Source organism: Huaxiibacter chinensis, assembly GCF_022171985.1.
Lineage (GTDB): Bacteria > Pseudomonadota > Gammaproteobacteria > Enterobacterales > Enterobacteriaceae > Enterobacter > Enterobacter chinensis_A.
This window is the reverse complement of record NZ_JAJVHF010000001.1, coordinates 509467-566289: the sequence shown is the minus strand read 5'-3', so window position 1 is coordinate 566289 and position 56823 is coordinate 509467. Positions and strand designations below refer to the sequence as shown.

The window sequence follows — 56823 nt, the reverse complement described above, 5'->3', positions numbered from 1 at the left end:
CATTTCACTGACGAGCCCATAACGGACGCTCAGCGTGAGGCGATTATCGACGGAGCCAGGGGGACTTCCAGCTCCAGTTTTTTACAGTGCACTTCTATTATTCGCATCACCGATAAGGCGATGCGCGAGAAGCTGGTGACCCTGACAGGCGGACAAAAGCATGTCGCTCAGGCGCCGGAATTCTGGGTGTTCTGCGCCGACTTTAATCGCCACCTGCAAATCTGCCCTGACGCGCAGCTTGGCCTGGCAGAGCAACTCCTGCTGGGCGTGGTTGATACCGCCCTGATGGCGCAAAACGCCTTTACTGCCGCTGAGTCACTGGGGCTGGGCGGCGTGTATATTGGGGGACTGCGCAATAATATCGAGGCCGTCACCGAGCTGCTGGAGTTGCCAAAACATGTGCTTCCTCTGTTTGGTCTGTGCCTCGGCTGGCCAGCTGATAATCCGGACGTAAAACCGCGTCTGCCGTCGGCGATGCTGGTACATGAAAACCACTATCAGCCTGTCGATCCAGACGTGCTGGCGCACTATGACGAAGAGCTGGCGCACTACTACATGACGCGCGACAGCAACAATCGTCGTGATACCTGGAGCGATCACATCCGACGCACCATCGTGAAAGAAAATCGCCCGTTTATTCTCGACTATTTGCATAAACAGGGCTGGGCGACGCGATAGCCCATTTTTCCTGTGCCTGCCTGCGTGTATGATACGCAGGCTTTTATCAAGTCTTGAGAGGTGCAGGGTGAAAATTGCCATATTGTCCCGGGATGGAACGCTCTATTCTTGTAAGCGCCTGCTCGAGGCGGCACATAAGCGCGGCCATCAGATCGAGGTGCTCGATCCGCTATCGTGCTACATGAACATCAGCCCGGCCGCGTCGTCCATTCACTATAAAGGACGCCATCTGCCGCACTTCGATGCCGTGATCCCCCGCATTGGTTCGCAAATTACCTTTTATGGGACGGCAGCGTTGCGACAGTTCGAAATGCTGGGAAGCTACCCGCTCAATGAATCAGTTGCGATTACCCGCGCACGCGACAAGCTGCGCTCCCTGCAACTGCTCGCCCGACAGGGGATAGATCTGCCGATCACCGGGATTGCCCATTCGCCTGATGACACCAGCGATCTGATTGACATGGTCGGCGGCGCTCCGCTGGTGGTTAAGCTGGTGGAAGGGACCCAGGGCATTGGTGTGGTGCTGGCGGAAACCCGTCAGGCGGCGGAAAGCGTCATCGATGCCTTTCGCGGGCTTAACGCCCACATCCTGGTGCAGGAATACATTGAAGAAGCGAAAGGCTGCGATATTCGCTGTCTGGTGGTCGGTGATGAAGTGGTCGCCGCCATTGAACGCCAGGCTAAAAATGGCGATTTCCGCTCGAACCTGCACCGTGGCGGTCTTGCCAGAATCGCCGCGATCACCGAACGCGAACGCGAAATTGCGATCAAAGCGGCGCAAACGCTGGGGCTGGATATTGCAGGGGTGGATATTCTGCGGGCCCATCGCGGGCCGCTGGTGATGGAAGTGAACGCCTCTCCGGGTCTTGAAGGCATCGAAAAGACGACGGGCATCGATATCGCAGGCAAAATGATCGCCTGGATTGAACGCCAGGCCACCCCAGAATTCTGCCTGAAAACGGGCGGCTAACGAGATTGCCACGCGCTTTTTGCGTAAACTAAGTAACGTTGATATGAAGAGGCTGCACAGCAATGGATATGGATTTACAGATCGTTCCGACTCTGGACACGATGCGAAAGTGGCTTGATGAAGCAGGCATCACCTTTTTTGAGTGTGATTCCTGCAAGGCGCTGCATCTGCCGCATATGCAAAATTTCGATGGCGTATTTGATGCCAAAATCGATCTGATTAATGACGTGATCCTGTTCTCTGCGTTAGCTGAAGTGAAACCGTCCGCGCTGCTGGCGCTGGCGTCCGACCTCTCGGCGATCAATGCCAGTTCTTTGACGGTGAAAGCGTTTCTCGACATACAGGATGATAATCTGCCAAAGCTGGTGGTTTGCCAGTCTTTATGCGCCGGGGCAGGGCTGTCGTTTAAGCAGTTTGCCTGGTTTATGCGCCAGAGCGAAGAGCAGACGTCAATGGTGATGCTGGAAGCCAGCGCGCACCAACTTCTGTATACCGCAGAGGGTGAACAAGAGAATAGTGATTCACCTGAGCAATTTCTGCACTGATTCCTTTCCATTACTACGCAGTCGCTGCCATCGCGACTGCATAATTCCCGCGTTTATGCTGCCTTTAGCCTCGCTTTAAAGCGTTTTTCACCACTCCATGCGCCAATCTGCCTTATCACGTCGCCGCTTCTTGCTTAAAAAATTGATAAAAGGCGTTTTTTAAGCAGAGCTATAGCAGCAGACAGAGGCTACAGTTATTCTTGCGAAGCTTAAAAAAGCGAGCGGAAACCGCCAACGGTTTTTTCTTCTGCGTCAGGCAGAGCGACAAAATATGCACGATTCTTGCATATCTTCCAACGCATACATTAGTTCGTTTGGGAACGAGCTTTCAGAAGGAATAAAGATATGATCGCCTTGAATAAAAAATGGTTATCGGGTCTGGTTGCGGGTGCTCTGATGGCTGTCTCTGCCGGCACGCTCGCTGCGGAACAAAAAACGCTGCATGTTTATAACTGGTCTGACTATATTGCACCCGATACGGTGGCGAATTTCGAAAAAGAGACCGGTATTAAAGTCGTCTATGACGTGTTCGATTCCAACGAAGTTCTGGAAGGGAAACTGATGGCAGGCAGCACGGGCTTTGACCTGGTGGTGCCGTCCGCAAGCTTCCTTGAACGCCAGCTGACGGCAGGGGTGTTCCAGCCGCTGGATAAAAGCAAATTACCGAACTGGAAAGATCTGGATCCAGAGGTGTTAAAGCTCGTCGCCAAACACGATCCGGATAACAAATACGCCATGCCTTACCTGTGGGCGACCACCGGCATCGGCTATAACGTTGATAAAGTAAAAGCTGTGCTGGGTAATGATGTCAAACTCGATAGCTGGGATGTGGTGCTGAAGCCGGAAAACCTTGAGAAGCTGAAAAGCTGCGGCGTGTCGTTCCTCGACGCACCGGAAGAGATTTTCGCCACCGTGCTTAACTATCTGGGTAAAGATCCTAACAGCAGCCAGGCCAGCGACTACACAGGCCCGGCGACCGATCTGCTGCTGAAGCTGCGTCCTAATATTCGCTACTTCCACTCTTCTCAGTACATTAACGACCTGGCAAACGGCGATATCTGCGTCGCGATCGGCTGGGCGGGCGATGTCTGGCAGGCGGCGAATCGCGCGAAAGAGGCGAAAAATGGCGTGAATGTGTCCTACTTCATTCCGAAAGAGGGGGCGCTGGCCTTCTTCGACGTCTTTGCGATGCCCGCTGATGCCAAAAACAAAGACGAAGCCTATCAGTTCCTCAACTACCTGATGCGTCCGGATGTGATCTCCCATATCAGCGACCACGTTTACTACGCGAACGGCAACAAGGCTTCTGTCCCGCTGGTCAGCGAAGAGATTCGCAGTAACCCGGCAATCTATCCGCCAGCGGATGTGTTCGCCAAACTGTTCACCCTGAAAGTTCAGGATCCAAAAATTGACCGCGTGCGTACCCGTGCGTGGACCAAGGTGAAAAGCGGCAAATAACGGCGTTTGAGACCGTGGCCCGGGGCGCTATTGCTTGCCGGGCCGACCAAACCCGTCAGCCGGGCGCATGAAAACGGCCCGGCGATGCGCACCCGAATGGTGCGTTTGCACCCGTTTTGATTTCTGCCGGAGAACACCCCGTGAATGATGCGATCCCCCGCCCGCAGGCGAAAGTCGGTAAAGCGTTAACGCCGCTGCTCGAAATCCGCAACCTGACCAAATCCTTCGACGGGCAGCACGCCGTGGATGATGTCAGCCTGACGATTTATAAAGGTGAGATTTTTGCGCTCCTGGGAGCATCCGGCTGCGGTAAATCGACGCTGCTCCGTATGCTGGCAGGATTTGAACAACCTACCGCCGGGCAAATCGTGCTGGACGGTGTCGACCTCTCCAGCGTGCCGCCGTACCAGCGCCCGATCAATATGATGTTCCAGTCTTACGCGCTCTTTCCGCATATGACGGTCGAGCAGAATATCGCTTTTGGCCTGAAGCAGGACAAGCTGCCAAAGGCGGAAATCACCGCCCGCGTGGCCGAGATGCTGAGCCTGGTACATATGCAGGAGTTCGCGAAGCGTAAACCGCACCAGCTCTCTGGCGGACAACGCCAGCGCGTGGCGCTGGCCCGCAGTCTGGCGAAGCGTCCAAAACTGCTGCTGCTGGATGAACCGATGGGCGCGCTGGATAAAAAACTGCGCGACCGTATGCAGCTGGAAGTGGTGGATATTCTGGAGCGTGTGGGGGCGACCTGCGTGATGGTGACCCACGATCAGGAAGAAGCCATGACGATGGCCGGGCGTATTGCGATCATGAATCGCGGGAAGTTCGTGCAGATCGGCGAGCCCGAAGAGATCTACGAACACCCGACTACCCGCTACAGCGCCGAGTTTATCGGCTCGGTTAACGTGTTCGAAGGCCTGTTAAAAGAGCGTCAGGATGACGGGCTGGTTATTGAATCGCCGGGTCTGGTGCATCCCCTGAAGGTCGACCCGGATGCCTCGGTGGTGGACAACGTGCCAGTCTATGTGGCACTGCGCCCTGAAAAAATCATGCTCTGCGATGAGCCGCCTGCTGATGGCTATAATTTTGCCGTCGGCGAAGTGGTCCATATCGCCTATCTGGGCGATCTCTCCATTTATCACGTCCGCCTGAAAAGTGGCCAGATGATCAGCGCTCAGCTGCAAAATGAACATCGCTACCGGAAGGGGCTGCCCACCTGGGGCGATGAAGTGAGTCTGTGCTGGGATGCGGACAGTTGCGTCGTGCTAACGGTATAAGGAGCGGCGATGAACATGCTTGAACCCACGTCCGCCGTGCGAAAATCGGGCGGGCTGAACCACTGGCTTACGCGTATGAAGATGGCGCACGGGCGCAAGCTGGTGATTGCCCTGCCATACGTCTGGCTGATTCTGCTGTTCCTGCTGCCGTTTCTGATTGTCTTCAAAATCAGCCTGGCGGAAATGGCGCGGGCCATCCCGCCTTATACCAACCTGCTGGACTGGGCGGACGGGCAGCTGACGCTGACCCTCAACCTGGGTAACTTCCTGCAGCTGACGGACGATCCGCTCTATTTCGAAGCCTATTTGCAGTCGTTGCAGGTGGCAGGGATCTCGACGCTTTGCTGCCTGGCAATGGGCTATCCGCTCGCCTGGGCGGTGGCGCACAGCAAACCCTCCACGCGCAATATACTGCTGCTGCTGGTGATTCTGCCCTCCTGGACCTCATTCCTGATCCGCGTGTATGCCTGGATGGGGATTCTGAAAAACAACGGGGTGCTGAATAACGTTTTGCTGTGGCTCGGCGTTATCGATCAGCCGCTCACCATCCTGCACACCAACCTCGCGGTCTATATCGGCATCGTGTACGCCTATCTCCCGTTTATGGTGCTGCCGATTTACACCGCCCTGACGCGTATTGATTACTCTCTGGTCGAGGCGTCGCTGGATCTGGGCGCGCGTCCGCTGAAGACCTTCTTTAGCGTGATTGTTCCCCTGACCAAAGGGGGCATTATCGCCGGATCGATGCTGGTCTTTATTCCGGCAGTGGGGGAGTTTGTCATCCCCGAGCTGCTTGGCGGCCCGGACAGCATCATGATTGGGCGCGTGCTGTGGCAGGAGTTCTTTAATAACCGCGACTGGCCGGTGGCATCGGCGGTGGCCATCGTCATGTTGCTGCTGTTGATCGTGCCGATCATGTGGTTCCATAAACATCAGCAAAAACAGATGGGAGATCACGGATGAACAACTTACCGGTCGTGCGTTCCCCGTGGCGGATCCTGATCCTGGTGATGGGCTTCACCTTCCTCTACGCCCCCATGTTGATGCTGGTTATCTACTCCTTTAACAGTTCAAAACTGGTGACAGTGTGGGCTGGCTGGTCAACGCGCTGGTACAGCGAACTGTTCCACGATGATGCGATGATGAGTGCGGTAGGCCTGAGTCTGACCATTGCTGCCTGTGCGGCGACAATGGCCTGTATTCTGGGGACGATCGCCGCGCTGGTGATGGTGCGTTTTGGCCGCTTCCGTGGGTCGACGGGGTTTGCTTTTATGATTACGGCCCCGCTGGTCATGCCCGATGTCATCACCGGTCTGTCTCTGCTGTTGCTGTTCGTTGCGCTGGCGCACGCCATTGGCTGGCCTGCCGATCGCGGTATGCTGACCATCTGGCTGGCGCACGTCACCTTCTGTACCGCGTATGTCGCGGTGGTGATCTCGTCTCGTCTGCGCGAACTGGACCACTCCATCGAAGAAGCCGCGATGGATCTAGGCGCTACGCCGCTGAAGGTCTTTTTCATCATCACCTTGCCGATGATTATGCCTGCGGTGATCTCCGGCTGGCTGCTGGCGTTTACCCTGTCGCTTGACGATCTGGTTATCGCCAGCTTTGTCTCCGGACCGGGGGCAACAACGCTGCCGATGCTGGTCTTCTCCAGCGTGCGCATGGGGGTGAACCCTGAGATCAACGCCCTGGCGTCGATTATCCTGGGTGTCGTTGGAGTCATCGGCTTTATCGCCTGGTATCTGATGGCAAGGGCTGAAAAGCAGCGCGTACGTGATATCCAGCGTGCAAGACGCGGCTGAAGCATTTAAAATTTCCAGTGGAGTGCCGCGCCTGTCGCGGCACTGTTTTTCAGGGAAGCAAAACATTGGGATTCTTGACTAAATCACGTTATTCGCATGCCCGACTGAACGTCCCTGCGCTGGTGCAGGTGGCGGCGCTCGCCATTATTATGATTCGCTGCCTCGATCTGTTGATGATTTTCAACACGCTGGGCATGCGGGGGCTGGGCGACTTTATTCATCGCAGCGTGCAGACATGGACGCTCACGCTGGTCTTTTTTAGCAGCCTGATGCTGGTGTTTATCGAAATCCTTTGCGCGTTTTCGCTGGTGAAAGGGCGCAACTGGGCGCGATGGGGCTATCTGCTGACCCAGGTTATCGCCACCGTCTATCTGTGGGCCGCGTCGCTGGGTTACGGTTATCCCGAGCTATTCAGCATTCCGGGTGAGTCAAAACGAGAGATTTTTCACTCGCTGATGATGCAAAAACTGCCGGATATGCTGGTCCTGTGCCTGCTGTATTTGCCTGCTTCCAGCCGACGGTTTTTCCAGCTGCAATAATGTGTATAATCGCAGCCCCGCTATTTTTAAGGTTTTCCTATGCAGTGCGCACTCTATGACGCCGGTCGCTGCCGCTCCTGTCAGTGGATAGAACAGCCGGTCACCCAACAACTCGCCGCCAAAATGCGCGATCTGCAGCATCTGCTGGCGGAACATACCGTGGGCGAGTGGGGCGCACCCGTCAGCGGGCCCGAGCAGGGCTTTCGCAATAAAGCCAAAATGGTGGTCAGCGGCAGCGTTGAAAAACCGCTGTTGGGCATGCTGCATCGCGACGGTACGCCGGAAGATTTGACGGATTGCCCGCTTTATCCTGCCTCGTTCGCGCCGGTCTTTGCCGCACTGAAACCTTTTATCGCCCGTGCAGGGCTGACGCCATATAACGTCGAGCGCAAACGCGGCGAGCTGAAGTTCATTCTGCTGACCGAAAGCCAGCGCAACGGAGGCATGATGCTGCGTTTCGTGCTGCGTTCAGAAGCGAAGGTGGAACAGCTGCGTGCTGCGCTGCCGTGGCTTATGCAGCAGTTGCCGCAGTTGACGGTGGTGACCGCCAATATTCAACCGGTTCATATGGCGATTCTGGAAGGGGAGAAAGAGATCTTTTTCACCGAACACCAGGCGCTGGCCGAAAAATTCAATGATGTGCCACTGTGGATCCGTCCGCAAAGTTTCTTCCAGACTAACCCGGCAGTCGCCAGCCAGCTGTACGCCACGGCCCGCGACTGGGTACGTCAGCTTCCGGTCAGGCACATGTGGGATCTCTTCTGCGGCGTCGGGGGATTTGGGCTGCACTGCGCGACGCCCGACATGACCCTGACGGGCATCGAAATTTCGCCGGAAGCGATCGCCTGCGCGAAGCAATCCGCCGCAGAACTGGGCTTAACCCAGCTCCATTTTCAGGCGCTGGACTCCACACAGTTTGCAACCGGACAGGACAACGTGCCGGAGCTGGTGCTGGTGAACCCGCCGCGTCGGGGTATTGGTGATGCCCTGTGTGATTACCTGAGCCAGATGGCGCCAGCGTATATCGTCTATTCCAGCTGCAACGCCCGGACGATGGCGAAAGACATTGCCCGCCTGCCGGGTTACCGCATTGCGCGCGTGCAGCTTTTTGATATGTTCCCGCATACCGCGCATTATGAAGTGCTGACGTTACTGGTCAAAAACCCTTAACCGATAACACTCTTCCGTCTCAGGCCGGGTCAGACGCAGCCGCCACCCGGCGCGTCTATCGCACAATGTTCAACAAAATGTGAACTCTTCCCCGGGGGGAAATCAGGTAAGCTTAAGGCATAAGAATTGAATGAAGGCTTACCGATGAAGCAGATCCTGCTGGTGGAAGATGACCACGATATCGCGGCGCTCCTGCGTCTTAACCTTGAAGATGAAGGCTACGCCATAACCCATGAACCCGATGGGGCCAACGCATTACACCTTCTTGAAAAACAACCCTGGGACGCGGTGATCCTCGATCTGATGCTGCCTAACGTTGATGGCCTGGAAATCTGCCGTCGAATTCGCCAGATGACCCGCTACCTGCCGATTATCATCATCAGCGCCCGCAGCAGTGAAACGGACCGGATTACCGGGCTTGAAACCGGCGCCGATGATTATCTGGCTAAACCCTTTTCGGTGCAGGAACTGATCGCGCGGATCAAAGCGCTGTTCCGCCGCCAGCAGGCGATGGGGCAGGCGCAAACCGCCGGGCAGATCCAGGCGCATGGCCTGACGCTCGATCCGCTGGCGCGCACCGTGCGTTTGCAGGGTCAGGAGGTCGATCTCACTCCGCGTGAATTCGAATTACTCTACTTTTTTGCCCGCCATCCGGGTGAAGTTTTCTCTCGCCTGGCGCTGCTGGAGCAGGTGTGGGGCTATCAGCACGAAGGCTATGAGCACACCGTTAACACCCACATTAACCGCCTGCGTATCAAGATTGAGAAAGACGCCGCCGAGCCGGAGATTATTCGTACCGTCTGGGGCAAAGGCTACAAATTTGCGGAGCTACATCATGATGCGACGCTTTAGCCTGGGCCAGCGCCTGACGGTGCTCTTTATCCTGTTGATGATGCTCTGCGCGACGGTCGCCTGCGTCGTACAGCTCTACAGCAGTATGCAGTACGGAAATGCCATGGTGCAGCGGCTCTCCGGCGGCCTGGCGCAGCAGATTGTGCAGCGCGAGCCGATTCTGAATGCGCAGGGCAGCGTCGATCGCCGTGCGCTGAAGCCCCTGTTTGACCGCCTGATGACCTTTAACCCGAGCGTTGAGCTGTACGTGATCTCCCCGGACGGTGATGTTCTGGCGGATGCCGCGCCGCCGGGCCATATTCAGCGGCAAAAAATCGATCTGGTGCCGATTCAGACCTTCCTGAGCGGCACGGCGATCCCGGTGTTGGGTGACGATCCGCGCAGTCAGAATAAGAAAGTCTTTAGCGCCACGCCCCTGCGCCAGGATGGCGAACTGAAAGGCTATCTCTACATTATCCTTCAGGGCGAGGAGTCTAACGCGCTGGCGGCCATGGCCTGGCATAAAGCGCTCTGGAGCACGGTGCTGTGGTCGTTGCTACTGGTGGCGCTGTTTGGCCTGCTGGCGGGGCTGGTGGTCTGGTACTGGGTAACGCGCCCGGTTAAACGCCTGACGCGCGAGGTGACAGGTCTTGAGCAGGACAGCATCAGCGCCATCAAACAGCTGGCGGCAGAGCCGCTGGAGCCGGCGGTGAACGACGAAGTGGCGATCCTGCGCAATACGTTTATCGAGCTGGCGCGCAAAATAACCTCTCAGTGGGACCAGCTTGCCGACAGCGATCGCCAGCGCCGGGAGTTTATCGCCAATATTTCACATGATTTACGCACGCCGCTGACCTCTCTGCTGGGCTATCTGGAGACGCTGTCGCTGAAGTCTGCCACCTTAACGCCGCAGGAGCATAAGCAGTACCTTGCCACCGCGCTACGGCAGGGACAAAAAGTGCGTCATCTTTCGCAGCAGCTGTTTGAGCTGGCGCGCCTTGAGCACGGCGGCATCAAACCCCAGCGCGAACGTTTTGCCATGGGAGAGCTGATTTCGGACGTGGCGCAGAAGTTTGAGCTGACGGCGCGCACGCGTGAGTTACAGCTGCATATTGACGTGCCGGGCCGTTTGCCGTTGCTGAACGCGGATGTGTCGATGATTGAGCGGGTGGTGACCAATCTGCTGGATAATGCCATCCGTCATACGCCGGCCGGCGGCGAGATTCGGCTGGCAGTGTGGCAGGAGAACGAACAGCTGCAGGTCGAGGTCGCCGATAGCGGAGTGGGGGTGGATAGTACGCTGCGCGACGGGCTGTTTATGCGGCCTTCTGCACTCTCTCCTCAGGCATCGCGGGAGAATCGCGGCGGGCTGGGGCTATTGATCGTCAAACGGATGCTGGAACTGCACGGTGGCGGGATCAGGCTGATGGATTCGGTGAGCGGGGCGCGTTTTCGCTTCTTTGTGCCGTTATAAAAGAGTGCCGGGCGGCGTTATGCTGCCCGGCTACGTACTCAAAACGTTACTGCGGGAACCACTGGTCGCTGATTTTCTGGTACGTACCGTCAGCTTTAATCGCTTTCAGCGCGCCGTTCAGTTTTTCCACCAGGGCTTTATTATCCGGACGTACAGCGATGCCGAGGCCCGTACCGAAATACTGCGGATCGGTCACTTTTTCCGTTGCGGTGCCCAGCTGCGGGTTGGTTTTCAGCCACTCGTTCACCACGGCGGTATCACCAAACACGCCATCAATACGGCCGTTTTTCAGGTCGATAATCGCATTCTGGTAGCTGTCGTATGCCACGGTTTTCACTTCAGGATGTTTGTCCTGCAGGTATTTCTGGTGCGTGGTGCCGTTTTCCATGCCGATACGTTTGCCTTTCAAATCGGCGAAGGTTTTGTAGGCATCTTTTTTGGCAATGACCACCGCTGAGTTCGCGTAGTACGGGTCGCTGAACGTCACCTGCTTGCTGCGCTCCGGGGTAATATCCATACCCGAAATCACCGCATCGTATTTTTTGAATTTGAGGGACGGGATCAGGCTGTCAAACGCATGGTTGGTAAAGGTGCAGTCGGCCTGCATCTGTTTGCAGAGCGCTTTGGCCAGATCGATATCAAACCCGACGATCTGATTGCTGGCATCCAGCGATTCAAACGGCGGATAGGTGGCTGAAACGCCGAAACTGATTTTGTCTGCGGCCGTGGCGCCTGCAGCGAATGTGGCGAGTAATGCGGCCAGAACTAACTTTTTCATGGTAATGCTCCCGTCTGTCAATCTGTCTTATGCACCGTGTCTGCGGTATGGAAATAACAATGCCACTTATTGAATTTATATTCAATAAAAATGATTAAATATTATTTCAGGCATAAAAAAAAGCGGACAACCCAAAAGGTTATCCGCTCTGATGTTATGCAGTTATGCACTTAAGTCGTTATGTAAAGCGAAAAGGCTACGGGCTAGTTTCTGCGCTCGAAGGCTAAGGCTTTACGCTCGATCAGGCGCATCATCAGCGTCAGCAGACCGTTTACCACCAGATATACCAGCCCCGCCGCACCGAAGACCATCACATCATAGGTGCGTCCGTACAGCAGCTGTCCGTGCCCCATCACCTCCATCAGCGTGATGGTGTAGGCCAGAGAGGTGCTCTTGAAAACCAGCACCACTTCGTTGGAATAGGACGACAGCGCGCGCTTAAAGGCGTAAGGCAGAAGGATCGCCAGGGTATCTTTCTTGCTCATCCCCAGTGCGCCACAGGATTGCCACTGGCCTTCGGGAATGGCGCGAATCGCGCCGTAAAACAGCTGCGTGGTATACGCGGCGCTGTTCAGCGAGAGGGCGATAAGCGCACAGAGCCAGGGTTCTGACAGCAAATGCCAGACAACCGGATACTCCTGCAAAGAGGGGAACTGGCCCGGCCCGTAGTAAATCAGGAAGATCTGCACCAGCAGCGGGGTGCCGGTAAACAGGGTGATATAGGCGCGCACCACCCAGACCAGCACCGGTGTTTTCAGCGTCAGGACGATGGTGAAGAACAGGGCCAGAATCAGGGCCACCACAATTGACGCCACGGTGAGCGTCAGGCTGGTGTGCAGCCCTTTCATTAATTCAGGTAAATACTCAAGCATCAGCCCGGTCTCCGTTCAAAACGCGTTGCGCGCAGGTCAATACGTTTGAGGATGTATTGGCTCAGCAACGTGATCACCAGGTAGATGGCCGCCGCCACGATATACCAGGTAAAGGGTTCCTGGGTGCGGGTGGCAATGCTTTTGGTTTGCAGCATTAAATCATTTACGCTAATCAGGCTGACCAGCGCGGTATCTTTTAACAGCACCAGCCACTGATTACCTAAGCCCGGCAGGGCATGACGCCACATTTGCGGCATCACCAGGCGGAAGAAGATCGCGCTCTTTTTCATGCCCAGCGCCTGGCCCGATTCCCACTGGCCCGCGGGCACGGCTTTTAACGCACCGCGCAGCGTTTGCGAGGCGTAGGCAGAATAGAGCAGAGAGAGGGCAATCACGCCGCACAGGAACGGGCTAACGTCAAAGTTCTCAATCTGCATCTGCACCGGAATCTGGACAAACCCAAGATTAAGCGTAAAGCCATCCGACAGCGTGAGCAGCAACTGAGACGAGCCAAAATAGATAAACAGAACCACCAGAATTTCAGGCAGTCCACGCAACACCGTCACCAGCGCTGAGCCGAGCCAGGCGATAGGGCGCCATTTTACTGACTCCCATACCGCGAAGACCATGGCCAGCGCCAGCCCGATAATCAGGGCACAAACGGCAAGGCCGACGGTCATCCCGGCGGCGCTTGCTAAAGGAAAAATTTCGTTCATCAGATCTTACTTCTGGAACCATTTAGCGTAGATAGTCTGGTAGGTCCCGTCTTTCTTCACTTTTTCCAGCGCAGCGTTGAATTTCTGCTGCAGCTCAGTGTTGCCCTGACGAACCGCGATGCCCAGACCGGTACCGAAGTAATCTTTATCGGTGACTTTATCGCCCACAGCCGCCAGCTTGTCGTTGGCTTTCAGCCATTCGGTTACCACGGCGGTATCCCCAAACACGGCGTCAATACGGCCGTTTTGCAGATCCAGCTTCGCATTCTGGTAGCTGTCGTAAGGTACGGTAGTGATTTCCGGATGTTTATCCATGATGAATTTCTGGTGCGTGGTGCCGTTCTGCACGCCCACTTTTTTGCCTTTCAGCAGGTCGACAGAAGCAAATTTGCCTTTCTGACCAATGAACAGCGCGGAGTTATCATAGTAAGGCGTAGTGAACAGCACCTGTTTTTCACGCTCAGGGGTAATGTCCATACCGGCCATGACCGCATCGATGCGGCGGAATTTCAGGCTTGGGATCAGGCTGTCAAACGCCTGATTGCTGAAGGTACAGGTCGCGTCGATCTCTTTACACAGGGCGTTGGCCAGATCGACATCAAAGCCGACAATTTTGTTGTTGGCATCGATAGATTCGAACGGAGGATAAGAGGCTTCCGTCGCGAAACGAATGGTTTGTGCTGCGGTAGCGGAAAGGCTGATGCTAGCGAGCAGCGCGGCGATCAATACTTTTTTCATTGTCTTTTTCCCTAACACATCAGTGAGATAAATAGTTTTTAAACGCGTCGGTTTGCGGATCGATAAAGCAGCGCGCATCGCCTTGCTCTACGATATAGCCGTTTTCCATGTACACCACGCGGCTGGCAGTTTTGCGCGCCACTTCCACTTCGTGGGTCACGATAACCTGCGTAATGTTGGTTTCAGCCAGTTCGCGAATAATGCTGACGATCTGGGCGGTAATTTCCGGGTCCAGCGCGGCGGTGGGTTCGTCAAACAGCAGAACCGCAGGCTCCATCATCAGCGCACGAGCAATCGCCACACGTTGCTGCTGACCACCGGACAGGTGCAGAGGATAGCGATCGCTATAGGGTTTCAGACGCAGACGCTCCAGCAGCTTTTCGGCCCGCGCCATCGCCTGATCTTTGCTCAGACCGAGCACGCGGCACGGCGCTTCAATCAGGTTTTGTACCACGGTGAGGTGCGGCCAAAGATTGTATTGCTGGAAAACCATCCCCACATTTTGACGCAGTTCACGAATCGCTTTATCAGAGGGCGTTTTCGCAAAATCGAAATGATTACCGGCAATGGCCAGCGTGCCCGAACGGGGCATTTCAAGCAGATTGAGGACACGCAGAAGAGAGCTTTTACCTGCACCGCTTGGGCCAAGCAAAACCAGCGTTTCGCCCTCGGGGCAGTTCAGCGTGATGTCGAACAGCGCCTGGTGTGCGCCGTAGAAGCAGTTAATGCCGTTTAGTTGAATACTCATCGGGGCAGTCTTTACTCATCCAGGCAATCTATAGCAATTGAGGCCGCAGATAGTACCGTTGACAGAATAGTTATGCAATATTTATGCGTTAAAAGTTAAATATAAACCGAATTTCTGTTTAAACATAGCACAAAATAGCGGAAGGCATAGGGGGCGAGTATAAATGTCGGCATTCCATCAGAAATGCCGGACATTTTACGGGGTTAACGTTTTTCTTAACGGTTTTCGAGGGACTGGCGCAGCGTGCCGGCAGGGGCATGAACGCTGCCGCCAAGGTAGCGCACATCATCCACGGTCCAGCATTGGCCCTCGCGAATCATCAGCACTTCATCCTGCCAGGTTTGGGTGCCCTGAGTCAGTTTCACGCGCAGGGGAATGTTGCGCGCATCCGTATTCGGGATGGTTGACGCACTGGACACCTCTGCGGTTTCCGGCAGGGTGGTTCGGCTGGAGAACGGATCGGATTTCAGCAGGGCAGAATGCTGCGGATCGCGGTTCGTGTCATTCAGCAGTTTTGCCAGGCCATCGCTCAGATAAGGGCGCAGGGCGGTCATATCATTGCTGCGGTGCTGAATACGATAATCATAGAATTGTTGCGCCACGGTATCCGGGCCGCCCTCAATACAGGGGCCGCTGCGGGTTCCAATATCCTTAAAGGCTGGCGTGACCGGTGTGGTGCACGCGCTGAGCACCAGCGCGCAAGGCACTAAAAGCGTTAAAGCAGAGAAGCGCATGTTGATTTCCTTATTTATTAACTATCCTTTCAATCATAGCGTAACGAACCGATAATGTTGTGACTAAGGTATTGAACGCACATGCCGACGTCCTGCAACGTGAACGATTCAGGGCATCGTTATAAGGAGAGAGAGGATGCAGTTTTCAACTACGCCAACCCTGGAAGGGCAGCCTATTACCGAGTACTGCGGTGTTGTGACCGGGGAAGCGATTCTGGGGGCAAACATTTTCAGGGATTTCTTTGCCGGGATTCGCGATATTGTCGGCGGTCGTTCTGGCGCGTATGAAAAAGAGCTGCGCAAAGCCCGCGAAATTGCCTTTAAAGAGCTGGGCGAGCAGGCGAAAGCGTTGGGCGCTGATGCGGTGGTCGGTATTGATATCGACTACGAAACGGTGGGGAAAGACGCCAGCATGCTGATGGTCAGCGTCAGCGGTACGGCGGTGAAAACCCGTCGATGAGGCGTGCGCTCTCGTCGATCCTGCTGGCAATGCTGCTGGCAGGATGCGTTTCTGACAACGGGATTGTGGATAAAGGGGCCTATGAACTGGATACCCGACACCAGGCCCAGGCCGCCTATCCACGCATTAAGGTGCTGGTTATCCATTACACCGCCGATGATTTTGACCGCTCGCTGGCTACGCTGACGGACAAAAACGTCAGTTCACACTACCTTATTCCCGCAAAACCCCCTGCGCCTGACGGCAAACCGCGTATCTGGCAGCTGGTGCCGGAAAGCGAACTGGCCTGGCATGCCGGGGTCAGTTTCTGGCGCGGCACCAACCGTATAAATGACACTTCGATTGGCATTGAGCTGGAAAACCGGGGCTGGCAAAAAAAGGACGGCGTGAAGATCTTTTACCCGTTTGAGCCGACACAAATCGCCGCGCTGATCCCACTGGCGAAAGATATCATTGCCCGTTACGACATCCTGCCGCAAAACGTGGTCGCGCATGCGGATATTGCCCCGCAGCGTAAAGACGATCCGGGTCCGTTATTCCCGTGGCGCGAACTGGCGCAGCAGGGGATTGGCGCCTGGCCCGATCCGGCGCGGGTGGCCTTTTACAGGAATGGACAACCGCCCAGTCAGCCTGTGGACGAAGCGGCCCTGCTCGATCTGCTGGGGCGTTACGGCTACGACGTTTCAGAAAAGAATAATCCTGCACAAAATAAACGGATAATAATGGCGTTCCAGATGCACTTTCGCCCCGGTAATTGGCGGGGTGTTGCTGATATAGAAACAATGGCCATTGCCGAAGCATTATTAGAAAAATACGGGCAGGGGTAATCCTTCGATAATACAATCGAATACGGTTAATTTTAGTTATAACCCTCTTGAGATTAATCTTAAGTTCAAACTCAATTCATTTTTAGTAAATTGACTTAAAATGGCCTGAGTTTACTATACACCCATAGCTTGCTAAGCAATGTCAAAACATCGCTAGCATAATAAAATTATCTCAGTTTTTTATTTCATCATAATTGATCGCTCGCCTTCGGTTAAATACCGCGGCTGACTCTCATCTAAAATTAAGCATCTTAAACGGGTATAACAATGTTAAGCATCTACGGTAAAAAATTACGTCCGCAACACGAAATGGAAGCCATTATTTCTGCAACCTCAGATTATGAAGAAAGGACATTAAAGAAATGGCAAAAAATTACCACCTCTGACGCTGACTGTATTCATATTATCATCAGCGGAGAAGTTGAATTCCGCCGCGAATCCGATGAACTGTGCATGTTCACGCTTCAGGGTCAGTGCATTTTTGGCCTGTCTGCTATCTTCTATAACTCATCGCATGTTTACGGCCTGGTCCGTGCCAATACCGTGGTGCGCACCATCAAAAAAGAGGCGTTTGAAAAACTGATCACCCAGTGCGGCCTGTGGCCGGAACTGACCAAAGTGCTGGCCTGGTACATCTGCCTGCTGAACAAGCGTGACGATGTTTTAGTCGCCCGCAGCGCCTATTCGGTTGTGCGTGAATTCCTCCTCGAAATTAACGAACTGATTGTCCACCATCAACGTGATATTAACATTTATGATTATATTCAGGAATACACCAACCTGGCCCGCAGTACCATTATTAAAATTCTCTCTGACCTGAAAAAAGGTCAATATATTGTGGTTGAGAAAGGACGTCTTATTACGCTTTCCAACCTGCCGGAAAAATATTAACTACTCCAGCCGGTCCCCTTTTTGACTTAACGGGGACCGCGTATTTTCCTGCGTTTCATCAATCGGTGGCGCGGGTATTTTTCCCTGCGAATAATCCTTCTCTTGCTCCTGCATGGCATGCATAAACAGCGCTTTGAGATCGCTGTTGTCTTGCCGATCCGGTAATTCCGGCGCAGCAGGCGATTCTGTTCCCGGCAGCGTATCGCGTGAGCGATCGTGCCTCTCTACGCCCTCGGGGGCCTGCTGCCAGTCAGCATCATGAGTATTGACGGGAATATCCTCCATCGGCGGCATTGCCGGAGCAGCGGGTGCCGGTATCGAATGTGGCTCAGGGTGCGGGAACGGTTTGCTGACGTAGACATAATGCATCTCTGAAAGCTGGGTTTCCGGTTGCGACACGCTGACCTTTTCCACCACCTGAATCGGGTGACGCAAGTTCCAGTAAGTGTGCGCATAAAGCCCGGCGAGCAGCACGGCGCATATTCCCAGGATCCAGACGAGGGTGTGGCCAGCCCATTTTTTCAGGCTGGGCAGGCGCCAGGAAAACCAGACGGCCTCTCCGGTGGTGAAGCTGCGCTGGGCAGCCAGACAGATAGTGGACATTATGATTTTTTCTCCACGGAAGACATATCGGTGGAACGTGAGGCCTGGAGCAGCACGCTCGGTGTGGTATGCGTATCAAGCATCAGCTGCATCAAGGTCTCTTCACCCGGAAGGCCATCCACGTGTAAGTGCATTTTCTTCTGGAATTCTCGCGTGCGTTTCATCATTTCAGCGGTCCAGTTCTGCGAATGGGTTTCAGGCTGGGCGAGGGCTATGCTGAGCTGCTGATCGAGCCAGCTCACCTCTTTGCTGTCGCTTGCGGCGGTGATGGCATCGTTGCCTTCCGGCGTCAGGCGGTGCAGCTGGGTGTAATTGCCGGTGGCATGCTGAGTGAACCAGTTTCGACTCACCTGCCAGGTGCGGTTATTCATCAGCAGATCGACAGATTTTTCCCCGACGCGCGCCACCACGGCATAGTTAAGATGATTACCCGTTTTCAGCTCGCTGATCCACGGATAGCCCTCATTGACCAGCGTCGACACCGGGGCATTGCCCTGTTTACACATCAGGTTGACCCGGCCCGCGTTCTGGCACAGCGCCTCTTCCGCCGAAGCGTCATACCCCCACATAACGTAGAGCTGGTGCATGGCGTCCGGCTGATTGACCATTTCGTTGTCTATTTGAGGCGCCAGAGCGGCATGCGGCTTCGCGGCGGGCTGTTTCCAGCTCACCGGAACAGGCAGCGGAACCGGCAGATGGGCGTTAATGGAGGGCGTTAACGCCCAGCCGCAGGCGGCGAAGAGGACGGAGGCCACGAGACCCGCGAAGGCCAGGCGTTTTGTCTGCTTTTGGGCGGGCAGGATCTCACCCGCTGCCAGGCGTAAATGGCGCGGGCTGACCTGTGAAGCGCGCTCTGTCCACGCCGCCAAAAGGGAAAGATGGGCCAGCTCGTTTAACTTGCCGATATGCCCTTTGGTCAGCGCATGCATTTTACGCACGCGGGCTGGCGTCAAAGGGGAGATTTCCGCCCCGTGGGATTCACACTGCTGCTGGACATAGTGCAAATATTCCCGGCAGGTCAGTGCGCGCAGGGTGTGGCGGGTGTGCATATATTCCGCAAGGCCGGACTGTTGCAGCAAAACCTTTTCCTGATCCGGCGAGCCCATCAGCACTATCGACAAGCGAAAGTCCCGCTCCTGCGCCCGGGCCAGCAGCATGCCGAGCGCGGTCAGAGCACTCTCTTTCATCGCCTGTATTTGGGAGATCACCAGCACCTTGCTTTTTACTTTCTCGTCCTGCCAGTGACGAAGGATGGCATCCACAGCCTGAAGGCGGTTTTTGCACTCTTTGGTTGTGGGATTGAGTTTATACAGCAGGCTGCTGGCGCTCAGCTTCGGAAAGGCATTGACCACCTGCGTTGCAGGACCTTTAAGCGCATCGCTGAACTGGTTGAGCAGGTACGTGTCGTTACTGAAGAGTCCGACGATCCCCGCCTGCCCGGTTTTCTCTTTCAGCAGGTTAAACACGTCCTGATGATAAGGCACAAAAAAGTCACCAGTGGAACGGGTCACCTTTTTAAAGGGCAGGGTGTTGAAATTAAAATGGCTCTGATACATAACGACTTACCGTCTCTTTACGTGAATAGCAATGGCAGGAAAAATAAGGTAAGCCGTGACGCGGGTCAATTTTCGCACAGGGTAAAAATAACCTGTTCCTGACGCTTAACATTCGATTTTTCTGTCGTCAATATTTTTCTTTATGAAAGATAATGGCGAAGCTGATAGGCGCAAGCGGCCAATATTATTACTCTTTACCTCACATATTGGCGCAGCACGACGCTGCTTATTTTCGCTATGCTCAAGGCCAGATGAATAATGATATTTTCTTCCCTATCCCGATGGGTAACACCGTGCATGATGTTTGTGCTGCTCCTTTTTTGCGGTCAGCAAGGTTACGTCGTCGTTAAAGATTATAAAAAAGTGTCAAATAAGCTGGCGGTGGCGGATAAAAAACCACAAATAAAAGCGTCTGCGGAAAAGCCCTTTGCGCTATTTACCCGGGCGGTACGCCAGACACATTCCGCCGTGGCGGTAAAAACCCCGCTGGCGGCGGAGCTGGAAGGCATTGTCAGCAGTGATGATGCGTGGTTGTCCTTTGCGGTGATCAAAACCCCCGGCGGACAACAAAGCTATCGCGAGGGCGAGAATCTGGTTGGTTTTAACGACGCCTGGATTGAAGCCATTAATAAAGACAACGTGCTCGTTCATTATGAAGGGGCGACACAAACGCTGGCGCTGAAAAAGCCCGACTATTTTAAGGGGGGCGTTGAAAGCTCTCCGGTAACCAAATCGACAATAGATGCGGGTGCAGAAAATGTGCATCTTGATGATTATCTGGTGTTAAAGCCGTTAATCGAAAAAGGGCAGCTGGAAGGCTACAACATTAATCCAAGGAATGCCTCGCCCTTTTATCAGCATACAGGGCTGAAAAAAGGCGATGTGGTGGTGAAAGTCAATTCCGTCGATATGACCGAAGCAAAAGAGGCAAAAAATATTATTGCCAACTGGTCGAAAATGAAAGAGGCCGAGGTTGTCGTCAGACGCCACGCTCACCTTGAAAATATCCGGGTTAATGTTTTAAACAATTAAAAGTGTGCAGATATGAAGAAATCTCCATGGGCATGCGTGGCGCTGACCGCATTGTCGTTATATTCCAGTTCGCTGCTTGCAGCTAACTTTAGCGCCAGTTTTAAGAATACGGATATCCGTGAATTTATTGACACGGTGAGCCGCAATTTAAATAAAACCATTCTGGTCGATCCCTCCGTTCAGGGTTCGGTTTCGGTCAGAACCTACAACGTGCTGACCGAAGACGAGTATTACCAGTTCTTCTTAAGCGTGCTGGATCTGTATGGTCTGTCGGTGATCCCGATGGATAACGGCATGGTGAAAGTGGTGCGCTCAAGCGTGGCGCGCACCGCGGGCGTCCCGCTGGCCGACAGCAAGAATCCCGGCAAAGGCGATGAGATCATCACCCGCGTCGTGCGGATGGAAAACGTCCCGGTACGCGAGCTGGCACCGCTTCTGCGCCAGCTTAACGATGCCACCGGCATTGGTAACGTGGTGCATTTTGAGCCGTCGAACGTGCTGCTGTTAACCGGTAAAGCGTCGGTGGTGAACCGTCTGGTTGATCTGGTTGAGCGCGTCGACAGAGACGGCATGCAGCGCCGCGAAATTGTGCCGTTGCATTATGCCTCGTCGAAAGCCCTGTCGGACATGCTTAACAACCTCAACAACGAAGAGCAAAAAGGGCAGAACGCCCCGCAGCTTGCCACCAAAGTGGTGGCGGATGATGAGACTAACAGCCTGGTGATCAGCGGGTCGGAAGATGCCCGTGCACGGACGCGGGCGCTGATTGGCCAGCTGGACCGTGAGCAGAATAACGAGGGGAATACCCGCGTCTTCTATCTGAAATATGCCAACGCCACTAAGGTGGTTCCGGTGCTCACCGGCATTGGCGAGCAGCTGAAAGACAAGCCCGGCGCAGCTAAGGCGAAAAGCCCCACCGCCCAGAGCGACCTGAATATTACCGCAGACGAGTCCACGAACTCGCTGGTGATCACCGCCCAGCCTAACGTGATGAACTCTCTGGAAAAGGTGATCGACAAACTGGATATCCGCCGTCCGCAGGTGCTGGTAGAAGCGATTATTGCTGAAGTGCAGGACGGTAACGGCCTGGATTTAGGCGTGCAGTGGACCAGCAAACACGGCGGCGTGCAGTTTGGTTCAACCGGCCTGCCTGTCAGCCAGATAAAAGATGGCGTGATGAAAGGCGCGGGCTTTACGGGCCTGGCGACCGGTTTCTTTAACGGCGACTTTGGCGCGCTGATGACGGCCCTGTCAACCGACGGCAAAAACGACATTCTCTCCACGCCGAGCGTCGTGACGCTGGATAACAAAGAAGCGTCATTTAACGTCGGTCAGGACGTGCCGGTTCTGTCCGGTTCGCAGACGACCAGCGGGGATAACGTCTTTAACTCTGTGGAGCGTAAAACCGTGGGGACCAAACTGAAGATTGTTCCGCAGATCAACGACGGCGACATGATTCACCTCAAAATTGAGCAGGAAGTCTCCAGCGTGGATAACAGCGCGACGGAAGAGGCGAGCCTCGGCCCGACCTTTAATACCCGTACCATTAATAACGAAGTGATGGTGCACAGCGGGCAGACCGTGGTGCTGGGCGGTCTGATGGAAAACGTGAACAAACAGTCCGTCTCTAAGGTGCCGTTATTAGGGGATATTCCGCTGGTGGGCCAGTTGTTCCGCTACACCTCGCAGGATACGTCGAAGCGTAACCTGATGGTGTTTATCCATACCACCGTGCTGCGAGATGACGACAACTACAGTGCCGCGTCAAAAGAAAAATATGACCAGATCCGCGCGCGTCAGCAGCAGCGCATGGAAGAGAAAAAACTGGGCATCATTGAGAATGACGACGCGCCTGTACTGCCCGCTTTCCCGGCGAACAACAGCGCCGCACCGGTGAAAACCAGCGCAACCGCCTCACGTAACCCATTTAAAGAGTAAACCGGAGGCGTGACGTGGATGACTTAAGCAAACAGTTATGCAGCAGTAGCTACGCGAAGGATAACGGCGTTCTGTACGACAACGACACCGTTTATGTCCGTGACGATGCGCCTGCCTTCGCGCTACTGGAGATGAGACGCGTGCTGGGGCGATCGTTTGCCCCGGTGACCCTGACGGCAGAAGCCTTTGAGGAGATGCTGGCAAAAATCTGGCAGCAAAGCAGCGGCGTATCGCAACAGATGGTTGACGATATGGATGCGGATATCGACCTGATGGCGTTAACCGAAGATATTCCGGATAACGAAGATCTGCTGGATAACGACGAAAACTCTCCGGTGATCCGTCTGATTAACGCCATTCTTGGTGAAGCGGTGAAGGACGGCGCGTCGGATATTCATATCGAAACCTTTGAGCGCACGCTGAGCATCCGCTTTCGCGTCGACGGCGTGCTACGTCCGGTGCTGCAACCGGCGCGTAAACTCGCGCCGCTGCTGGTTTCGCGCATTAAGGTGATGTCCAAACTGGATATCGCCGAAAAACGTCTGCCGCAGGATGGCCGTATTTCCCTGCGCATTGGCCGCAAGGCGATTGACGTGCGTGTGTCCACTATTCCCTCGCAGTATGGCGAGCGAGTGGTGATGCGCCTGCTCGATAAAAGCAACCTCAAGCCGGACATCAATAAACTCGGGTTAATTGATGAAGAGCTGGAAAAATTAAAAGGGCTGATTGACCGTCCCCACGGCATTATCCTGGTGACCGGGCCGACGGGGTCCGGGAAAAGTACCACGCTGTACGCGATCCTGTCGGCGCTCAATGGTCATGAACGCAATATTCTGACCGTGGAAGATCCGATTGAGTATGAGCTGGAAGGGGTCGGGCAAACGCAGGTTAATCCCCGCGTGGACATGACCTTTGCCCGCGGACTGCGTGCGATCCTGCGTCAGGACCCGGACGTAGTAATGATCGGGGAGATCCGTGACGGCGAAACCGCGCAAATTGCGGTGCAGGCCTCGCTCACCGGTCACCTGGTGATGTCGACCCTGCACACCAACAGCGCGGCAGGGGCCATCACCCGTTTACGCGATATGGGGCTGGAGTCCTTTTTAATCGGTTCATCGTTGCTCGGTGTCATTGCCCAGCGTCTGGTGCGTCGGCTGTGTACCCACTGCCGAATCACCAGTCCGCTGGATGCCAATGAAACGGCGCTGTTCAGCTTTATGGATGCCCCGCCAAAAGCCATTTACCGCGCGGTGGGCTGCGAACATTGCCGCCAGAGCGGCTATCAGGGGCGTGCCGGCATTCATGAATTCCTGGTGGTGGACAGCGCAATGCGTCGCGCTATTCACGAAGATAAAGACGAGATGTCGATTGAAACGCAGCTGTTTAAGCAGGCCTACAGTCTGCGGGAAAACGGTCTGCTGAAGGTGATTAGCGGCGTCACCTCGCTGGAAGAGGTGATGCGCGTGACGGCGGAACGGGGAGGAGACGACTGATGGCCTTCTACGCCTGGACCGCAACGAACGCGGCGGGGAAAACGCAGCGCGGCACGCTGCAGGCCGAGGGCCAAAAGCAGGTTCGCCAGATGCTGCGCGAGCAGAAGCTGATGCCGGTGAGCGTTACGGAGACGCGGGAAAACGCCGCATCCGGAAAAGCGCAAACCGGCGCGAAGCTCTCCACGCCGGTGCTGTCGATGTTTACCCGTCAGCTGTCGACGCTGATCAACGCCGCGCTGCCGCTGGAAAGCGCGCTTAAGGCCATTTCAAAGCAGACGGAAGACAAAAAGCTGGCGGCGATGGTGGTCGAGATCCGTGAAAAGGTGGTGGAGGGTCACACGTTATTTGACGCGTTTAGCCAGTTTCCACGCACCTTTGACAAGCTTTACTGCACGCTGGTGATGGCGGGTGAAAAAACCGGCCATCTGGGCGAGGTGCTGGAGAAACTGGCGGACTATAACGAACAACGCCAGAAGATGAAAAGCAAACTCACCCAGGCGATGGTGTATCCCATTACCCTGACGGTGGTGGCGATAGCGGTGATCAGCATTCTGCTGGTGGCGGTCGTGCCGCAGGTGATAGAGCAGTTTACCCATATGAAGCAGCAACTGCCGCTCACCACCCGGACGCTGATTGCCGTCAGTGATTTCCTGCAGGCTTACGGGATATATATCGCCGGCAGCCTGGCGGGAGGCTTTATTGGTTTCAAAACCTGGCTTAAAAGCGCGAAAAACCGCTTTCTGTGGCATCGCTGGCTGGTCAACGGCTCGCCGATCAAAAAGCTGGTCTGCGCCATTAACAGCGCCCGCTATATCCGTACGCTGAGCATTTTGCAGGCCAGCAGCGTGCCGCTGCTGGAGGGCATGTATATCGCGATGGACGGGATTGAAAATCTGTTTGCCCGCCAGGTGCTGGAGCAGGCGGCGGATACCGTCCGTCAGGGGGCGACATTATATTCTGCGCTGGAACAGGCGAAATTATTCCCGCCCACCATGCTGTATATGATCGCCTCGGGTGAAGAGAGCGGCGAATTAGGAAATTTAATGGATCGCGCCGCAGAAAATCAGGAATCGGCTTTACAGCATCGTATTACTTTAACGCTGTCGGTATTCGAACCGGCGCTGGTGGTCTCTATGGCCACGATTGTTCTGTTTATCGTGATGTCGATATTACAACCGCTTCTGCAACTTAATAATATGGTAGGTTAACATGGCTATGAAAAATAAAAACCTGGCACGCCAGGCGGGCTTCACCTTGCTCGAATTAATGGTGGTAATTGTTATTCTGGGCGTTCTCGCCAGTATGGTGGTGCCTAATTTAATGGGCAATAAAGAGAAAGCGGATGCGCAGAAAGCGACCAGCGATATTGTGGCGCTGGAAGGTTCGCTGGATATGTACAAGCTGGACAACCACCGTTATCCCACCACCGAACAGGGCCTGCAGTCGCTGGTCACCAAACCTGAGATCGCGCCTGTGCCAAACGGTTACCGCGCGGATGGCTATATTCGCCGTCTGCCACAGGACCCGTGGGGCAGTGACTATATTCTGGTGAGCCCGGGTGAACATGGCGCCGTGGATATCTTTTCCGCAGGCCCGGACGGCGAAGCCAATACTGCCGATGACATCACAAACTGGTCAATCGATAAACAAGCAAAATAATGAAAAAGCAACGCGGCTTTACTTTGTTGGAAATTATTCTGGCGCTGGTGATATTTGCCAGTTGCGCCATGATGGTGGTCTCCACGATACCGTCACGTAGCGGTGCGGATATATTTGGCCAGCAATTAAAAGCCCTTGTTGATTATGGTTCCGATCGCGCGGTTATGGACGGAAATATCGTCGGGCTGGTGATTACACCGGACAGCTTTCAATTATTGACCTTAAAGGAAACAAACGGAGAGCGGCACTGGGTGCCGTTATCCGCAGGTCGAATTACGACGAAAGGCCATTTTCCGGAAGAGATGCACGCGTCGCTATCGCCGCAAAGACTGTCCTCCACGATGGATGCCGACCCCCAGATCGTTTTTCTGCCTGACGGGGAGATCAGCCGCTTCACGTTGACCTTACAAAGTTTTGATAAACAACATCATTTCCGCGTGGTGTCGCAAGGCGCTTCGCCCGTACAGGTAGAGAACGATGGCTAAATGCACCGGTAAGCAAAAAGGGATGACGCTGCTGGAGGTGATGGTGGCGCTGGTGATCTTCTCCACTGCCGCGCTGGCGCTGATGAACTCCGTCTCGTTGAACGTGCGCTTTACCTTCGGGCTGGCCGACACGCTACAGGCGGGCTGGGTGGCTGAAAATCTTCTGGCGCAGGCGCAGTTGAGTAAAAGCGACTTCCCGGATGCCCAGGAGAAAGGAAGCGAAATCATGGGCGGGCGCAGCTGGAACTGGCGCAAGCAGCGGGTCAAAACGGCGGACAACGGCTGGGCGAATGAGGTTCAGGTCTATGCCGAAGGCGATGAGAGCCAGCCGGTGATTGCCCTGCAGATCATTCCACCAGGAGAGACAAAGTGAAGAAAGTGCAGCGCCAGCAAGGTTTCACCCTGCTGGAGATCATGATTGCGCTGACTATTTTTGCGGTGATCAGCACGCTGGCCTGGCAAATTCTGGATGGGGCGATGCGCAACAGTTCCGCAACCGACGCCAGCGCCGCAAAACTGAACCAGCTTCAGCGCACCTGGAGCCTGATGGAGCGTGATTTTTCGCAGCTGCAGGCGCGTGCGCCCCGTAACGAGCCGGATCGCTTTCGTCAGGATGGCAGCACGCTTGAACTGACGACCTTAAGCGGCGTGAGCGGGCAGATCCAGTTGGAACGGGTGCGCTGGCGGCTGGAAGAGGGGCGCGTCTGGCGTGACGTCTGGCCAACCATCGACAGCCCAGCGGGAACAAAGCCGGAAGAGGTGCCCATTCTTGACGACGTTAAAGCGATGACATGGCGGTTTTATCATCAGGGCTGGCTTACGGGCTGGACGGATACCGAACGTCAGCCTGACGGCGTTGAGCTGACCCTGACCCTGAAAAACGGTGAAACCTGGCGCTGGGTCTTTTTAACGCCGGGCGATATTCCCACAGCGGCAGCGGCTGAAAATGCAAGCCCTGAAACACCCGCGGCAGAGACGACGCCAGACTCACCGGTGACGCCTCCGCCGCAGGCGGAAGCGCCATCCGCACCCGGAGGCCAGCCGTGAGCAGAACGGATAAACAGAAAGGGGTCGCTCTGCTGGTGGTGTTGATTCTGCTGGTCATGATGTCGGCGCTGGCGGCAAAAATCAGCCAGCAGTTCAGCCGTAACCTGCAGAAAACCCATTATCAGGTCAGCCAGCAGCAGCTGCGCTGGGCGATGCTGGCGCAGGAGAAGGTCATCAAAGATCGGCTGCAAAGCGACGCGAGCGGGGAAAACCACCCCCTCGACCCGGAAGGGGAATGGCATCAGCCGCTGGAAACGCAGGGCGAGGACTATACGGTGGTGGGCCAGGTCGAAGACGCGCAGGACTGTTTTAACGTCAATAACCTGGTGAGCCGTGAAAACGAACCCTCAAACCAGACCGGTACGGCGATACCTGAAAAGCCCCGTAAGCAGCGCATCGTTGAGCAGATTCTGACCGAAAGCGGCTTAAACCCGGGCACCGCCGAAGAGGTCTATTTACAGCTGGTGGACTCGCTTGATGGCGATGACACCACGGTAAAAGAGGCGAAGGAGAGTGATGCCTGGGCAAGCGTGCAGCCGCCGCGTTTACCGGCGAACCAGATAATGCGCACCCTTGCCGAGATCAGGCAGCTTCCGGCCTTTCCGGCCGCGGCCTGGCCTCGCGTGAGCAAGCTGCTCTGCGCGCTGCCTGACGCGGCGACAAAGGTGGATGTGAACACCATTAAGCCAGAGCAGGCGGTCGTTCTTGCGGCACTCTTCCCGGGCAAACTGACCGCGGATGATGCCGTGCGCCTCATCGACGCGCGTCCGGAGAAGGGCTGGGAAAACGTAGAGGCGTTCAGCAAGGTGCTGGAACAGACCTTCCCACAGTTAAAAGACGATGTGCCGCAGGTGGCGGAGTTGATCTCCACCAGTAGCCGCTATTTCCGGGTGAACTATACCGGAAACACTGACGATTTAACGCTTCGCGCGGTAAGCCAGCTGCAGGTGAATGCCGAAGCCGGCGAGATCGTGACGTGGCAGCGTCGTTACCGAATGATTGAATAACAAAAGTCGAACACTATGAAACAGGTACTTTTTATTCGTCCTGACAGCCGTGAGGACGGGAAAATAGGGTGGTGTGTATCCGGTAGCCAGCAGGTTGACACCCTGCACGGTGTGGCATCCCTGACGGCGCTTGCCGATCATGCCCTGGCGGGAAACGTCTGTCTGCTGTTACCCGCCAGTGAGATGATTTTCCGCCACTTTACGCTACCCAAAAAAGGGCTTTCCGCTCAGGCGACGCCGTTTTCCTGGATGGCTGAAGAGACGTTGATCGGCGACGTGGATAATCTGCACTGGACCGTGCTCGCGAAAAAGGGCCGTGAGGTTGACGCCGTGGCCATCGACGCGACGCGCCTGCGGCAATGGTTATCGCTTTTCGCCGAAGCGGGCCTCAGGGTCGTTCAGGTTCTGCCTGATGCGTGGTTATTGCCGGTGAGCCCCGGCGGCAGTACGGTGGTGGCGCTGGACGATCACTACTGGCTGCGTTTTTCCCCGAACGTTGCGTGCCACGTGGACGCGACCCTGCTGGCGATGCTGATGCCAAAAAGCGGGGAGGGGGCGGTGAGCTGTTACGGCGACGTTCCGCAGGGGATGGAGGTTGATGAACAGCATGACTGGCAGCACCCGCTGGTGCTGATTCAGCCCCAGTGGCAGGCCTGTCGCATCAACCTGTTGCACGGTGAGTTCAGCCTCAAAACGCGTGCCGGCAAGGCCGGTAAAGGGACCAAAGCGGCACTGCTTGCCATGGCGCTGCTCTCGCTTGGGCTGTTGACGGGTCCCCGTGTCGCCATGGCCTGGATGCTGGTTCAGCAGGAAACCCATCTGCAGCAGGAGATTATACAGCTCTATCAGCACCACTTCCCGAGCCTGCGCCACCAGACCAATATCAAATACCATTTTGGTCAGAATATGCGAAAACAGACCAAAGGCGTCTTTCTGCAACTCGAGGAGCTGGAACAGGTTAAAGCGGCTATTCCGGCACTGGAGATCACCTCGCTGGAATATGACAAAACGGGGGGCGCATTAACGCTTAATGTCAGTGCAGAAAACCAGCAGGCCTTGCAGGAATTTATGACCCGCACCCGCGAGCATTTCAATTTCTCGCTCCAGCCGGTCTCCAGCGAAGCACCTTATACCGCAATGATAAATGGAACTTATAAATGAAAGAACGTATCGGTCAATTGAAAGCGCGCTATCAACAATACAGCAGCAGGGAAAAAGTCATTATTAAATTCGGCGCGGCGGCACTGTGTTGTGCGATGGTGTATTACTCGGGAGTCATTCCATTGGATAATATGATTAACAACAGCAAAATGACGCTGAAGCAGCAAACAGAAACCTTCAGCTGGATGCGCGAAGAGATAGACAAAAATCATCTTCAGGTGCAACTGATCAAAACGAATAATCCGCGCAGCGTGGTCGAGAACAGCGCGCACGAGATTAATTTGACCCTGACCGATGTCCGTCAGGACGGACAAGTGCTGTCATTTGTGGTGAATCGGGTCAATGTGTATGAATTAAAAAACTGGCTGCGTGAAATTAATATGTCGTCCGGGGTCAGACTGGAGAAAATGAATCTCACGCCGGTGGATCACCTGAGTGACGTGAAGGCAGAAATCCAGCTCACCTGGAAGAAGAGTGCATGACCACGCTCACCCTGATCCGGGAGGGGTATCCGGTTGGGTTTTCCGCGGCGAGTGCGGTATTAGGGGCCATCGTGGGAAGCTTTCTCGGCGTGGTGGCAGAGCGCCTTCCGGCTTTACTGCTCAATGAAGAAAGCAGCGGGAACCTCCTCTTTCCCGCTTCCCATTGCCCGGCCTGTCAGCACCGGCTTGCCGCCTGGGAAAATATCCCGTTGGTCAGCTGGCTCCTGCTGGGCGGGCGCTGCCACCACTGTCGGTGCGCGATTCCGCTGGGCCTTTTTTTAATCGAACTTTTTTCCGCGCTTTTATTTGGGCTTACCGCGTGGTGTATTCCAGGAGAACAGACGCTGCTCTCTCTGTGGATATTCGCGGCCTTTTTACTGCCGCTGGCAATCATTGACGGGCGCTACCAGCTTTTGCCCGATGCCCTGACGCAACCTCTGCTCTGGGTGGGCCTGCTTATCCATACCGTCGATGGCGCCTTACCCCTGCGCGATGCCTTATACGGCGCGGTAGCAGGCTATCTTTCGCTCTGGCTGGTGTACTGGGCATTCCGCCTGACCACCGGGCGTGAAGGGCTCGGCTACGGGGATTTCAAGCTGCTCGCGGCGCTTGGCGCCTGGTGCGGCTGGCAGGCGTTACCTTCCATAGAATTTATTGCCGCATTAAGCGGTATTGTCGGGTATGTATTATTGACCGCTTTGCGTAAAAATATCCAAACGATTCCTTTTGGTCCCTACCTGGCTGTGGCGGGTATGGTGATATTTATTGCACAGATCTTTGGTTTCATCATTTAAATAAACAGGTCAAGTTTTTTCGTCAATTTTTTCGATAGGGGAACATAAAGACGTCGTTAAATACAACGTGTATTGTGAGCGTCAGAAGCTAAATGGATTTTAGGCTTGGGTGTTATTAATGGAGTGCGTCAACACGTCACATGTATTTTGGTCACCGCTATTCATGTTCAAAAACATAACGTGTGTAATAGAGTCCATGTTTTAAGGAAGACATGGGTAATTAATCTATCCGAATAAATTTATCAGGAATTGAAATGAAATTTATGAAGCCTAAATATCTGGCGCTATTTGTCGCTGCGGCGGCAAGCCCTGTTTTTGCAGCGGCACCAGGTACTCCGTCCATTACCAGTGGCAACGACAAATTTGCTATTGTTGAAGTCGATCAGGCCGCGCAGGATTATAAAAACCTTGTCAAAGTCCATCCTGACGGGGCGGACGTGAAGGTTGAGTGGAACGTCTGGAGCGGCGATGCGCCAACGTCTGCAAAAGTATTGCTGGATGGTCAGACCGTATGGACCGGGGCAGGCAGCGCCGCAGGCTCTGCAACGTTCAAAGTCAAAAAAGGCGGGCGTTATCAGGAAGTGGTTGAACTCTGTAATGCCAGCGGCTGTACCAAAAGCCCGAGTAAGTTGATTGTCGTGGCTGATACCGACGGCAGCCATCTTTTACCGCTGACCACCACCCTGCAGGAAAATAACAAAGCTTTCGCGCAGCACACCGATAAAGTGGTTGCGGCCTATTTCCCGGAGTGGGGCGTTTACGATCGTAACTTCCCGATTGATAAAATCCCGGTCGACAACCTGAACCACATCATTTATGGCTTTATCCCAATGTGTGGCGGGGACGGCATCAACGACAGCGCCAAATCCACCGGTGCGCTGGAATCCCTCAAACGCGCCTGTGCGGGCCGTCCGGATTACACCGTGGCTATCCACGATCCATGGGGTGCCCTGCAAATGCCTCAGAAAGGCGTAACCGGCTGGGACGACCCCTACAAAGGAACCTACGGCCAGATGATGGCGCTGAAAAAAGCGCATCCGGGCCTGAAGATCCTGCCTTCTATTGGCGGCTGGACCTTGTCTGACCCGTTCTATCAGCTGCACGATAAAGTGCTGCGTGACCGCTTTGTCGCTTCTGTGAAAGACTTCCTGAAAACCTGGAAATTCTACGACGGCGTGGATATCGACTGGGAATTCCCGGGCGGCGGCGGTGAGAATGCGACGCTCGGCAATCCGAAAGTGGATAAAGAAACCTACACCCAACTGATGCACGATCTGCGCCAGATGCTGAACGAGCTGTCAACCGAGACAGGCCGTAGCTATGAGCTGACCTCTGCTATCGGTTCCGGTTGGGACAAAATTGAAGATGTGGATTACAAAACTGCTCAGCAGTACATGGATTACATCTTCCTGATGAACTACGACTTCTACGGTGCGTGGAGCAATACCGATCTGGGCCACCAGACGGCGCTGTATGCGCCTGCCTCTAAACCTGACACGGCGTACACCACCGACAACGCGATTAAAGCGATGCTGGCACAGGGCGTTCAACCGGGCAAAATTGTTGTGGGTGCAGCAATGTATGGCCGCGGCTGGACCGGCGTGCATGGTTACACCGGCGACAATCCGTTCACCGGCACGGCGACCGGCGCGATCAAAGGGACCTGGGAAAATGGCATCGTTGACTATCGTCAGATCGTCAACCAGATGAAAGGCAAAGCGGGTTGGGAGTATAAATACGATACCACCGCTGAAGCGCCGTATCTGTTCAATAAATCCACCGGCGAACTGGTGACGTATGACGACGCGCGCTCCGTCGCGGCGAAAGGGAAATACGTTCTGGATCATAACCTCGGCGGTATGTTTGCCTGGTCCATTGATTCCGATAACGGCGATATCCTGAACGCAATGAACGAAAGCCTGGTCGGCGGCGGTTCTGCACCGGTTGATCCTGTGGTAACGAACCACGCACCTGTTGCCTCTGCATCAGACGTGGCCGTGACCGGTCCGGCGACCGTGAACCTTGACGGTTCGTCGTCAGTCGATCCTGATGGCGATGCGATCACCTACAAATGGACCCAGATTTCCGGTCCAACCGTCTCCATCACCAACAGCACCAAAGCAAAAGCGTCCTTTAACGTGGCTGCGGTGACCAGTAACCAGACGCTGGCATTCCGTCTGACGGTGAAAGATGCGAAAGGCCTCTCCAGCTCGGTCGATGTTCAGGTCCTGAACAAAGCGCCAAAAGCGAACCTGGCCCCGGTTGTTAACCAGATGGAAGCGGTCACCCTGGAAGCAGGCCAGACATACTCCCTGCATGCTCAGGCCGCCGATCCTGATGGCGATGCGCTGACTTACTCCTGGAGCGTTCCGGCTGATATGCACGCTACCGGTACTGATACCGCAAACGTCAGCATCACCGCACCGGAGCTGACCTCTGAATCCTCTTACACGCTGAGTGTGATTGTTTCTGATGGTAAAACCAGCGTCCAGTCTAACGTTCAGGTGACGGTCATGCCTAAACCTGCAGCGGAAGAGCCGTCTGATGTGCCTGCCGACGTGCCTGCCGATGTTCCCGCAGACGAACCAGCAGACGTTCCGGCTGATGAACCCGCGGACGTGCCAGCGGATGAGCCTGCTCAGCAGGGCTCTTGCGATGCACCGGTCGATGCAAATGCCAGCAAATATGCGGCATGGGATGCAAGCAAGATCTACAACAGCGGCGACACCGTTAGTGCCGACCACCTGGTGTGGAAGGCGAAATACTGGACGCAGGGTAACAAACCTGGTTTCGACGTAGACGCGTGGGAACTGGTCAGCCAGGTGAAATTCAACTGGCGCTCTGATGTGGTTTACAACGGTGGCGACACCACAACGTATGAAGGTTCTGTATACCGTGCGAAGTGGTGGACCCGTGGTGATAAGCCAGGCAACAGCGACGTATGGGTGAAAGAAGGTGCAGCAACCGACTGCAAATAATCGTCTGACCCTGATGCGGAATAATTAAATCCGCCATGGAGGACCACATCCTGCTCAGGATGTGGTCCCCAACCTCAATCCTTACTTTTTTGCACAAGGAGCCATGCAAATCACCGTCAGGAACAGAAATGAAACGTCTTCTTTTTGTTTTGCTTTTATTTTCCCAAACCACCTTTGCTAATTGCTGGGATAACGCCGCCCGTTATTATCACGTTGATCCCTGGTTATTATATGCCATTGCCAAAGTTGAATCGGGAATGAATCCCTACGCCGTTGGCGTTAACCACGACGGCACGCGGGATGTGGGGCTGATGCAAATCAACAGCTCGCATTTTCAGGCGCTTGCGCGCAAGGGAATCGATGAGTATCGGCTGATGACCGAACCCTGCACCTCCATCATGGTGGGGGCCTCGATATTGTCCGGGATGATTAACGTTTATGGTTATAACTGGGAAGCGGTCGGTGCCTATAACGCCGGATTAAAAAAAGATAATTATCCGCAGCGAATGATCTATGCCCGTAAAGTCTGGAAGCAATACCAGCAAATGAAAATGACGCAGCAGATAAATTATACAGAGTGATTTTTTGTTTTTTGAAGAATGCCGTTGCGTGTTCTTCAGAAAATGAAAAGTACCCAGGGTTTATTTATTAAAGGATTAATAAATAAGCCGGGAATGTGATTTATTTCTCTCAACATTTACAGGAATATTTGAAATGAATAAAAGGACATTGCTGAGTGTACTCGTCGCAGGGGCATGCGTTGCCCCGTTCATGGCACAGGCCACGATGTTGCAGGCCAGCGCCAGCGAACCGTACACCATGAAAGCCAGCGATCTGCAAAAGAAAGAGCAGGAGTTGACCAGCTTCCCACTGATGGCTTCCGTTAAGGAGACCATTCGTACGCTGGACAACAGTCTGGTCGAGCAGATTGAACCTGGCCGGGCCGCCAACCCGGACAACGTCAAGCGCGTTGAAGGGATCGTGAAGGCCAGCGACTGGGAATACCTGTTCCCGATGCGCGCTAAAGAGTACACCTACAGTAACTTCCTGAAGGCGGTGGGCAAGTTCCCGGCGCTCTGTAAGACCTATAATGACGGCCGTAACAGCGACGCGATTTGCCGTAAAGAGCTGGCAACCATGTTTGCTCACTTCGCTCAGGAGACCGGTGGCCATGAAAGCTGGCGTCCGGAAGCCGAATGGCGTCAGGCGCTGGTCCATGTGCGTGAAATGGGCTGGACCGAAGGCCAGAAGGGCGGCTACAACGGTGAGTGTAACCCGGATATCTGGCAGGGTCAGACCTGGCCTTGCGGCAAAGATAAAGACGGCGATTTCGTTAGCTACTTTGGCCGTGGCGCGAAGCAGCTCTCTTACAACTATAACTATGGCCCGTTCTCCGAAGCGATGTTCGGCGATGTCCGCACCCTGCTGGATAAACCCGAACTGGTGGCGGATACCTGGTTAAACCTGGCGAGCGCCATCTTCTTCTTCGCCTACCCACAACCGCCAAAACCAAGCATGCTGCAGGTGATTGACGGGACCTGGCAGCCGAACGATCACGATAAAGCGAACGGCCTGGTGTCAGGCTTTGGCGTCACCACGCAGATCATCAACGGCGGCGTAGAGTGCGGTGGTCCAACCGAAATCGCCCAGTCCGAAAACCGTATCAAGTACTACAAAGAGTTTGCTAACTACCTGAAGGTGGCCGTACCGGCGAACGAAGTCCTGGGCTGTGCCAACATGAAACAGTTTGACGAGTACGGCGCGGGCGCGCTGAAAATCTACTGGGAACAGGACTGGGGATGGAGCGGCGAGACGCCAGACGGTAAGACCTACTCTTGCCAGCTGGTGGGCTACCAGACGCCATTCAGCGCCTTTAAAGAGGGTGACTATTCCAGATGCGTGCAGAAGTTCTTCAACGTGAACATCGTGAACGATGATGGCTCTTCCGTTACGCCTGCCGATGAGGTCAAACCGACGCCTGCGCCGTCTGACGATACGCCTGCACCGGTTCCGTCGGATGAGACTCCTGCTCCTGCGCCTGCGCCCTCTGACGACACGCCAGCTGAACCTGCTACCGTGAACCACGCACCGGTTGCGCACATTGCGGGTCCGATTGGAGCCGTTGATGCAGGCGCGCAGGTTTCTCTGAGTGCCGAAGGGTCGACCGATGAAGACGGTCACCAACTGACCTACACCTGGCGTAGCCAGGACGGTCAGACGGTGACCGGTGCCGATAAAGCGGTCGTCACCTTTACCGCGCCAGAAGCCGCCACGGCACAGCAGTATGAAGTCAGCCTGACGGTCAGCGATGGCGAACTGAGCAGCACCACCTCCTACCTGCTGAACGTGAAAGCGAAAGCGGCGACCCCTTCTCAGGATGAAGGCACTTATCCTGGCTGGAGTGCGAACAGCAAGTACAAGGCCGGCGATATCGTGAACAACCACGGTAAGCTGTTCCAGTGCAAACCGTTCCCGTACAGCGGCTGGTGTAACAACGCCCCGGCTTACTACGAACCGGGCGCAGGTCTGGCCTGGGCAGACGCCTGGTCAGCGCTCTAAAAGCAAAACGGCAACCTTCGGGTTGCCGTTTAACCTATGCACGCTTGATGCATCAGCTTTAACGATGCAGTTTCCCGTGATCGCGCAGCCACGCTGCCGTCTGCACGATCCCCTCATCCAGGGTGACGACGGGTTTATACCCCAGCTCGGTTTCGGCGCGTGTGGTATCCAGCGTAAAATCAAAGTTGAGTTTTGACACGCCGTAGTGGGTTAACGCAGGCTCTTTCGCCGACTTATTGCCTAACCGCTCCATGCTGCGGGCAATCATGTCCAGCATCGGATAGGGCACCGAACGGATGCGGCAGTGGATGTTCAGTTCATCAATCAGCTTCTGCACAATGCTGCGCAGCGTGCGCGGCTCACCGTTGGTAATGTTATACGCCCGTCCGGACACCAGATGGTCGCACTCGGGCTGGCTGGCCAGCCACATCGCGTGGATCGCGTTTTCAAAGTAGGTCATGTCCACCATCGCATCACCGCCGCGCGGCAGCAGCACGCTGCCGTAATGGTGCATCATGTGCGCCAGACGCGGGATAAACACTTTATCATGCGGGCCAAACAGGCTTTGCGGGCGCAACACGGTAAAACGAGTATGCGGGTTCGACTGCGCCAGCAGATCGATCACCTCTTCGCTGGCCGCTTTACTGCGGGCAAATTCACAGGCGAAACGCGCCGGGCGAAAATCTTCCTGAATATCGCGGTGGTGGTGATAATCGAAATAGAGCGAAGGCGAAGAGATATGGATAAAGTTACGCACACCCCAGGCGACGGACCACTCGCCCAGACGACGCGTGGCGCGCACGTTTGCCAGGTCGAACGCCTCCTGCGTACCCCAGGGAGAGGTAAAGCTGGAGCAGTGCCACAGGGTGTCGATACCGGCCAGCATAACCTTAGCCTGGGAAGAGACCAGTTCCGTCAGATCGGCCTGGATGAACTCCGCGCCCATCTTTTGCAGGAGTTTCCCCATCGCTTCATTGCGACCGGTAGCTCTGACGCTGATGCCTTTTTTGCGCAGAAACTCGACCGCGTTTCGGCCTAAGCCGCTGGTGGCGCCGGTAACCAGTACCTTCATATCAATCCACTGTGTTGAAAAGAATTTCGTGCGCATTCTTCCGTGATTTACGCCATGATGCAATGGGAAAGGTGAAAGTTTAAGAGTTTTATTTACGCTTTTTCTCTTGCTGTTCTGCCCGTTGCGCAATGCGTTTTGCCATTCCACGGAAGATAAACAGATGCGCGGGGATCATTAACAGCCAGTAAAACAACCCCGGCATTCCGTGGGGATGCCACCATGCGCGCACGTCCAGTTCACGGAAATCGCCTTTATCCTTGAGGGTGAAACAGAGCCGCCCAAGACCGGGCGCTTTCATGCCAAACAGCAGCGCGAGCTGTTTTTCCGGTTCCACAATAATCACCTTCCAGCTGTCGACGGCGTCGCCAACCTGAAGATAAGGGGAGGCGGGCCGGCCCTTTGCCAGCTTATGGCCCACCAGCAGGTCCAGCATGCCGCGCGTTTGCCACAGAATATTGCCGAAGAAGTAGCCCTCTTTCCCGCCAATCTGGTTCACCACCTCCCACAGCGCGGCGAGGCTCGCGGAGGTTTTAACGGTGAACCCCGCCTGTTTAGGGAAAAAGCCGTACTCGGGGCGCCAGCGGGCAAAAGCCTGTGCGTCATATCCCCAGTCGCTGGAGTTCGCCAGTTTTTCTTCTTCTTTCAGGGTGTGACGTACCGCATCGTCAAAACGGATCAGGTCCTGCGGAATCAGCGCGCGGAGATCGCGGTCATCTGCCAGCAGATCGTGTTTCAGTCCCTGGATCAGCGCCCTGGCGGTGGTTGGCGGCACAGAGGTAATGACGTTCAAAAACCACACCGAGATCCAGCTTGTCGGGAAGGGGACAGGGATCAACAGACGATGCCGTCCGCTCACCCGCATAAAATGCTCGAATTGCGCCTGATAGCTCAGCACCTCCGGGCCCGCCGCTTCCAGCACCCGATGCTGTTGCGTCGGGTGGTGCAGCAACTCCACCAGGTAGTGAAGTAAATTTTCCAGCGCAATGGGCGTGGTGCGTGAGCGCACCCAGCGCGGCGGGGTCAGCACCGGCAGGTTATAGACCATATCGCGCATCACCTCGAAGGCGGCAGAGCCCGCGCCGACAATGATTCCGGCACGGAGTTCGGTCAGCGGAATATTCGCGCTGCGCAGGATCTCTGCCGTCAGCTGACGGGCGCGAAGGTGATCGGATTGTTCGTTTTCGGGTGCCTGAAGCGAGCTTAAAAAAATAACCTGCTTCACGGGGGTTTGCAGCAGGGCATCGCGGAGGTTCATCGCGACCTGACGTTCATGCGCGATAAAATCGCCGCCTTCCCCCATGCTGTGAACCAGATAGTAAAGGGTATCGACGTTTTCCAGCAAAGCCGGGAGCGCGTTGGGCCAGTTAAGATCGACCACATGACAGCTCACGCCCGGCAAATTTTGCTTTTGCAAACGCTCCACGTTACGTGCCGCGGCCCGCACCTGATATCCGCGATCGCTTAACGCGGACGTGAGATGCTGACCGATGTAGCCGCTGGCGCCTAGCACCAGAATTCGTTGCGGCACGTTGTGCTCCTTAGCGCTGTAAAAATGCCTGCCAGTGTTTTACCACCTCAGCCAGCTGCTCGCGTTTCACGTCAAGGTGCATCACCAGGCGCACCACCGGCGAGGCATTGATCAGCACCCCGTGGGCTTTCATGTGCTCGCCGAGCGCAGCGGCGTGCTCGTCTCCGACGCGAACAAAGAGCATATTGGTGTCATGGCGCATCACGTCGACCCCGATGTCACGCAGCTGCGTCGCCATCCATGCTGCATTGTCATGATCGTCTTTCAGACGGGTGACGTTGGTTTTCAGGGCATAGAGGCCCGCTGCGGCCAGAATACCGGCCTGACGCATTCCGCCGCCGGTCATTTTACGCCAGCGGTTTGCGCGTTTGATGTAGTCCGCATCGCCCACCAGCAAAGAGCCTACCGGCGCGCCCAGCCCCTTGGAGAGGCAAATGGTGAACGAGTCGCAATACTGGGTGATCGCTTTCAGCTCGCAGCCATACTCCACAACGGCGTTAAAAATACGCGCACCGTCTACGTGCAGACCCAGCTTGCGCTCGCGGGTAAACTCCCACGCAGCCTTTAGGTAGTCACGCGGCAGCACTTTGCCGTTATGGGTATTTTCCAGGCTCAGCAGTCGGGTACGGGCAAAGTGGATATCGTCCGCTTTGATTTTAGCCGCCACTTTGTCCAGCGGCAGGGTACCGTCAGAGGCGGCATCGATAGGCTGCGGCTGGATGCTGCCCAGGACCGCCGCGCCACCGGCTTCGTAGAGGTAGTTATGCGCGCCCTGACCGACAATGTACTCTTCGCCGCGTTCGCAGTGGCTGAGCAACGCCACCAGGTTCGCCTGCGTGCCGGTGGGCAGGAACAGCGCGGCCTCTTTACCGCTTAATTCTGCGGCGTAGCGCTGTAGTTCGTTTACCGTGGGATCGTCACCGTAAACGTCATCCCCCACCGGGGCGGTCATCATTGCCTGGAGCATGGCGCGACCCGGCCGGGTCACGGTATCACTGCGAAGATCAATCATGTCATATCCTTAAACGCATCCCCCTTCACGCCGCCTTTAGGCGTCACAAAGGGTTTTGCGTATGACTTTAAAAGGATATTTTTACCTGAGCCAGTTGGTTTTTGCCAGTTCCATCACTTCGTCACCGCGACCGCTGATGATCGCGCGCAACATATAGAGGCTAAAGCCTTTGGCCTGCTCCAGTTTGATCTGCGGCGGGATAGCCAGTTCGTCTTTGGCGACCACCACGTCGACCAGCACCGGGCCATCGATTGAGAAGGCACGTTTTAGGGCGTCATCAACCTCTGAGGCTTTCTCAACGCGTATGCCGGTTATGCCGCAGGCCTCGGCAATGCGGGCAAAGTTGGTGTCCTGTAGCTCGGTGCCGTCAGTCAGATAGCCCCCGGCTTTCATCTCCATGGCGACAAAGCCCAGCACGCTGTTGTTAAAGACCACGATTTTGACCGGCAACTTCATCTGTACCACCGACAGGAAATCACCCATCAACATGCTGAATCCGCCGTCGCCACACATTGCCACCACCTGACGCTCCGGTGCGGTGGCTTTGGCCCCCAGCGCCTGTGGCATGGCGTTCGCCATAGAGCCGTGGTTGAACGAGCCAATTAAACGGCGCTTGCCGTTCATTTTCAGATAGCGGGCAGCCCAGACGGTCGGGGTGCCGACGTCGCAGGTGAAGACGGCGTCCTCGTCGGCAAAATGGCTGATTTGCTGTGCCAGATACTGAGGATGAATCGCTTTTTCGCTGGGTTTCGCCAGATCGTCCAGGCCTTTGCGGGCATCACGATAATCGCTGAGCGCTTTGTCGAGGAATGTCCGATCTGTCTTCTCTTCCAGATGCGGCAGCAGGGCGGCGAGGGTTGCTTTGATATCGCCAATTAACGCCATGTCGACCTTGCTGTGGGAGCCAATGCTGCCGGGGTTGATGTCAATCTGGATGATTTTTGCATCCGTCGGGTAAAAGGCGCGGTAGGGGAACTGCGTACCAAGAAGGATCAGCGTGTCGGCATTCATCATGGTATGGAAACCAGACGAGAAACCAATCAGGCCAGTCATGCCCACGTCGTAAGGGTTGTCGTATTCAACGTGCTCTTTGCCGCGCAAGGCGTGGACGATCGGCGCTTTAAGCTTTTCGGCAAATTCCAGTAACTCTGTATGCGCGCCGGCACAGCCGCTGCCGCACATCAGGGCGATATTGCTGGAGTAACGCAGCAGTTGCGCCAGTTTTTTCAGCTCTTCTTCCGCCGGGGTAACGACGGGCTGCGGAGCGGAATACCAGTGGCTGCTGGCGCCTTCCGGCGCGGCTTTTAGCGCGACGTCGCCGGGCAAGACGACCACCGAGACACCGCGATTCAGGATCGCTTTGCGCATCGCTATCGCCATCACCTGCGGGATCTGCTCTGGCGTGGAGACCAGTTCACAATAGTGGCTGCATTCACGGAACAGCTCCTGCGGATGCGTTTCCTGAAAATAGCCGCTACCGATTTCACTCGACGGGATGTGGGCCGCGATCGCCAGTACCGGTACACGGTTGCGGTGGCAGTCGAACAGGCCATTGATCAGATGGAGGTTACCGGGACCACAGGATCCGGCACACACGGCCAGTTCACCGGTCAGTTGCGCCTCGGCGCCTGCGGCAAAGGCGGCGACCTCTTCATGGCGGGTGGGCATCCATTCGATGGTTTTCATCTTATTGAGACTGTCGCTCAAGCCGTTAAGCGAATCTCCGGTCACGCCCCAGATGCGTTTAACGCCAGCCTGTTCCAGGGTTTTTGCGACGTACGCGGCTACGGTTTGCTTCATGGTTGTCCATCTCCGTTTATGTGATATCGATAACAAGCTTAGAAGAAAAGCGCCGTTATGCCCGCGAAACACCCCCTATTAATCGTTGCTTTCATTGCGTAACAATTCGTCATATTGTGGTATCACCTCAGGTGAAAACAGGAATCATTTCAAATGGTTAAATCATTGTTAATATCTGTTAATAAAACGCTAACGCATGAAGATGCCGGAAAGCTGCTGCTCCGTCTTGCCGTTGGGGGGCTTATGCTGTTCCATGGCCTGCATAAGCTGTTTGGCGGGGTGGGCTTTATCAGCGGCATGCTGGTGGAGAAAGGGCTGCCCGGGTTTATTGCCTACGGCGTGTTGATAGGCGAAGTGGTGGCACCAGTGCTGATTGTACTGGGCATTTTCACTCGTCCGGCGGCGCTGGTGTTGGCGTTTACCATGGTCGTAGCGTGGCTGATGGTGGGCACCGGCAAAACCTTCGCGCTGGACGCGGTAGGCGCCTGGGCGATTGAGAGCCTGGTGTACTTCTTTATTGGTGCGCTGGCGGTGGCAGGTTTAGGGGCAGGGCGTTATTCGGTGGTGGCAAATCCGGCGTGGAAATGATCTCCGGCCCGGCGCAGAGTGTTGCGCCGGGCAGTGGGTCACTCCAGTTTGCCAATCAGCTCGCGGCTTTGCTTAATCATATTCAGCGAGCGGAGATCGTGTAGCTGCAAAAGCCCGATAAAGATAAGGTCGGTGATACAGTTTTGTGCCGTGCGTGAAGAGATGGAGGAGCTGCGCCATTCATCCTCGTTCGACAGGGTATCCACGGCATAATGGGCAATGCGTCGCAGCGGGCTTTTGTTCACGGAGGTGATAGCGATCACCGTGGCGCCTTTGGCTTTTGCGGCGTGTGCCGCCAGGTTAATCTCTTTTTTTCTGCCGGAGTAAGAGAGCACAATCTGGACGTCAGCCGGGGTAAGCGCCTGCGCAACCGTCAGCTGAACGTGAGAGTCCACTTCGCACGCCACGTTATAGCCAATTTTCATCAGCTTAAAGGCGAGATCTTTTCCGGCAAGCGCCGATGCGCCGAGGCCGGTGATCTGAATTAACCGGGCTTTATCTAGCGCATGAATAATCGTGGTGAGCGTGGGAAAGTGGATGCAGTGGGTGGTTTTCTCCAGTGCCATCCGCTTTTCAAGAATGAGCTTTTCCGCTATCACCTGCAGCGAATCGGACTTATTGATTGAACTGTGCAGAACAGGTTCATTTTCCGTTTTATTTTCACTGATGATCGAGATTTTTAGCTCGGTAAAGCCTTTCGCCCCTACTTTTTTAGCAAATTTACTGATAGAGGATTGGGCCACCTGCAGGAGTGAGGCCAGCGAGTGGGTGGTCGCATCTTTGAGTAATTCAATATTGTTAACGATATATATCGCTATTTTTCTTTCTGTCGGTGAATAGTTTTCCAGCCCCGATTTTATTTTATTGATATATCCCACGTGATGCGCCTTTTCCCTACCGAGTTAACAGGGGAATATAATTTATTCAATGTATAAATACAAATTATAATTCATGCCCTTACGTAAGTTTAATTTGAATTCTGTCACAAATCCTTAAAAATGAAACGTTAATTCCATTTTAAACTTTATAAAAGTGATCAATGATTCCTTCCGGTTTATTTATCTCTGGCCAGAAAAATAAAGAAAAACAGTATGAATGATAAGGATGGAATATGAATAATGGATTGAAGTATTTAGCAGGATTATTATTTACAGTGACCTTTTGCGGCAATGCCGCTGTGATATATCAGGCAGATGATGGATCGAACATCGATTTATATGGACGTCTGGGTTTTAACGTCTCCGATAAAAAGTCCGGGGATACCTCTGGCGATTTCGACGGCCGTATCGGCTTCTCTGCCCGTCAGGCAATCAACGAGAAACTGGCGGTGATTGGTTTTACCCAGTACCAGGTGAATGCGGCGGAGTATGCCAACAATATCAGCGCTGAAGACCCGGATGATTTTACGGCGCGTTACGTCTGGGCCGGGCTGGATTTTGCCGAGTGGGGGAAAATCACCGCAGGGCGCGTCTCTTCGGGGTTGATCATGTTCACCGACATTGGCGATGTGTTTGCCAGTTCTGATGTCGCCATGGCGCGACAGGCCAACGTTATCGATCCAACTGCCGTGCAGGTTTTTCGCCAGGACGGCACGATCCAGTATCAAAACACGGCAGGCAATTTCGATTTTTCCACCGCCTGGATTCTGGGCAATAACAGCTCAGACCTGGATTACGGCGTTAACGCTGCGGTGCGCTATACCCTGGATATGAGCGGCGCGGGAAAGTTTCAGCCGGTGCTGGCTATTCAGCAGTCGCAGGCCAGCCACGATGACACCTCGGTTCAGTCGGATGATGATGCCGATAAATATCAGATGTGGGGCGTGGGGGCGCGCTACTACCTGGGCGATGCCATGCTCGGTTTGCTCTATGCAGAAGATACCGTTGAGTATCTCGACGGGCGGCCGGACAGTACCGACAAAGATTATGAAGCCACGCTGGTCTACAGCCTGACGCCGGAGTGGTGGCTCCGCACGGGCTATCGTCATCTGGAAAATACCGATGGCGACGGACTCTCGCTGCGCGATACGACCTTAGAGGTGCAATATAAAGCGACCGCTAAAAGTTCGATATACGCCTCTTACTCCTGGCGTAACGGCGAGGCCGGGGTGAATCGGGTGACCAATAAACGGGTGTCGTTTGGCGGCAGCGACCCGGACGATGATTATTTCCACCTGGGATTACGTTACGAATTTTGAAGTTCGCCCGCATTTTCTTAACGTTTTGGGAAAGGACATTTGCATTGTCCTTTCCCGCAGGAGTAAATATGAAGAGTTTAATGCTGTTATTTCTGCTTATTTTTACCCATACAGGGTTTGCGCAGCGGAATATGCAGATTGCGGATAACGTCGTTGTCATGGCGGCAAAAGGCGCTAAAGTGTCCATGTTTTCTAAACAGGTGGATTTACCGGATGGGGATCAAAAGCTGGTGGTTAAATTTGATAGCCCCATTAATCCTGAATCTATTAATCAGGGTAAAGGGCGAATTACCTCGGCGTTTTACCTGCTCGCGTTTCATTATACCGACAGCGCGCCCCTGATGCTGGCGGCAGGAAACGTCAGTAATGAACGCGAGGCAAAAAGCGAGGCGTTAAGCCCGCACTTTACGCTGACGGCCGGAAACCGCGCGGTGCCTTTTACGCTTGAGAAAATAGACAAAGAGGGCGTCACGCTGTTTACCGATTTTAACGCATGGCTGAACGGTAAAAGGGGGGAAGACGTTTCATCGCCTGCGCAAAATCGCGATGAAACAGAGAAGGTACAGCGCGCATTTATTGGGTTGTCAGACAAACAAAAAGTGATCTTTATGCAATGGTTACTCACTTACAAAGAAGAGAGCATGTAATGTCGAAGAGCATCGATCCCCAGTTGTTAACGGAAATTCTGACGTTGGTGGGCGGTGAGGAGAACATCCTCAGTTGTGGCAATTGTATGACCCGATTACGCATCCGGGTGAGTGACGTAAACGCCATTCAGCCTGATATCTCGCAAAAACTCGCCGGTAAGGTGAGTGGGGTGGTGATTAACGGCAATGAAGTGCAGGTTATTTTTGGCGTGGGCAAAGCGCAGCGTGCTGCAGAAGGAATGAACAACCTGCTCGGCAAAAAAGATCTTAGCGCCATCGCGGCGGAGAATAAAAGCCAGCTCAAAAGCAAACAACAATCTTCCCTGCAGCAGTTCCTCGCCAACTTTGCCACCATCTTCACGCCGCTTATTCCGGGATTTATTGCCGCCGGTTTGATGCTGGGTATCGCCACGCTTATCGGGACCATGATGCATGTCGCGCCGGATGCGAAAGGCACGCTTCCGGATGCGCTCAACTTTCTGAAGGTCTTCAGCAAAGGACTGTTCACCTTCCTCGTCATCCTGGTGGGCTATAACGCGCAGAAGGCGTTTGGCGGCACGGGCGTCAATGGCGCCATCATCGCTTCGCTCTTTATCCTCGGCTACAACCCGGCGGCGACGGTGGGTTACTACTCCGGTCTGCAGGACTTTTTTGGCCATGCGATAGACCCGCGCGGGAACATCATTGGGGTGCTGCTTGCCGCCTGGGCGGGGGCCAAAATCGAACGCACGATCAGGCGTTTTATTCCTGATGAGCTGGACATGATTTTAACCTCCATGCTGACGCTGCTGGTGACGGCGGCCCTGACCTTTATCATCATCATGCCAGTTGGGGTCTGGCTGTTCCAGGGGATGTCGTGGCTCTTTACGCACCTCAACAGCAACCCGCTCGGGTGTGCGGTGCTGGCGGGCGTCTTCCTGATTGCGGTGGTTTTTGGCGTGCACCAGGGCTTTATTCCGGTCTATCTGGCGCTGATGGACAGCCAGGGCTTTAACTCCCTGTTCCCGATTCTGTCGATGGCGGGCGCGGGGCAGGTTGGGGCGGCGCTGGCGCTGTACTGGAAAGCCGATAAGAGCTCGACGCTGCGGTCTCAGATTCGTGGGGCGATCATCCCGGGCTTTCTGGGCGTGGGCGAACCGCTGATCTACGGCGTGACGTTACCGCGTATGAAGCCCTTTATCACGGCTTGCGTCGGGGGGGCGGCGGGCGGGCTGTTCATTGGGTTTATCGCCTGGATGGGCTTGCCGGTCGGGCTGAACAGCGCCTTTGGTCCGTCGGGGCTGGTGGCATTGCCGTTAATGACCTCCGATCAGGGCATCGTGCCGGCTATCGCCGTTTACGCAGGTGGCGTGGTGGTGGCGTATGTCGCCGGCTTTATCGCAACGGCACTGTTTGGGTGTAAAAATGTCGACTTAGGATGAGGACACAGGTATGAAAGCGAAAGCCATTTATGCGGCGTTATTGATGCTCTCTTCGGCGGCGCTCGCCGCTGAATCTCCGGTGCTGCATCATGCCAGCCCGGAAAGCGTGGGATTTGATAGCCAGAAGCTCGCCAGGCTCGATGGCTGGATCCAGCAGCAGGTGGATGCGGGCTATCCGGGCATGAACGTGCTGATTGTCAAAGACAACGCCATCGTCTGGCAGAAAGCCTTTGGCGATGCAAAAAAGTACAACGGGTCGGCGTTAATGGCGGTGCCGATTAACGCCACCACCAGTACGCTCTATGATTTGGCGTCAAACACCAAGATGTATGCGACAAATTTTGCGCTACAGAAGCTGGTGTATGAGGGCAAACTGTCGGTTGACGATCGCGTGGCAACGTACCTGCCGGGCTTTGCTGACCGGCCGACCGACACCATCAAGGGCAAGGACCGTCTGCGCATTATCGATATTTTGCATCACACCGCAGGATTTCCCGCCGATCCGCAGTATCCCAATCAGCAGGTGGCTGGTGCGCTCTTTTCCCAGGACAAACGCACCACGTTAGACAAAATCAACCGCACGCCGCTGACCTACACCCCCGGTACGCGTCATCTATACAGCGACGTGAATTATATGATCCTCGGATTTATTATCGAAGCCGTCACCGGCATGCCGCTGGACCGGTATGTCGAAGAGACGATCTATCGCCCGTTGGGCCTGCATAACACGGTGTTTAATCCGCTGAAAAAAGGCTTTCGTCCAGAGCAAATTGCCGCCACGGAGCTGAATGGCAACACGCGAGACGGCGTCATCAGCTTCCCGCACATTCGCACCTCGACGATCTGGGGGGAGGTGCATGACGAAAAAGCCTGGTATTCGATGGGCGGCGTCTCGGGACATGCGGGGCTCTTTTCCACGACGGGTGATATGGCGGTGCTGATGCAGGTGATGCTCAACGGCGGCGAGTACGGGCAAACCAGACTGTTCGATCGCAAGGTGGTGGAGGCATTTACACGCCCTTCAGCGGAGGACAAGACCTTTGGGCTCGGCTGGCGCGTGAATGGGACTTCCGCCATGACGCCAACCTTTGGCACACTCGCCAGTCCAGAGACTTACGGGCATACGGGATGGACAGGCACCTTAACGGCAATTGATCCCGTGAACCACATGGCGATTGTGATTCTGGGTAACCGGCCCCATTCCCCTGTGGCGGATCCAAAAGCGAATCCCAATGTGTTTGAAAGCGGCTTACTGCCTGCTTCCACCTATGGCTGGATTGTCGATCAGGTGTATGGCGCATTGCGCTAAAAAAAAGCCCGGGCATCTGACATGCCCGGGCTCGTATCATGCGTTTGCTTTACGCCAGAACCAGCTCCCCCTGGGGGTGGCAGGAGCAGGCGAGCACGTATCCCTCGGCGATTTCTGCGTCGGTTAACGTCATGGTGCTGCTCACCGTATAGTCCCCTGAGACCACCCTGGTTTTACAACACCCGCACACGCCCGCACGACAGGCGGCAACGACCGGGACGTTATTGCTTTCCAGCGCCTCGAGCAGCGTGGTGCCCACGCGGCCAAAGAAGGTCTGAGCCGGTTGCAGCTTCGTGAATTTGATGCCGCTCGTCGCGGCCTCTGCCACCGGCGTAAAGAACTGCTCTTTAAAGAAGCGGGTCACGCCGAGCGCCTTCACGTCTGCTTCCACCGCGTCCATGTAGGGCGCCGGGCCGCAGGTCATCACGGTGCGTTGAGCAAGATCCGGCACGCTCTGCAGCAGTTCGCGGCTCAGGCGGCCAGGAACAAAGCCGTGGGTGGCGTTGTTTTCCGCCACCATTGTTACCGGATAGTGACGCCATTCGTCGGCAAAAATCACATCATCCGGCGAACGTACGCTGAAGATCGCCTGGACATCCGCCTGTGGACGGTTTTTTGCCAGCCAGCGACGCATCGACATAATCGGCGTGACGCCGCAACCGGCAGCCAGCAGCAGGAATTTATCTTCCGCTTTGTCATCACAGGTGAAATCCCCCTGAGCGTCCGACAGCCAGAGGTAATCCCCGCGCTTCACGTCCCGGGTCAGCCACTGCGAGCCTGCGCCCTCATCGATACGACGAATGGTTAGCGTAATGTACTCGCTCACGCCCGGCGTTGAGGAGAGGGTGTAGGCGCGCAGCGTGTCCGCTGAGTTGCGGACACTGACCAGCGCATACTGACCTGCACGGTACGGATAGTAGTCATGGCACAGCAGGGACAGCGTCCACACATCCGGCGTCTCCTGATGGATGTGATGAACCTGCATCCGCCACGGACATTGTGAGGTTGGCATGGTCATGAATAACTCCTTACGCGCTCAGCAGTTGCTGCATATCTTCTTCTACGGTGGTCACGGAACGCAGACCAAACTTCTCGTTCAGCACGGCCAGCAGATCCGGCGTCAGGAAGCCAGGCGCGGTCGGGCCGGTCACAATATTGGTCACGCCCAGCGAGAGTAGGGTGAGCAAAATGACAATCGCTTTCTGTTCGAACCAGGAGAGCACCAATGACAGCGGCAGATCGTTTACGCCACAGCCCAGTTTCTCGGCCAGGGTGACGGCCAGAATAATGGCGGAGTAGGCATCGTTACACTGACCCGCATCGACCAGACGTGGCAGACCTTCGATGTTGCCAAAGTCCAGCTTGTTGAAGCGGTATTTACCGCAGGCCAGCGTCAGGATCAGACAGTCTTGCGGCACGCTGGTCGCAAAATCGGTGAAGTAGTTACGCTCGCCGCGCGCACCGTCACAGCCGCCAATCAGGAAGATGTGGCGCAGTTTTTCACGGCTGACCAGATCAATCAGGGAGTCCGCCGCACCCAGCAGGGTTTCACGTCCAAAGCCAACGGTGATCAGATGTTCGATTTCGCTGAACGGGAAGCCTGCCATCTGCTGCGCCTGGGTAATGACCGGCGCGAAATCGTCGCCTTCGAGGTGGCTCACGCCCGGCCAGCCGACGATGCTGCGGGTCCAGATGCGATCGTCATACGCGCCAACGGTGGGGTCGATGATGCAGTTAGAGGTCATCACGATAGGGCCAGGGAAGCGGGCAAACTCGACCTGCTGGTTCTGCCAGCCGCTGCCGTAGTTACCGACCAGATGTTTAAATTTACGCAGTTCAGGGTAACCGTGGGCGGGCAGCATTTCACCGTGGGTGTAGACATTCACGCCGGTGCCTTCGGTCTGTTTCAGCAGGTTGTAGAGGTCTTTCAGGTCGTGACCGGAGATCAGGATACACTTCCCGGCGGTGGCTTTCACGTTGACCTGAGTCGGGGTTGGATGGCCATAGGTACTGGTTTCACCGGCATCCAGAATGCTCATCACTTTGAAGTTCATCTGGCCGATTTCCATTGAACACGCCAGCAGCGCATTCATGTCGGCAGGCCAGGTGCCCAGCCACGCCATAATTTTATGGTACTGGGCGTAGATTTCGTTGTCGTACTGCCCCAGCACATGGGCGTGTTCCATATAGGCCGCAGCGCCTTTCAGGCCGTACAGGCAGAGCAGACGCAGGCCGAGAATGTTCTCGCCAATGGCCGCTTTGTCTTTGTTAGGGGTAAATTCGGCAGCCTGACGTTGCAGGTCGCCCAGATCGTCGCTGACCAGCTGCAGGTCCGCCATTGGGTTATCCACTGCGGCGCTGGCGTCGATCTCCAGGCTTTGTGCTTTTAATGCTTCGCGCAGCGCGATGGCTTCGCGGGCATAGCCAACGATGCGCGGAGAGTCGAAGTTTACGTTAGTGAGCGTGGAGAAAAAGGCGCGTGGCGCAAAATTGTCAACATAGTGATCGACAATGCCATAGTCGCGCGCTTTTGCGGCCCAGGCCGACAGCCCCTGCAGCGAGGCAATCAGCAAATCCTGCAGGTCAGACGTTTCTGCGGTTTTCCCGCACATACCCTGTGCGTAAGAGCAGCCATTACCGGCTGGGGTACGGATGGTTTGTTCACATTGCACACAAAACATAGACACACCTGTTAAAGTTATATTTGATATACATGTTTAAGGTTATGCCTGTGCAGAACGGGTGAAAAGTTCTTTCTTCAACAAAATAGAGGGTTATTGATTTAGCGCAATTTTGGCGGTAGCAGGCTACCGCCCGTGCGGGATTAAGCGGAGAAGACGGCCATTAAAACAGGGACAAGCAGGCTCAAAATAAACCCATGGACGATGGCCGCGGGGACCAGTTCAAGGCCGCCGGAGCGTTGTAATACCGGCAGGGTGAAGTCCATGGAGGTGGCCCCGCACAGCCCCAGCGCCGTGGAGCGGCTTTGGCGCACCAGACCCGGAATGAGCATGATGGCGATCAGCTCGCGGCCCAGATCGTTAAAGAAAGCGGCGCTGCCAATCACCGGCCCGAAGGACTCCGTCATCAGAATACCGGACAGCGAATACCAGCCAAAACCGGAGGCCATGGCCAGCCCGGTTTTGAGCGGCAGACCCAGAATAAACGCGTTAATTACGCCGCCGGTTAACGAGCTTGCCACTACCACAACGGCGACAATCATTCCGCGTCGGTTAAGCACAATCTGTTTCAGCGTCATGCCATTATTTCTGAGCTGTATGCCAATCAGGAATAACAGGAAAATAAGGGTATATTCGCTGGCCTCGGTAGCATGTTTCAAAAAAGCCAGACCGGTCAGGCCGAGCAGAAAACCTAATACGACTACGCCACACAGTTTTAATGATTCCAGGGCCATGGCAATACGCGAAGGCAATTTTTCCTGCTGATGGTGATTTTTCCACGGCAGAGCGCGTTCGAGCCACAAAAGGGCAGCAATGTTACAGGCTAATATCACCACAATCGTGACGATGGAATAATGCAGAATCGAAAGAAGATTGGCGGCCAAATTATCCAGGAACGCCAGGCTGATCCCCATGAAAAAAAGGATGATGTACACAATCCAGCTGAGAAAACGGTTAATCAGTTTTAACGCTGCGTCATGACGAAGGGGGATAAGATATCCCAGGATTAAGGGGAGCAGAATGATTAAGAGTCCTGAAAACATGAACAGCCGGGTCCTTTATGAGTGTCTGTTAAGCGCCTGAGACACTACCCAATAAAGGCGATTCAGTAAAGCAGCAAAAAGCCAGGGGCAGCTACGCCTGACCTGGCTTTGAAGGGGAGCGCTCAACCCGGGCGGGCAGGCGTTAATCCGCCCGACGGCGAAGAGTGCGTTGACTTAATCGCGTTTTTCCAGCAGCGTCCGGTACAGAATCCCGCCTAAGATACCGCCAATAATCGGCATCACCCAGAACAGCCAAAGCTGCTCAAGCGCCCAGCCGCCCTGGAAGATCGCCACGGCGGTACTGCGCGCCGGGTTCACGGAGGTGTTGGTAACGGGAATGGAGATCAGGTGAATCAAGGTCAATGCCAGACCGATCGCAACAGGGGCAAAACCTGCGGGCGCATTTTTATCCGTCGCACCGTGGATCACCAGCAGGAAACCAGCCGTCAGGACAATCTCAATTACAATAGCAGACAGCATTGAGAAACCGCCTGGCGAGTGCTCACCATAACCATTTGAGGCGAATCCGCTGGCGGCAGCGTCAAAGCCGGCTTTTCCGCTCGCGACAACGTAAAGGACAGCCGCGGCAATAATTCCGCCAACCACTTGCGCGATAATATATCCAATGACCTCTTTCGCCGGAAAACGGCCACCGGCCCACAGCCCCAGAGTCACCGCCGGATTAAAATGACCACCGGAAATATGACCGACCGCAAAGGCCATCGTTAATACGGTTAAGCCAAAGGCTAACGCCACGCCTGTGAAACCAATACCTAATTCCGGAAAAGCTGCGGCAAGCACGGCGCTGCCACACCCGCCAAAGACCAGCCAGAATGTACCAAAACATTCCGCCGCTAATTTTCTAAACATAACCACCTCAAAAACATTTTCTGCACGCGCTCGGCGAGCAGAGATTTATCGCCATAAAGGGATGACGACACAAAGAGGTCGTATTTTAGAAACCAATAACATCCCTTCGCTACTTAAATAAATTCGATAAATTTGATTTAAGGCAATGTGATGTCATTCCTTATTCGGGGAGGAGGTAAACAGAGCATAGTCTACGCTGCAGGCCGTCGTGAAGTGGCCAGCAAAGCCAGCACAGATGAACATCTGCCTTAAAAAAGGGGCTAAGATTGGCCAGGCATACACACCGGAGGTGTCTTACCGGATATCCTGCCGCTATACTGCTGATAACTTGAAGGAAAAAGTGCTCATTGGCCGGGGGATATATGCTTCTCGAACGCGTGGATATTGTAGGCTTCCGTGGCATCAATCGCTTGTCGCTAATGCTGGAACAGAACAACGTATTGATTGGTGAGAATGCCTGGGGTAAATCCAGCCTGCTGGATGCCCTGACGTTGCTGCTATCTCCCGACACCGATCTCTACAGCTTTGTTCGTGAGGATTTCTGGTTTCCGCCGGGGGATATTCACGGGCGCGAACACCATTTGCATATTGTCCTGACCTTTCGCGAAACCGAGCCGGGTCGCCATCGTGTACGCCGCTATCGCCCGCTCGCCGACTGTTGGGTGCGTGGCGACGATGGCTACCAGCGTATCTTCTATCGGCTTGAAGGGGAGTTGGGCGAAGACGACAGCGTAATGACGCTGCGCGGCTTCATGGACGCCGGTGGGCATTTGATTCCCCTGGATGACATCGACGAACGGGCACGTCATCTGGTGCGCCTGATGCCGGTATTAAGGCTGCGGGATGCCCGCTTCATGCGCCGGATCCGTAACGGTACGGTGCCCAATGTGCCCCAGGTGGAGGTGACCGCCCGCGAGCTGGACTTTCTGGCGCGCGAACTGGTCTCCCATCCGCAAAACCTGACGGACGGGCAGATTCGCCAGGGGCTGTCGGCGATGGTTCAACTCCTGGAGCATTACTTTTCTGAGCAGGGCAGCGCGCAAAGCCGAAACCGCCTGATGCGGCGTCGATCCCACGACGAGCAGCGAAGCTGGCGTTATCTGGACATCATCAACCGGATGATCGACAGGCCGGGCGGTCGGGCGCACCGGGTGATTCTGCTTGGGCTCTTTTCGACGTTACTGATGGCGAAAGGCAATATCCGTCTGGACAGAGATGCCCGGCCCCTGTTGCTGGTGGAAGATCCCGAAACGCGGCTGCATCCTATTATGCTCTCTGTGGCATGGCATTTACTGAATTTGCTGCCGCTGCAACGCGTCACCACCACGAACTCCGGCGAACTGCTTTCGCTCACGCCGGTAGAGCATGTGTGTCGGCTGGTACGCGAGTCTTCGCGCGTGTCGGCGTTTCGCCTTGGACCGGGCGGGTTAAGCGCCGACGATGGCCGCCGTATCGCTTTCCATATTCGTTTCAATCGTGCGTCATCGCTTTTTGCCCGCTGCTGGCTGCTGGTAGAAGGGGAGACGGAAACCTGGGTGATCAACGAACTGGCGCGCCAGTGCGGGCATCATTTCGATGCAGAGGGGATCAAGGTCATTGAGTTTGCCCAGTCGGGCTTAAAACCCCTGATTAAATTTGCCCGCCGTATGGGTATTGAATGGCACGTGCTGGTGGACGGCGATGAGGCGGGGAAAAAGTACGCCAGTACGGTTCGGGGTCTGCTCAATAACAACAGCGACGATGAGCGAGAGCATTTGACCACGCTGCCGGCGCTGGATATGGAACATTTTATGTACCGTCAGGGATTCGCCGACGTGTTTCATCGCATTGCGATGATCCCGGTGGGCGTGCCAATGAACATGCGCCGGATTATTACCAAGGCGATTCACCGTTCGTCAAAACCGGATCTGGCCATTGAGGTTGCCGCAGAGGCCGGAAGACGTGGCGTCGAGTCCGTGCCGCCTCTGCTACGTAAAATGTTTTCCCGCGTGCTCTGGCTGGCCCGCGGGAGAGCCGATTAACCGCGCGTGGCCTGGCTGACCTGTGCGGCCAGGCTGTCGAGCAGTTCATAGCGACGACGGTACTCTGCGCGTTTTTTGCTGGCGATCTCTTCCATGGGCTTACGCGGCATGGTCAGCGGCAGGATGAAGTGCCCGTGGTCTCCCTGTTCGCCACCCACGGAGCGCCAGAAGCTGTCGTAATCAGCCAGCAGCTTGCCCTCTTTTTTCTTACGATAGCGCAGGCTACGGTAGATATGGGTCGCATTACTCACGGCCACAATCTGCCTGACAGGGAAGGCTGCCCCCAGCGCCATCGCGGCTTCCAGAATTAACCGTTTCGGGAATAAACCGTGACAGGCCTTTGTCGCGCCCTGAATTAACTCGTGGGGCACAAAAGATTTCGCCCCCTGCAATCCCCCGATAAACAGGGTCAATTTTCCGTCGAACTGACACAGCGTAAAGGTCATTTCAGCGAGAACGGTTCCTTCGCTATCGCAAAACGCTACTGTAGCTTCACCTTCTTTATCCAGGAACGCATCGGCGCACAGTCGAATGGTAAAATGCTGCTCGTCTTTTCCGGTCAGGGTGAGTAAGGTCACTCCCTGTTTGGACAGATAACCATTGACCAGCGTCGCCGGGAGATGCTCATGCATAGCCTGATAGTGCCCGGTTAGCGCGTCCAGAGTTTGTTGCCGGTTCATTTTCACCGACAACCACGGGCGGTGCAGACGGCAGGGTAAACCGGGCTGAACATGAAGCATCTGTAACAACCGTGGCTGCTCAGCCAGCGAGGCAAGAAGCTGCGCCGTACTGAATGGCGTGGCTAACGAGCGCAACATAAACTTGCGACGATAGGCAGGATTTTGCCATGCCAGCCCCGGCGCGAGTTTACCCGCTGCAAGCTGTCGGAAAAGCTGCCAGCCCGATTTTGGTTGAGATTGCTGTGAATACGGTGTATCGACAATGGAAGACATGATAAATCCCGGCTTCTGGAGAAGATCCATATTTCAGCAGGGAGGATATCAACATCTCGTAAACAAACTTTTCATACACTCAAAAACAAGGGTTTCGTTGAGGAACAGTTTAGATAGAATCGACTGTTATCAATGCCAGAACATTTATTTGGAATATTTATGAAGCTCAAGGGAAAACGCAGGACGCTCTATCTTCTTCTGGCCGTTATTGTGCTGGCGGGGGGATTCTGGTTATGGCAGGTGCTGAACGCGCCTGTGCCACAGTATCAAACGCTGATTGTTCGTCCAGGAGAACTGCAGCAAAGCGTACTTGCCACCGGTAAGCTGGATGCCCTGCGCAAAGTTGACGTGGGTGCTCAGGTGAGCGGTCAGTTAAAAACCTTATCCGTTGAGATCGGCGACAAGGTGAAAAAAGGGCAGCTTCTGGGGGTGATAGACCCGGAGCAGGCCGAAAACCAGATCCGTGAAGTAGAAGCGACGCTGATGGAGCTGCGGGCGCAGCGCAGCCAGGCAGATGCCGAGCGCAAGCTGGCCCAGGTGACGCTTGGTCGACAGCAGTCGCTGGCGAAGACCCAGGCAATCTCCCGCCAGGATTTGGATACCGCGGTCACGGAGCTGGCGGTGAAACAGGCGCAAATTGGCACCATCGACGCGCAGATCAAACGCAATCAGGCGTCACTGGATACGGCAAAAACGAACCTCGATTACACCCGCATCGTTGCGCCAATGGCGGGCGAAGTGACCCAAATCACCACCCTGCAGGGGCAGACGGTGATTGCCGCACAACAGGCGCCTAATATTCTGACTCTCGCGGATATGGGCACCATGCTCGTGAAAGCGCAGGTTTCTGAAGCCGACGTCATCCATCTGAAGCCCGGGCAAAAAGCCTGGTTTACGGTACTGGGCGATCCGCAGACGCGTTATGAAGGCGTGCTAAAAGATATTTTGCCCACGCCTGAAAAAGTCAACGACGCGATTTTTTACAATGCGCGTTTCGAGGTGCCTAACCCGCAGGGCGTGCTTCGGCTGGATATGACGGCGCAAGTGCATATTCAGTTGACGGGCGTGAAGGACGTGCTCACCGTGCCGCTGGCGGCGCTGGGCGAACCGGTGGGCAACAATCGTTATAAAGTCAAAGTGCTGCGTAACGGTGAAACCCGTGAACGTGAAGTTGAAATCGGCGATCGCAACGATACGGATGTGGCGATCGTCAAAGGGCTGGAAGAGGGTGACGAGGTGATTATCGGCGAAACCCTGCCGGGAGCGGCGAAATGACCGCTTTGCTCGAGCTGAATGATATTCGCCGGAGCTATCCTTCCGGGGATGGCTCGGTGGAGGTCCTGAAGGGCATTTCTCTGCGCGTTGAGGCAGGCGAGATG

Annotated in this window: 56 protein-coding genes (2 of these 56 cut by a window edge); 38 read left to right on the top strand and 18 right to left on the bottom strand. The window is 55.1% G+C overall.

What is annotated here, in order from left to right; all coding sequences use genetic code 11:
* The 11 genes from nfsA to LZP96_RS02715 form a co-directional block, all read left to right on the top strand.
* On the top strand, window positions 1-678 hold the 3' portion of the coding sequence (gene nfsA / locus LZP96_RS02765) for a nitroreductase NfsA (protein ID WP_064325486.1). Its footprint begins 45 nt before the window's first position; 678 of the gene's 723 nt are visible here — the last part of the coding sequence; the start codon falls outside the window, past its left edge; the stop codon is at window positions 676-678.
* Between the two features lie 67 nt (window positions 679-745).
* The gene (gene rimK, locus LZP96_RS02760) at window positions 746-1648 is read left to right on the top strand and encodes a 30S ribosomal protein S6--L-glutamate ligase (RefSeq protein ID WP_064325487.1); all 903 of its coding nucleotides are present in this window, start codon (window positions 746-748) and stop codon (window positions 1646-1648) included.
* Between the two features lie 68 nt (window positions 1649-1716).
* The gene (locus tag LZP96_RS02755; RefSeq protein ID WP_064328092.1) at window positions 1717-2193 is read left to right on the top strand and encodes a YbjN domain-containing protein; all 477 of its coding nucleotides are present in this window, start codon (window positions 1717-1719) and stop codon (window positions 2191-2193) included.
* Window positions 2194-2538: 345 nt separating this feature from the next.
* Window positions 2539-3651, top strand: a complete 1113-nt coding sequence (gene potF / locus LZP96_RS02750; RefSeq protein ID WP_258925681.1) for a spermidine/putrescine ABC transporter substrate-binding protein PotF — start codon at window positions 2539-2541, stop codon at window positions 3649-3651.
* Window positions 3652-3791: 140 nt separating this feature from the next.
* The gene (gene potG / locus LZP96_RS02745; protein ID WP_258925680.1) at window positions 3792-4925 is read left to right on the top strand and encodes a putrescine ABC transporter ATP-binding subunit PotG; all 1134 of its coding nucleotides are present in this window, start codon (window positions 3792-3794) and stop codon (window positions 4923-4925) included.
* 9 nt (window positions 4926-4934) lie between these two features.
* The gene (gene potH / locus LZP96_RS02740; RefSeq protein ID WP_071892359.1) at window positions 4935-5888 is read left to right on the top strand and encodes a putrescine ABC transporter permease PotH; all 954 of its coding nucleotides are present in this window, start codon (window positions 4935-4937) and stop codon (window positions 5886-5888) included.
* Entirely contained in the window at window positions 5885-6730 is an 846-nt protein-coding gene (gene potI, locus LZP96_RS02735; protein WP_064325490.1) for a putrescine ABC transporter permease PotI, read from the top strand. The genes potH and potI overlap by 4 nt, the downstream gene beginning before the upstream one ends.
* Window positions 6731-6747: 17 nt before the next feature.
* A complete protein-coding gene (locus LZP96_RS02730) occupies window positions 6748-7269 on the top strand; it encodes a YbjO family protein (protein ID WP_198324755.1) in 522 nt (173 codons plus the stop codon).
* 39 nt (window positions 7270-7308) lie between these two features.
* The gene (gene rlmC / locus LZP96_RS02725; RefSeq protein WP_064325492.1) at window positions 7309-8439 is read left to right on the top strand and encodes a 23S rRNA (uracil(747)-C(5))-methyltransferase RlmC; all 1131 of its coding nucleotides are present in this window, start codon (window positions 7309-7311) and stop codon (window positions 8437-8439) included.
* Between the two features lie 144 nt (window positions 8440-8583).
* Window positions 8584-9291 (top strand): response regulator transcription factor, encoded by a 708-nt coding sequence (locus LZP96_RS02720; protein WP_064325493.1) that lies wholly within the window; start codon window positions 8584-8586, stop codon window positions 9289-9291.
* Window positions 9275-10744, top strand: coding sequence for a sensor histidine kinase (locus LZP96_RS02715; RefSeq protein WP_064325494.1), 1470 nt, complete (start codon window positions 9275-9277; stop codon window positions 10742-10744). The genes LZP96_RS02720 and LZP96_RS02715 overlap by 17 nt, the downstream gene beginning before the upstream one ends.
* A gap of 46 nt (window positions 10745-10790) precedes the next feature.
* On the opposite strand, the gene artJ is transcribed toward LZP96_RS02715, so the two are convergent.
* The 6 genes from artJ to LZP96_RS02685 form a co-directional block, all read right to left on the bottom strand.
* Window positions 10791-11522, bottom strand: a complete 732-nt coding sequence (gene artJ / locus LZP96_RS02710) for an arginine ABC transporter substrate-binding protein ArtJ (RefSeq protein WP_064325495.1) — start codon at window positions 11520-11522, stop codon at window positions 10791-10793.
* A gap of 203 nt (window positions 11523-11725) precedes the next feature.
* Window positions 11726-12394, bottom strand: coding sequence for an arginine ABC transporter permease ArtM (gene artM, locus LZP96_RS02705; protein ID WP_064325496.1), 669 nt, complete (start codon window positions 12392-12394; stop codon window positions 11726-11728).
* Window positions 12394-13110: an arginine ABC transporter permease ArtQ gene (gene artQ, locus LZP96_RS02700; protein WP_064325497.1), complete on the bottom strand. Its 717-nt coding sequence runs from the start codon at window positions 13108-13110 to the stop codon at window positions 12394-12396. Before artQ ends, artM begins: the two co-directional genes overlap by 1 nt.
* Window positions 13111-13116: 6 nt before the next feature.
* Window positions 13117-13848, bottom strand: coding sequence for an arginine ABC transporter substrate-binding protein ArtI (artI, locus tag LZP96_RS02695; protein ID WP_064325498.1), 732 nt, complete (start codon window positions 13846-13848; stop codon window positions 13117-13119).
* 19 nt (window positions 13849-13867) lie between these two features.
* Window positions 13868-14596, bottom strand: coding sequence for an arginine ABC transporter ATP-binding protein ArtP (artP, locus tag LZP96_RS02690; RefSeq protein ID WP_064325499.1), 729 nt, complete (start codon window positions 14594-14596; stop codon window positions 13868-13870).
* 215 nt (window positions 14597-14811) lie between these two features.
* Complete coding sequence (locus LZP96_RS02685) at window positions 14812-15330, bottom strand: lipoprotein (protein ID WP_064325500.1); 519 nt, start codon at window positions 15328-15330, stop codon at window positions 14812-14814.
* Window positions 15331-15466: 136 nt separating this feature from the next.
* Here LZP96_RS02685 and LZP96_RS02680 point away from each other — a divergent pair, with 136 nt between their 5' ends.
* The 3 genes from LZP96_RS02680 (at window position 15467) to LZP96_RS02670 (ending at window position 17508) form a co-directional block, all read left to right on the top strand.
* Window positions 15467-15790 carry a heavy metal-binding domain-containing protein gene (locus LZP96_RS02680; RefSeq protein WP_006174327.1) on the top strand — a complete coding sequence of 108 codons (324 nt, stop codon included), beginning with the start codon at window positions 15467-15469 and terminating at the stop codon, window positions 15788-15790.
* Window positions 15787-16617: an N-acetylmuramoyl-L-alanine amidase gene (locus LZP96_RS02675; RefSeq protein WP_064325501.1), complete on the top strand. Its 831-nt coding sequence runs from the start codon at window positions 15787-15789 to the stop codon at window positions 16615-16617. The genes LZP96_RS02680 and LZP96_RS02675 overlap by 4 nt, the downstream gene beginning before the upstream one ends.
* Before the next feature lie 267 nt (window positions 16618-16884).
* Window positions 16885-17508: a helix-turn-helix domain-containing protein gene (locus LZP96_RS02670; RefSeq protein ID WP_064325502.1), complete on the top strand. Its 624-nt coding sequence runs from the start codon at window positions 16885-16887 to the stop codon at window positions 17506-17508.
* Here the strand turns inward: LZP96_RS02670 and LZP96_RS02665 are convergent, their stop codons facing one another.
* Together LZP96_RS02665 and LZP96_RS02660 are read right to left on the bottom strand one after the other, a co-directional pair.
* Window positions 17509-18111: a type II secretion system protein GspB, cryptic system variant gene (locus tag LZP96_RS02665; protein ID WP_064325503.1), complete on the bottom strand. Its 603-nt coding sequence runs from the start codon at window positions 18109-18111 to the stop codon at window positions 17509-17511.
* Window positions 18111-19667: a hypothetical protein gene (locus LZP96_RS02660; RefSeq protein WP_064325504.1), complete on the bottom strand. Its 1557-nt coding sequence runs from the start codon at window positions 19665-19667 to the stop codon at window positions 18111-18113. The genes LZP96_RS02665 and LZP96_RS02660 overlap by 1 nt, the downstream gene beginning before the upstream one ends.
* A gap of 152 nt (window positions 19668-19819) precedes the next feature.
* On the opposite strand from LZP96_RS02660, the gene LZP96_RS02655 reads away from it, so the two are divergent.
* The 16 genes from LZP96_RS02655 (at window position 19820) to LZP96_RS02580 (ending at window position 36302) form a co-directional block, all read left to right on the top strand.
* The gene (locus LZP96_RS02655; protein ID WP_198324777.1) at window positions 19820-20017 is read left to right on the top strand and encodes a hypothetical protein; all 198 of its coding nucleotides are present in this window, start codon (window positions 19820-19822) and stop codon (window positions 20015-20017) included.
* Window positions 19968-20699, top strand: coding sequence for a type II secretion system protein GspC (gene gspC, locus LZP96_RS02650; protein WP_064328095.1), 732 nt, complete (start codon window positions 19968-19970; stop codon window positions 20697-20699). Before LZP96_RS02655 ends, gspC begins: the two co-directional genes overlap by 50 nt.
* A 12-nt stretch (window positions 20700-20711) precedes the next feature.
* The gene (gene gspD / locus LZP96_RS02645) at window positions 20712-22637 is read left to right on the top strand and encodes a type II secretion system secretin GspD (RefSeq protein ID WP_064325505.1); all 1926 of its coding nucleotides are present in this window, start codon (window positions 20712-20714) and stop codon (window positions 22635-22637) included.
* A 14-nt stretch (window positions 22638-22651) separates the two neighbouring features.
* A complete protein-coding gene (gspE, locus tag LZP96_RS02640; protein WP_064325506.1) occupies window positions 22652-24130 on the top strand; it encodes a type II secretion system ATPase GspE in 1479 nt (492 codons plus the stop codon).
* Window positions 24130-25338, top strand: a complete 1209-nt coding sequence (gene gspF, locus LZP96_RS02635; protein WP_064325507.1) for a type II secretion system inner membrane protein GspF — start codon at window positions 24130-24132, stop codon at window positions 25336-25338. Before gspE ends, gspF begins: the two co-directional genes overlap by 1 nt.
* Window position 25339: 1 nt before the next feature.
* Window positions 25340-25789 (top strand): type II secretion system major pseudopilin GspG, encoded by a 450-nt coding sequence (gene gspG, locus LZP96_RS02630; protein WP_064325508.1) that lies wholly within the window; start codon window positions 25340-25342, stop codon window positions 25787-25789.
* On the top strand, window positions 25789-26274 hold the full coding sequence (gspH, locus tag LZP96_RS02625) for a type II secretion system minor pseudopilin GspH (protein WP_064325509.1): 486 nt from the start codon (window positions 25789-25791) through the stop codon (window positions 26272-26274). The genes gspG and gspH overlap by 1 nt, the downstream gene beginning before the upstream one ends.
* A complete protein-coding gene (gene gspI / locus LZP96_RS02620; protein WP_064325510.1) occupies window positions 26267-26647 on the top strand; it encodes a type II secretion system minor pseudopilin GspI in 381 nt (126 codons plus the stop codon). Before gspH ends, gspI begins: the two co-directional genes overlap by 8 nt.
* Window positions 26644-27321 carry a type II secretion system protein GspJ gene (locus LZP96_RS02615; protein WP_064325511.1) on the top strand — a complete coding sequence of 226 codons (678 nt, stop codon included), beginning with the start codon at window positions 26644-26646 and terminating at the stop codon, window positions 27319-27321. The genes gspI and LZP96_RS02615 overlap by 4 nt, the downstream gene beginning before the upstream one ends.
* Window positions 27318-28328, top strand: coding sequence for a type II secretion system minor pseudopilin GspK (gene gspK, locus LZP96_RS02610; protein WP_064325512.1), 1011 nt, complete (start codon window positions 27318-27320; stop codon window positions 28326-28328). Before LZP96_RS02615 ends, gspK begins: the two co-directional genes overlap by 4 nt.
* A gap of 15 nt (window positions 28329-28343) precedes the next feature.
* Window positions 28344-29489, top strand: a complete 1146-nt coding sequence (gspL, locus tag LZP96_RS02605; protein ID WP_064325513.1) for a type II secretion system protein GspL — start codon at window positions 28344-28346, stop codon at window positions 29487-29489.
* Window positions 29486-29971: a type II secretion system protein M gene (locus tag LZP96_RS02600; protein WP_258925679.1), complete on the top strand. Its 486-nt coding sequence runs from the start codon at window positions 29486-29488 to the stop codon at window positions 29969-29971. Before gspL ends, LZP96_RS02600 begins: the two co-directional genes overlap by 4 nt.
* Window positions 29968-30765: a prepilin peptidase gene (locus tag LZP96_RS02595; protein ID WP_258925678.1), complete on the top strand. Its 798-nt coding sequence runs from the start codon at window positions 29968-29970 to the stop codon at window positions 30763-30765. The genes LZP96_RS02600 and LZP96_RS02595 overlap by 4 nt, the downstream gene beginning before the upstream one ends.
* A 254-nt stretch (window positions 30766-31019) precedes the next feature.
* Window positions 31020-33743, top strand: coding sequence for a glycosyl hydrolase family 18 protein (locus LZP96_RS02590; RefSeq protein ID WP_064325516.1), 2724 nt, complete (start codon window positions 31020-31022; stop codon window positions 33741-33743).
* A gap of 128 nt (window positions 33744-33871) precedes the next feature.
* Complete coding sequence (gene iagB / locus LZP96_RS02585) at window positions 33872-34324, top strand: type III secretion system invasion protein IagB (RefSeq protein ID WP_064325517.1); 453 nt, start codon at window positions 33872-33874, stop codon at window positions 34322-34324.
* Window positions 34325-34457: 133 nt separating this feature from the next.
* Window positions 34458-36302 (top strand): glycoside hydrolase family 19 protein, encoded by a 1845-nt coding sequence (locus LZP96_RS02580; protein WP_064325518.1) that lies wholly within the window; start codon window positions 34458-34460, stop codon window positions 36300-36302.
* 58 nt (window positions 36303-36360) lie between these two features.
* Here LZP96_RS02580 and LZP96_RS02575 read toward each other — a convergent pair whose 3' ends face one another.
* From LZP96_RS02575 to poxB, 4 genes are all read right to left on the bottom strand, one after another.
* Window positions 36361-37374 carry a 3-beta-hydroxysteroid dehydrogenase gene (locus LZP96_RS02575; protein WP_064328096.1) on the bottom strand — a complete coding sequence of 338 codons (1014 nt, stop codon included), beginning with the start codon at window positions 37372-37374 and terminating at the stop codon, window positions 36361-36363.
* A gap of 88 nt (window positions 37375-37462) precedes the next feature.
* Entirely contained in the window at window positions 37463-38902 is a 1440-nt protein-coding gene (locus LZP96_RS02570; RefSeq protein ID WP_064325519.1) for an SDR family oxidoreductase, read from the bottom strand.
* A gap of 10 nt (window positions 38903-38912) precedes the next feature.
* Window positions 38913-39914 carry a low-specificity L-threonine aldolase gene (gene ltaE / locus LZP96_RS02565; RefSeq protein ID WP_064325520.1) on the bottom strand — a complete coding sequence of 334 codons (1002 nt, stop codon included), beginning with the start codon at window positions 39912-39914 and terminating at the stop codon, window positions 38913-38915.
* 81 nt (window positions 39915-39995) lie between these two features.
* A complete protein-coding gene (poxB, locus tag LZP96_RS02560) occupies window positions 39996-41714 on the bottom strand; it encodes a ubiquinone-dependent pyruvate dehydrogenase (protein ID WP_064325521.1) in 1719 nt (572 codons plus the stop codon).
* Window positions 41715-41867: 153 nt separating this feature from the next.
* Here poxB and LZP96_RS02555 point away from each other — a divergent pair, with 153 nt between their 5' ends.
* Window positions 41868-42302, top strand: a complete 435-nt coding sequence (locus LZP96_RS02555) for a DoxX family protein (RefSeq protein WP_064325522.1) — start codon at window positions 41868-41870, stop codon at window positions 42300-42302.
* 38 nt (window positions 42303-42340) lie between these two features.
* On the opposite strand, the gene LZP96_RS02550 is transcribed toward LZP96_RS02555, so the two are convergent.
* The gene (locus LZP96_RS02550) at window positions 42341-43180 is read right to left on the bottom strand and encodes an SIS domain-containing protein (protein WP_064325523.1); all 840 of its coding nucleotides are present in this window, start codon (window positions 43178-43180) and stop codon (window positions 42341-42343) included.
* Between the two features lie 233 nt (window positions 43181-43413).
* Here LZP96_RS02550 and LZP96_RS02545 point away from each other — a divergent pair, with 233 nt between their 5' ends.
* The 4 genes from LZP96_RS02545 to pbp4b all read left to right on the top strand — a co-directional run bounded on the left by LZP96_RS02545 (window position 43414) and on the right by pbp4b (window position 47876).
* Entirely contained in the window at window positions 43414-44499 is a 1086-nt protein-coding gene (locus tag LZP96_RS02545; protein WP_064325524.1) for a porin, read from the top strand.
* A gap of 68 nt (window positions 44500-44567) precedes the next feature.
* Window positions 44568-45146: a DUF2057 family protein gene (locus tag LZP96_RS02540; protein ID WP_064325525.1), complete on the top strand. Its 579-nt coding sequence runs from the start codon at window positions 44568-44570 to the stop codon at window positions 45144-45146.
* Window positions 45146-46567 (top strand): PTS N-acetylmuramic acid transporter subunit IIBC, encoded by a 1422-nt coding sequence (gene murP / locus LZP96_RS02535; protein ID WP_064325526.1) that lies wholly within the window; start codon window positions 45146-45148, stop codon window positions 46565-46567. The genes LZP96_RS02540 and murP overlap by 1 nt, the downstream gene beginning before the upstream one ends.
* Before the next feature lie 10 nt (window positions 46568-46577).
* Complete coding sequence (gene pbp4b, locus LZP96_RS02530; protein ID WP_064325527.1) at window positions 46578-47876, top strand: penicillin binding protein PBP4B; 1299 nt, start codon at window positions 46578-46580, stop codon at window positions 47874-47876.
* A 49-nt stretch (window positions 47877-47925) separates the two neighbouring features.
* Here pbp4b and hcr read toward each other — a convergent pair whose 3' ends face one another.
* From hcr to aqpZ, 4 genes are all read right to left on the bottom strand, one after another.
* Window positions 47926-48894: an NADH oxidoreductase gene (gene hcr / locus LZP96_RS02525; RefSeq protein WP_064325528.1), complete on the bottom strand. Its 969-nt coding sequence runs from the start codon at window positions 48892-48894 to the stop codon at window positions 47926-47928.
* A 10-nt stretch (window positions 48895-48904) separates the two neighbouring features.
* Window positions 48905-50557, bottom strand: a complete 1653-nt coding sequence (gene hcp, locus LZP96_RS02520) for a hydroxylamine reductase (protein WP_064325529.1) — start codon at window positions 50555-50557, stop codon at window positions 48905-48907.
* Window positions 50558-50700: 143 nt separating this feature from the next.
* The gene (locus tag LZP96_RS02515; RefSeq protein ID WP_064325530.1) at window positions 50701-51600 is read right to left on the bottom strand and encodes a LysO family transporter; all 900 of its coding nucleotides are present in this window, start codon (window positions 51598-51600) and stop codon (window positions 50701-50703) included.
* A 174-nt stretch (window positions 51601-51774) separates the two neighbouring features.
* Window positions 51775-52470, bottom strand: a complete 696-nt coding sequence (gene aqpZ / locus LZP96_RS02510; protein WP_064325531.1) for an aquaporin Z — start codon at window positions 52468-52470, stop codon at window positions 51775-51777.
* A 362-nt stretch (window positions 52471-52832) separates the two neighbouring features.
* Between aqpZ and LZP96_RS02505 the strand changes: the two genes are divergently transcribed.
* Entirely contained in the window at window positions 52833-54491 is a 1659-nt protein-coding gene (locus tag LZP96_RS02505) for an ATP-dependent endonuclease (RefSeq protein WP_064325532.1), read from the top strand.
* On the opposite strand, the gene LZP96_RS02500 is transcribed toward LZP96_RS02505, so the two are convergent.
* Entirely contained in the window at window positions 54488-55444 is a 957-nt protein-coding gene (locus tag LZP96_RS02500) for a VirK/YbjX family protein (protein WP_064325533.1), read from the bottom strand. The genes LZP96_RS02505 and LZP96_RS02500 overlap by 4 nt on opposite strands.
* 159 nt (window positions 55445-55603) lie before the next feature.
* On the opposite strand from LZP96_RS02500, the gene macA reads away from it, so the two are divergent.
* Together macA and macB are read left to right on the top strand one after the other, a co-directional pair.
* Entirely contained in the window at window positions 55604-56719 is a 1116-nt protein-coding gene (macA, locus tag LZP96_RS02495) for a macrolide transporter subunit MacA (RefSeq protein ID WP_064328097.1), read from the top strand.
* On the top strand, window positions 56716-56823 hold the beginning of the coding sequence (gene macB, locus LZP96_RS02490; RefSeq protein ID WP_064325534.1) for a macrolide ABC transporter ATP-binding protein/permease MacB. Its footprint extends 1833 nt past the window's final position; only the first 108 of its 1941 coding nucleotides appear in the window; its start codon is at window positions 56716-56718; the stop codon falls past the right edge of the window. Before macA ends, macB begins: the two co-directional genes overlap by 4 nt.

What these genes read in the sequence shown, in the direction of transcription:
- LZP96_RS02595 (WP_258925678.1), top strand. Translation starts at nt 29,968, where the DNA reads ATGACCACGCTCACCCTGATCCGGGAGGGGTATCCGGTTGGGTTTTCC.
- LZP96_RS02505 (WP_064325532.1), top strand. Translation starts at nt 52,833, where the DNA reads ATGCTTCTCGAACGCGTGGATATTGTAGGCTTCCGTGGCATCAATCGC.
- iagB (WP_064325517.1), top strand. Translation starts at nt 33,872, where the DNA reads ATGAAACGTCTTCTTTTTGTTTTGCTTTTATTTTCCCAAACCACCTTT.
- gspC (WP_064328095.1), top strand. Translation starts at nt 19,968, where the DNA reads ATGTTTGTGCTGCTCCTTTTTTGCGGTCAGCAAGGTTACGTCGTCGTT.
- artP (WP_064325499.1), bottom strand. Translation starts at nt 14,596, where the DNA reads ATGAGTATTCAACTAAACGGCATTAACTGCTTCTACGGCGCACACCAG.
- LZP96_RS02665 (WP_064325503.1), bottom strand. Translation starts at nt 18,111, where the DNA reads ATGTCCACTATCTGTCTGGCTGCCCAGCGCAGCTTCACCACCGGAGAG.
- rlmC (WP_064325492.1), top strand. Translation starts at nt 7,309, where the DNA reads ATGCAGTGCGCACTCTATGACGCCGGTCGCTGCCGCTCCTGTCAGTGG.
- LZP96_RS02715 (WP_064325494.1), top strand. Translation starts at nt 9,275, where the DNA reads ATGATGCGACGCTTTAGCCTGGGCCAGCGCCTGACGGTGCTCTTTATC.
- pbp4b (WP_064325527.1), top strand. Translation starts at nt 46,578, where the DNA reads ATGAAAGCGAAAGCCATTTATGCGGCGTTATTGATGCTCTCTTCGGCG.
- LZP96_RS02680 (WP_006174327.1), top strand. Translation starts at nt 15,467, where the DNA reads ATGCAGTTTTCAACTACGCCAACCCTGGAAGGGCAGCCTATTACCGAG.
- gspI (WP_064325510.1), top strand. Translation starts at nt 26,267, where the DNA reads ATGGCTAAATGCACCGGTAAGCAAAAAGGGATGACGCTGCTGGAGGTG.
- ltaE (WP_064325520.1), bottom strand. Translation starts at nt 39,914, where the DNA reads ATGATTGATCTTCGCAGTGATACCGTGACCCGGCCGGGTCGCGCCATG.
- gspH (WP_064325509.1), top strand. Translation starts at nt 25,789, where the DNA reads ATGAAAAAGCAACGCGGCTTTACTTTGTTGGAAATTATTCTGGCGCTG.
- gspG (WP_064325508.1), top strand. Translation starts at nt 25,340, where the DNA reads ATGGCTATGAAAAATAAAAACCTGGCACGCCAGGCGGGCTTCACCTTG.
- artQ (WP_064325497.1), bottom strand. Translation starts at nt 13,110, where the DNA reads ATGAACGAAATTTTTCCTTTAGCAAGCGCCGCCGGGATGACCGTCGGC.
- hcr (WP_064325528.1), bottom strand. Translation starts at nt 48,894, where the DNA reads ATGACCATGCCAACCTCACAATGTCCGTGGCGGATGCAGGTTCATCAC.
- LZP96_RS02545 (WP_064325524.1), top strand. Translation starts at nt 43,414, where the DNA reads ATGAATAATGGATTGAAGTATTTAGCAGGATTATTATTTACAGTGACC.
- LZP96_RS02755 (WP_064328092.1), top strand. Translation starts at nt 1,717, where the DNA reads ATGGATTTACAGATCGTTCCGACTCTGGACACGATGCGAAAGTGGCTT.
- artI (WP_064325498.1), bottom strand. Translation starts at nt 13,848, where the DNA reads ATGAAAAAAGTATTGATCGCCGCGCTGCTCGCTAGCATCAGCCTTTCC.
- LZP96_RS02670 (WP_064325502.1), top strand. Translation starts at nt 16,885, where the DNA reads ATGTTAAGCATCTACGGTAAAAAATTACGTCCGCAACACGAAATGGAA.
- artM (WP_064325496.1), bottom strand. Translation starts at nt 12,394, where the DNA reads ATGCTTGAGTATTTACCTGAATTAATGAAAGGGCTGCACACCAGCCTG.
- LZP96_RS02555 (WP_064325522.1), top strand. Translation starts at nt 41,868, where the DNA reads ATGGTTAAATCATTGTTAATATCTGTTAATAAAACGCTAACGCATGAA.
- LZP96_RS02540 (WP_064325525.1), top strand. Translation starts at nt 44,568, where the DNA reads ATGAAGAGTTTAATGCTGTTATTTCTGCTTATTTTTACCCATACAGGG.
- potH (WP_071892359.1), top strand. Translation starts at nt 4,935, where the DNA reads ATGAACATGCTTGAACCCACGTCCGCCGTGCGAAAATCGGGCGGGCTG.
- gspL (WP_064325513.1), top strand. Translation starts at nt 28,344, where the DNA reads ATGAAACAGGTACTTTTTATTCGTCCTGACAGCCGTGAGGACGGGAAA.
- LZP96_RS02515 (WP_064325530.1), bottom strand. Translation starts at nt 51,600, where the DNA reads ATGTTTTCAGGACTCTTAATCATTCTGCTCCCCTTAATCCTGGGATAT.
- LZP96_RS02660 (WP_064325504.1), bottom strand. Translation starts at nt 19,667, where the DNA reads ATGTATCAGAGCCATTTTAATTTCAACACCCTGCCCTTTAAAAAGGTG.
- macA (WP_064328097.1), top strand. Translation starts at nt 55,604, where the DNA reads ATGAAGCTCAAGGGAAAACGCAGGACGCTCTATCTTCTTCTGGCCGTT.
- LZP96_RS02720 (WP_064325493.1), top strand. Translation starts at nt 8,584, where the DNA reads ATGAAGCAGATCCTGCTGGTGGAAGATGACCACGATATCGCGGCGCTC.
- LZP96_RS02655 (WP_198324777.1), top strand. Translation starts at nt 19,820, where the DNA reads ATGGCGAAGCTGATAGGCGCAAGCGGCCAATATTATTACTCTTTACCT.
- poxB (WP_064325521.1), bottom strand. Translation starts at nt 41,714, where the DNA reads ATGAAGCAAACCGTAGCCGCGTACGTCGCAAAAACCCTGGAACAGGCT.
- gspD (WP_064325505.1), top strand. Translation starts at nt 20,712, where the DNA reads ATGAAGAAATCTCCATGGGCATGCGTGGCGCTGACCGCATTGTCGTTA.
- gspF (WP_064325507.1), top strand. Translation starts at nt 24,130, where the DNA reads ATGGCCTTCTACGCCTGGACCGCAACGAACGCGGCGGGGAAAACGCAG.
- LZP96_RS02685 (WP_064325500.1), bottom strand. Translation starts at nt 15,330, where the DNA reads ATGCGCTTCTCTGCTTTAACGCTTTTAGTGCCTTGCGCGCTGGTGCTC.
- LZP96_RS02575 (WP_064328096.1), bottom strand. Translation starts at nt 37,374, where the DNA reads ATGAAGGTACTGGTTACCGGCGCCACCAGCGGCTTAGGCCGAAACGCG.
- artJ (WP_064325495.1), bottom strand. Translation starts at nt 11,522, where the DNA reads ATGAAAAAGTTAGTTCTGGCCGCATTACTCGCCACATTCGCTGCAGGC.
- potF (WP_258925681.1), top strand. Translation starts at nt 2,539, where the DNA reads ATGATCGCCTTGAATAAAAAATGGTTATCGGGTCTGGTTGCGGGTGCT.
- aqpZ (WP_064325531.1), bottom strand. Translation starts at nt 52,470, where the DNA reads ATGTTTAGAAAATTAGCGGCGGAATGTTTTGGTACATTCTGGCTGGTC.
- LZP96_RS02500 (WP_064325533.1), bottom strand. Translation starts at nt 55,444, where the DNA reads ATGTCTTCCATTGTCGATACACCGTATTCACAGCAATCTCAACCAAAA.
- LZP96_RS02590 (WP_064325516.1), top strand. Translation starts at nt 31,020, where the DNA reads ATGAAATTTATGAAGCCTAAATATCTGGCGCTATTTGTCGCTGCGGCG.
- LZP96_RS02675 (WP_064325501.1), top strand. Translation starts at nt 15,787, where the DNA reads ATGAGGCGTGCGCTCTCGTCGATCCTGCTGGCAATGCTGCTGGCAGGA.
- potI (WP_064325490.1), top strand. Translation starts at nt 5,885, where the DNA reads ATGAACAACTTACCGGTCGTGCGTTCCCCGTGGCGGATCCTGATCCTG.
- hcp (WP_064325529.1), bottom strand. Translation starts at nt 50,557, where the DNA reads ATGTTTTGTGTGCAATGTGAACAAACCATCCGTACCCCAGCCGGTAAT.
- murP (WP_064325526.1), top strand. Translation starts at nt 45,146, where the DNA reads ATGTCGAAGAGCATCGATCCCCAGTTGTTAACGGAAATTCTGACGTTG.
- LZP96_RS02580 (WP_064325518.1), top strand. Translation starts at nt 34,458, where the DNA reads ATGAATAAAAGGACATTGCTGAGTGTACTCGTCGCAGGGGCATGCGTT.
- LZP96_RS02600 (WP_258925679.1), top strand. Translation starts at nt 29,486, where the DNA reads ATGAAAGAACGTATCGGTCAATTGAAAGCGCGCTATCAACAATACAGC.